The organism is Arthrobacter woluwensis (assembly GCF_900105345.1).
In the GTDB taxonomy this organism is placed as follows: Bacteria; Actinomycetota; Actinomycetes; order Actinomycetales; family Micrococcaceae; genus Arthrobacter_E; species Arthrobacter_E woluwensis.
The window spans coordinates 2,159,884-2,215,082 of the sequence record NZ_FNSN01000003.1 but is presented as its reverse complement, the minus strand read 5'-3'; the positions used below and the strand labels follow the sequence as shown (position 1 = coordinate 2,215,082).

Sequence of the window (55,199 nt, the reverse complement as noted above, 5' to 3'; positions counted from 1 at the left end):
TCAGCGCGGACGAGCTGTGGAAGGCGTTCCAGGACGAATACCTGCCCGCCAAGGATGCCGCGCAGCAGTGGGGCCGTTACGCTCTCGGCGCGACTCGCACCGAATCGGACGAGGACGGGGCCGTGACCCTCCACGCGTCGATGCGGGTGGACGGCCAGATCGTGGACCGCACGGGACACGGCAACGGCCCCATCGCCGCCCTGCTGGACATCCTGAGCAAGGACGGCGTCGACGTCCGCGTGCTGGACTACAGCGAGCACGCGCTGAGCGAGGGCGGCAACGCCCTGGCGGCCGCCTACGTCGAGTGTGCCGTGGGGGAGCGGGTCCTGTGGGGCACCGGCATCGACTCGAACACCAGCACGTCCTCGCTGAAGGCCGTGATCTCCGCGGTCAACCGGGCCATCCGGGACCGCTCCATCTGAGAGGGGCCCGTCGCCCGACGTCCCGGACGGCGCAGGCTGAATCTCCGCCGGCCCCGGCGGTGCTCCGACTCCCGGAGCGCCGCCGGGGCCTTTCGGCGTCCGGAAGTGGGAGAATGGAACCGTGGCAGAGGCGAGTTTCACATCACGCGCATACCGCGACGACGCCGTCGTGCTGCGCACCCATAAGCTGGGCGAGGCGGACCGGATCCTGACGCTGCTGACGAAGCACCACGGTCAGATCCGTGCGGTGGCCCGCGGGGTCCGGCGGACCAGCAGCCGTTTCGGCTCCCGGCTCGAACCCTTCATGGTGGCGGATCTGCAGCTGGTGCCGGGACGGAGCCTCGAAGTCGTCACCCAGGCCCAGAGCAAAGGCTCCTACGGGCATGCGATCGCCTCCGATTACTCGCGCTACACGGTGGCGGCGGCCATGGTGGAGACGGCGGAGAAGCTGACCGACGTCGACGGCGACTCGGGCACCGCCCAGTACCTTCTGCTCGTGGGGGCGCTGGCGGCGCTCAGTCGCGGCGCCTACGCGCCCGGCCTCATTCTCGACTCGTATCTCCTGCGGGCCCTGTCCACCGGCGGCTGGGCCCCGAGCTTCACCTCCTGCGCCCGCTGCGACGCCCCTGGCCCGCACACCGCGTTCAACGCGGCTCTGGGCGGCATGGTGTGCGCGGACTGCCGGCCACCCGGGTCGCCTGCTCCTGCTCCGGAGACCATCACCTTGCTCGCGGCACTGCTGAGTGGTGACTGGGAGACGGCGGGGGAGTCGCCGGAACGTGCCAGGACCGAAGCCGCGGGGCTCGTGTCCGCCTATCTACAATGGCACCTGGAACGCAGGGTGAAGTCCTTGCAGCATGTCGACCGTTCGTCCTGAACTGAGGAATTAACACACGTGTCCTTCTCTGATTCCGCCCAGCAGGGCTACGAATTCCCCTATCCGCACCCGAGCGGCGCCACACCGCCGAGCATCCCGGCGGAACTCGTCCCCGAACATGTCGCGATCGTCATGGATGGCAACGGGCGCTGGGCCAACCTCCGTGGGCTGCCTCGGATCGAAGGGCACAAGGCGGGGGAGCCGGCGCTGCTCGACGTGGTTGCGGGCGCGATCGAGCTCGGCGTGAAGTACGTGACGGTCTACGCGTTCTCCACGGAGAACTGGAAGCGTTCCCCCGAGGAGGTCCGCTTCCTCATGGGATTTAACAAGGATGTACTACGCCGCCAGCGTGACCAGCTCAATCGCTGGGGCGTCCAGGTGCGCTGGTCGGGCCGCCGTCCGCGACTCTGGGGATCCGTGATCCGGGAGCTCGAGGAAGCCGAGAAGCTCACCCGTGCCAACACACGCTGCGTGCTGACCATGTGCATCAACTACGGTGGCCGCGCGGAGCTGGTGGACGGCTTCAACCGCATGGCGGAGGAGGTCGCGTCCGGACGCCTCAAGGCCGGCAAGATCACGGAGAAGACGGTGCAGCGGTACCTCTACCAGCCCGATCTGCCCGACGTCGATCTCTTCATGCGGTCATCCGGTGAGCAGCGCCTGTCCAACTTCCTGCCCTGGCAGTCCGCCTACGCCGAATTCGTCTTCCTCGAGGAACTGTGGCCGGACGTGGACCGCACCACCTTGTATCAGGCGGTCGAGACCTACGCCCGCCGGGACCGCCGCTACGGTGCGGCCGTGGATTCCGCGGCGGTCTGAACGAGCCAGTCCATCGACTCCTTGTAGGCCTGCTCGCGGACGTGCCGTGCGGACATGAAGATGTCGTGGATGGCGCCGCGGTACCGGAACACGGCGACCCGGCGGCTGATCCCCAGCGCCCGCTTGGCGGTCTCCTGGACGTCGATCACGGCGTCGAGCGTCTTGAGCTCGTCCGTGTAGCCGGTCTGGATCTTGCTCCGCTCACTCAGCATGATGAGGACCGGCGCATCGATGTCGAGGCCGTGCTGCACGCGGGCATGGCCGTTCATGACCGCGCGGATCCATCCGGCACGGATGGGGAAGGATTCCCGGGGCCGCCAGGCGGAGACGATGTGCCATTCGCCGTACGCCTTGTCACTGACGCTCTTCCAGTACGCGGGCATCTCCGGAAGCGGGAACGCGTGCTTGGGATCGGCCCGAGCGAACGGTTCCACCAGTTGGGAGGCGATACTGCGCACCAGCGTGCTGCCCTGGAGCTCCAGCCAGGGTGAGTTCAGGATGACGCTGGCCAGGCGGCCCGGGTGGCGGTCCGCCCACAGCGCAGCGACCAGCCCGCCGAGGGAATGCCCCATCAGGTGCACCCGGAGGCGTTCCTCCGGCACGCCCCGGACCGCGGCCTCCTCCCTGATGACGGTGAGGGCGGCCTCGATCTCCTCGTCATAGACGTCCAGGTCGTCCGTGTAGCCGGCGGTCTGGTACTCGTGCAGACTGCGGCCGAACTTGCGAAGGTCCAGCGCATAGAAACTCGCGCCGTGGTCCTCGAAGTAGTCGGCCAGCTCGGTCTGGAGGAAGTAGTCCGCCCAGCCGTGGAGGTACAGCACCACATTGTGGTCCTCGTGATCATGGCGGTGCTCGCGTCGCTGCCGGACTGCGGCGAGCCATGACGGCCAGTCATGAGCCCGTGCCTCCGACGACAGTTCGCGCTTCGGCTTCCGGCGGACCAGTGTCGCCGAGACCGCGCCCTCCTCGTCGGGTTCCAGGGGCAGGAGGCACTGTTCGAAGTCGTTGAACAGCACGTCCTGCTGCCAGGTGCGGACCCGCAGCGGGGAACGTGTCATCAGGCTTTCCTTTCGGGTTGTCGCAGTCAGAAAGTCTTCAGCCAGCGTCGGAGCCGGCCATAGGCTTCCTCGCGCACGGCGGCGGGGGAGAGGAAGACGTCGTGCAGCGCGCCGTCGACCCTTTCCAGAGTCACGGAGGTGCCGAGTTCGAGGGCGCGGACGGCCATGGTGTTGACGTCCAGGACCGCGTCGCTGCGGCGCATGTCCTCCCGCCAGAGGGGACCGTTGGAGCTCGACATGGACATGAGCACCACGATGGGCTGGGAGAGCCGGAGGCCGCGGGCCACCTTGCTCTGGCCGCTCAGGATCGCGCTGAGCCAGCCGGCACGCACCGGGAAGGCCAGAGGCGGTCGGTACCGGTCGTCGAGCTCCCACTCGCCCTCCGCCTCGGAACTGATACTGCGCCAGTAGAATCCCCGCTCCGGAAGACGCAGCACGGTCTGGGGCCTCATGCGGGAGAGCGGAGCCAGCAGTGACCGCGCCGCATGGCGGACGGCCGGACTGCCGTGCATCTCCAGCCAGGGGCTGTTGAGGATCAAGCCGTCCACGCGATCCGGGTGGCGGGCCGCCCACAGGCTGGCCACCAGGCCACCGGTCGAATGGCCCATGAGCAGCAGCGGGCGTCCCGACGCCGGATGACAGGAGTCCAGCGCGGCCAGGATGTCCTGGTCATAGTGGTCGAGATCGGCCACGTAGCCACCGGGCAGCTCCGGGCGCAGGCTCCGCCCGTGGTTGTGGAGGTCCAGCGCGAAGAAGCTGAAGCCCTGGCCTGCGAAGAACTCCGCCAGTTCCCTGTTGAAGAAGTAGTCGCTCCAGCCATGCAGGAACAGGACGGTGCCCCGTGCCGGTGGTGTGCCGTCCGGCGTCGCCCCGAGGTGCCGGATCAGGGTGGCGGTCTGCTGGGAACCGTCCCGGGTGGTGTGCAGTTCCAAGGACTCGAACGACGGCCCGAGGATGTCCGGCTGCCACTCCATGTCCCCTCCTCAGCGCGTCGTGTGTCCGCGTTTTCATCCTAAGCCCGCCCCCATGACGTGGGCTCATTTGTGCGGACCGGCCCGAGCGGAAAAAATGGAGCCATGCGCATCTATCCCACCGTCTTCCGTGTTGCCTTCTCCTGGATGGATCCCGAGAAGGCTCATCGGATCGGTTACCAGGCCATCCGGTTCTTCAACAAGGCCGGAGCGGCCGGGCTCCTTCACCGGCTCAACGGTCCCGACCCGTCGCTGCGGACCACGGTGTTCGGCATCGACTTCCCCTCCCCGTTCGGTCTTGCCGCGGGATTCGACAAGGAAGGCCTGGCCATCGAGGCACTGGCCGCCATGGGCTTCGGCCACATCGAGGCGGGAACCATCACCGGCGCAGCTCAGCCGGGCAATGATAAGCCGCGCCTCTTCCGCCTGGTGGAGGACCGCGCAGTGATCAACCGGATGGGCTTCAACAACGACGGCGCCGAGCACGTCGCGCCGCGCATCGCCGCAGCCCGCGCCGCACTGAGCCGTCGTCACCCGGGCGTGCGCCCCGTCATCGGCGTGAACATCGGCAAGACGAAGCTCGTCGAGCTGGAGCACGCCGTCGAGGATTACCTCGTCAGCACCCGTGCGCTGGCCCCGCACGCCGATTACCTGGTGGTGAACGTCAGTTCCCCGAACACGCCCGGACTCCGCCTCCTCCAGAACGTGGACTCGCTCCGCCCTCTCCTGGAGGCGGTGGGAGCGGAAGCGGACCGCAGCGCGGGACGCCACGTTCCGCTGCTGGTCAAGATCGCCCCCGACCTGAGCGATGAGGACCTGGATGACGTGGCCCGCCTGGCGATCGACCTCGGTCTCGACGGGATCATCGCGACCAACACCACGATCGGGCGGGAGGGCCTCACGGCGCCGGCCGCCAAGGTCGAGTCGTGCGGCGCCGGCGGTCTGTCCGGGGCGCCCCTGAAGGCCCGGTCTCTGGATGTCCTGCGCCGTCTGCGCGCCCAGGTGCCTGCGGAGATGGTCATCATCTCGGTGGGCGGAGTCGAAACGGCGGCCGACGTCCAGGAACGCCTCGATGCCGGCGCGAACCTCGTCCAGGGCTACACGGCATTCCTGTATGAGGGTCCCTTCTGGGCGGGCCACATCAACAAGGGTCTCGCGAAGCTCCGCCGCTGAGTCCGGACACCACAAAGGCCCCGGTCGTGAGATTCACGGCCGGGGCCTTTGTCTGTGGAAGGAGGGGCGGCTCGCTGGCCGCCCGGATCAGCTGGGACGCTGGCCGCGGGTGACCTGGGGCTTGGGAAGGCGCAGCTTGCGGAACTGCAGGGCGCGCATGCAGCCGTACCAGACGGTGCCGCGCTCGACGGACCCGAACTTGGCCGTCAGCGCCTTCTTGAGGCGGCGGCTGAGCAGGAACGTGTCCACGAAGACCACCAGGAACATCACCCAGAACGCGCCCAGCACGATGAACTGGGAGTCGCTCCGCTGCGGGATGACCAGGGACGCGACCACGAAGATCAGGGCGCCGAACATCAGGAACTCACCCGCGCTGAAGCGGGAGTCCACGAAATCGCGGGCGAAGCGCTTCTGCGGGCCCTTGTCACGCACGGGCAGGAAGCGCTCGTCACCGGTGTCCATCGCGCTGCGCACCTTGGCACGCTGCTCCGCGACGGCAAGGCGCTCGGCCTGCTTCGAGGCCTTGCGGTCCTCGGGCACCAGGGGGCGCTTGCGGGCTGCGACCTGGTCCTTCCGCTTCGGGGTCGGGGCACCCTTTCCGATCACGGGAGCATCGGAAGCGGTCTCCGGCTCGGCGGGCAGGGGCTCATCCTTCTTACGTCCAAACACCCCACAAGGATACTCGGTGCAGGTCGCTGGACCTGCACCGTGCTTCGGTAGGCTTTCAGCATGACTTCTCACGAGGAAAACAGCCTGCCAGCAGCCGGCCGCCACAGCGCGGCCCTGCGCGCCGCCATCGATGAATCCTTCGCCTCCACCGTGGCGACCCTCAAGGACCTCGTCGCCATCCCGGGCATCGCCTGGGCGAGCTTCGACGCCGCTCAGCTGGACCGCAGCGCCGAGGCCGTCGCGGCCCTCGCCACCGCCGCCGGATTCCCGGAGGTCGCCGTGCACCGTGCCCTCAAGGAGGACGGCACGCCGGGTGGGCCCGCCGTCGTCGCACGCCGCGCCGCCGCGGACGGCAAGCCGACCGTGCTGCTGTACGCCCACCACGATGTCCAGCCGCCGGGGGATCCGGCGCTGTGGGAGTCCGAGCCGTTCGTCGCGGTCGAACGTGACGGCCGGCTGTACGGGCGCGGGGCGGCCGATGACAAGGCGGGCATCATGGTGCACCTCTCCGCCAGCGCCGCCGTCGCGAAGGTCCTCGGGGACGAACTCGGCCTTGGCGTCACGCTCTTCATCGAGGGCGAGGAGGAGGCCGGTTCGCCGACGTTCCGCACCTTCCTGGAGGAGCACCAGGCCGAGCTCGAGGCCGACGTCATCATCGTCGCCGACTCCAGCAACTGGAAAGTGGGCATCCCCGCCCTGACGACGAGCCTCCGTGGCCTGGTCGACGGCGTCGTCGAGGTCCGTGTGCTGGACCACGCGGTCCACTCCGGCATGTTCGGCGGACCCGTGCTCGACGCGCCCACCCTGCTGGCGCGCCTCATCAGCACCTTCCACGACGAGCGCGGCAATGTGGCGATCGAGGGACTGGTCTCGCACGACGACTCCGACGTCGACATGCCGGAAGAGGACTTCCGCGCCGACGCATCGGTCCTGCCGGGCGTGCAGCTCGCGGGGGAGGGGAGCCTCACCTCCCGCATCTGGACCAAGCCGGCCCTGTCCATCATCGGCATCGACGCACCGAGCATCGAGGTGGCCAGCAACACCCTGCTCCCGACGGCGCGTGCGAAGTTCAGCCTGCGGATCGCCCCCGGGCAGGACCCGCAGGCCGCCATGAAGGCGGTCGAGGAGCATGTGAAGGCCCACGCCCCGTTCGGCGCTCAGGTCACCTTCACCCCGGGCGAGATGGGCAACCCGTTCGCCGTGGACATGGAGTCGCCCGCCGCGACCGCCATGATGGCCGCCCTCGCGGAGGCGTGGGGGACCGGCTCGGTGGGCACCGGCATCGGCGGGTCGATCCCTTTCATCGCGGAACTCGTCGAGGTCTATCCGAAGGCGCAGATCCTGGTGACCGGCGTCGAGGACCCCGATTCCCGCGCGCACAGCGCCAACGAGTCCCTCCATATCGAGGAATTCCGCAAGGCCATCCTGGCCGAGGCGCTCCTTCTCGCCGATCTCAACGGCTGAATCGGCGACGTCCGGGAAGATCGCGGGCCGTTCCCGCGTTGACCCCTATTAAGGCTGCTCCGTGTTCGGCCGTAGCATAGTAGGAGAGCCAGCAGTGTCCTGGGGTCATGACAGGCCTTGGGAAAAGTGAAAGAGGAGAGATCCATGAGCACCAGCACCAGCGAGAATGTCGCTGTCACCACGGATGACGAGCTTCCCACCCACGAGGTCCAGCTCAGCGACGTAGCCGCTGGCAAGGTCCGCAGCCTCCTGGAGCAGGAAGGCCGCACGGACCTCCGTCTGCGCGTCGCCGTTCAGCCGGGCGGCTGCTCGGGCCTCATCTACCAGCTCTACTTCGACGAGCGTCTGCTCGATGGCGACGCCGTCCGCGACTTCGACGGTGTGGAGGTCGTGGTGGACAAGATGAGCGTTCCGTACCTGAACGGCGCTTCGATCGACTTCGAGGACACCATCTCCAAGCAGGGCTTCACCATCGACAACCCGAATGCCGGCGGATCGTGCGCCTGTGGTGACTCGTTCCACTAGGAAGTCTCCCTTCTCGACAGCCGTGTGCCCCGCACTTCTCAAGAATGTGCGGGGCACACGGCTGTTGTGTGAGCAAAACGCGGCCCATCGCGGTAAGCTCTACATCGGGTAGTAAAACTCCACGCAGTGGTGCCAAAAAACGGCGCCACATGCTGAAACAAAGAGGAAGGGCCGTCTGTGAGTTCGCAGAACCGAACCGGCAGCCGACGCGGTAAGATCACGGCGATCACCGGCGTCGCCGTGGCCGGTGCGTTGGCATTGACCGGATGTTCATCGGAGGTAGCCAGGGGGTGGTTGCCGTCTGAGAAGGACGTCACCAACCACACTGGCCGGATCATCGACCTCTGGGTGAACTCGTGGATTGCCGCCATTGCCGTCGGGTTCGTGACCTGGGGCTTGATCATCTGGTGCATCATCGCCTACCGGCGCCGCAAGGGCACCACCGGTTTCCCCAAGCAGCTGAGCTACAACCTGCCGCTCGAGGTCTTCTACTTGACCATCCCGCTGTTCATGGTCCTGGTGTTCTTCTACTTCACCGACCGTGACCAGCAGGCGATCGACGACCGGTCCAAGCCGGCGGACGTCGTGGTCGATGTCCGTGGCAAGCAGTGGGCCTGGGACTTCAACTACAAGCAGGGCAATGTCATCCAGCAGCCCGTGTACGAAGGCGGCGTCCAGGCGCACCTCACCGGTCAGGAAGTGGACAAGGACAAGCTCCCCACGCTGTACCTCCCGGTCAACAAGAGCGTCGAGCTGGAGCTGAACTCCCGTGACGTCATCCACTCCTTCTGGGTTCCCGCCTTCCTGCAGAAGCGCGACATGATCCCCGGTAAGACGAACTACCTGAACTTCACCCCCACCAAGGAAGGCACTTACGACGGTAAGTGCGCCGAACTCTGCGGTGAGTACCACTCCGAGATGCTCTTCCGCGTGAAGGTCGTCTCCGAGTCCGAGTTCCAGGCTCATATGGATGACCTCCGCAAGCAGGGCAATACGGGCGAGCTTGGTTCCAAGTACGACCGCAACCCCAATCTGAACGAAAAGAAGTAAGGGACGTCTCGTGGCTACCTACACTCAACCCGCTGGGGTCCTGGAGGCACCGGTCGTGCCGAAATCCAAGGGCCGGATCGTGGTCAACTGGATCACGTCCACCGACCACAAGACGATCGGTTACATGTACCTGATCGCCTCGTTCATCTTCTTCTGCCTGGGCGGCGTCATGGCACTGCTCATCCGCGCGGAGCTGTTTGAACCCGGTATGCAGATCCTGCAGACCAAGGAGCAGTACAACCAGCTGTTCACCATGCATGGCACGGTCATGCTCCTGATGTTCGCCACCCCGCTGTTCGCGGGCTTCGCCAACGTCATCATGCCGCTCCAGATCGGCGCTCCCGACGTGGCCTTCCCCCGTCTGAACGCCCTGGCCTTCTGGTTCTTCCTGTTCGGCTCCACCATCGCCGTCTCGGGCTTCATCACCCCTCAGGGTGCCGCCTCCTTCGGCTGGTTCGCCTACGCGCCCCTCTCCAACACCACGTTCTCTCCGGGCGTGGGCGGTGACCTCTGGGTCTTCGGTCTGGGTCTCTCCGGCTTCGGCACCATCCTCGGCGCCGTGAACTTCATCACGACGATCATCTGCATGCGTGCCCCGGGCATGACCATGTGGCGCATGCCGATCTTCACCTGGAACACGCTGATCACCGCGATCCTCGTGCTGATGGCCTTCCCGCCGCTGGCCGCCGCTCTGTTCGGCCTGGGTGCCGACCGTCGCTTCGGTGCTCACATCTTCGATCCCGAGAACGGTGGAGCGGTGCTCTGGCAGCACCTGTTCTGGTTCTTCGGTCACCCCGAGGTGTACATCATCGCCCTGCCGTTCTTCGGCATCGTCTCCGAGATCTTCCCGGTGTTCAGCCGCAAGCCGATCTTCGGTTACAAGGGCCTGGTCTACGCGACCATCTCCATCGCCGCCCTGTCCGTCACCGTGTGGGCTCACCACATGTACGTGACCGGCTCCGTGCTGCTGCCGTTCTTCTCCTTCATGACGATGCTGATCGCGGTTCCGACCGGTGTGAAGTTCTTCAACTGGATCGGAACGCTCTGGGGTGGGTCCATCACCTTCGAGACCCCCATGCTCTGGAGCCTCGGCTTCATGGTCACCTTCCTCTTCGGCGGTCTGACCGGCATCATCCTGGCGTCGCCGCCGCTGGACTTCCACCTCTCGGACAGCTACTTCGTGGTCGCCCACTTCCACTACGTGGTGTTCGGCACCGTGGTGTTCGCGATGTTCGCGGGCTTCTACTTCTGGTGGCCGAAGTGGACCGGCAAGATGCTCAACGAGCGCCTCGGCAAGATCCACTTCTGGCTCCTGTTCCTGGGCTTCCACGGCACCTTCCTGATCCAGCACTGGCTGGGTGTGCTCGGCATGCCGCGTCGTTACGCGGACTACATGCCGCAGGACGGCTTCACCGCGATGAACCAGTTCTCCACGATCTCCTCCTTCGTGCTCGGCGCCTCGCTGATCCCGTTCTTCTGGAACGTGTACATCACCTGGCGCAGTGACAAGAAGGTCACCGTGGATGACCCGTGGGGCTTCGGCGCTTCGCTCGAGTGGGCCACGTCCTGCCCGCCGCCGCGTCACAACTTCACGTCCATCCCGCGCATCCGGTCTGAGCGTCCTGCGCTCGACCTGCACCACCCGGAGCTGGCCCCCGCGCACACCTCCGCAGTCCCGAACGGAGTCGCCAAGTGAAAATCGAGTCCTGGCTCTTCGGAACCGGCGTCTTCTTCTTCGTCCCGGTCTCGATCGTCTACGGTTTCCTGACCAACTGGACCGAGTGGGTCGGCGTCCTGGGCATCCTCCTCGTGGGTGGCCTGGCCGGCATGATCGGGTTCTACCTCGGGTTCACCGGCAAGCGCGTCGGCATGCGTCCCGAGGACCGTGAAGACGCCGAGATCCACGAAGGCGCCGGCGAGCAGGGGCACTTCAGCCCTTGGAGCTGGTGGCCGCTGGTTCTCGGCCTGGCCTGCGCCGGTGGTTTCCTCGGCCTGGCCGTCGGCTGGTGGATCCTCTTCATCGCAGCCGGCCTTGCGGTCGTGGCCCTCGTCGGCTGGGTGTTCGAGTACAGCCGCGGTGATCACGCTCACTGACCGGCCGGCTCACGCCGACTGACTGCATCAACGACGACGGCGGCGGCCTCCTTCGGGAGGCCGCCGCCGTCGTCGTTTTTCGTTGCTGGAGAGTTGCTCACAGCGGGGGAGCCCTGACGGCCCCCTCAGGCGCCGTGCGGCGCCGTCGCCTACTCCTGGGACTCGAGCAGGTCCCGGAGGCTCTCCAGGATGCTCTGGGCCTCCGGGGTGCCGTACCGTTCGTCATCGAGGCCGAGTGTCACTTCAGTGCCCTGCGTGAAGTCCGCCGTCATGACCTCGAGGAGGGACCGGGCGTCCACCGGATCCTGTCCCTGCTGGGTGATGGTGACCGGCAGCAGCGTCTCGGCGACGGCGCGGACGAACTGGGCGGCCGGGCGCGCGTGCAGGCCGATGGCGGCAGCGATTCGGGCGCGGACAACGGGCACAGGGACTCCTCGAATGTTCATTAGACCGGTACAGGTATCTGAACAAGAATAGTAGCTGTCCAGTGATCCACTTTTCGTGCGGAGAACAGCATGCCCCCCAGTGCGTCGGCCATCAGCGGAGAGATCATCAGGGAAAGCCCTGTGCCGCTCTATGAGCAGCTCAAATCCCTTCTGTTGGTCTTCATCGACACCAAGTGCCAGCCGGGCACGGAGCTGCCCTCTGAGCGCGCCCTGTGCGAACGTTTCGGGCTCGCGCGGATGACTGTGCGGCAGGCTCTCGATTCCCTGGCCCGTGACAATGTGGTGGATCGCATGGTGGGGGTGGGGACGTTCGTGCACCGCCCGAAGATGGACCTGCAGCTCAAACTCACCTCGTACAGTGAGGAGATGCAGCGCCGCGGCATGGTGCCGACGTCGCGTGTCCTCAGCTTCGAGGAGATCCATTCGAATGCCCATCTCGCGCGCGAGCTCGAGGTCCCCGAGGGAACCGCGGTGGTGCGCTTCCGGCGCCTTCTGCTCGCGGACAATGAGCCCATGAGCGTCGACGAGAACTTCATCGTCTCGTCACGGGCGCCCGGGATCACGGCGGGGAAGGCCCCGGTCTCGCTCTACGGCGAGCTGGAGCAGAACTACGGGCTGGTGATGGACTGGGGCGAGGACATCGTCGAGGCCACCGCGGCCAGCCCGTCCGTGGCCACTCTCCTCAAGGTGGACATCGGCTCACCATTGCTCAAGATCCAGCGTCACGCTTATGTGGCCGACACGGTGGTGGACTATTCCGTGTCCTACTACCGTGCCGACCGTTACTCGCTCAGAGTGCCCCTCCAGAGGCAGGGGAAGAAGTCACCCCGCAACTACCGGGCCGCCCCTCCACCACGCCCCTGAGCGCCGGCCCAGGGCGCTCACGCAGGGCTCCGGCACAGCGCCTCCGAGCACCTGCCGGCAAAAGCGCCGATATGACGAAAGGGCCCCCTCCAGTTTCCTGGAGGGGGCCCTTTCGGCTGTGTGCCGCTGAATCAGTGGCTCAGGCTCTTGCTGTCCTCACCGGACTCGACCTCGGCGTGGTGGCCGTGGCCATGAGCCGACTCGAGCTCCGCCGGAGTGACGGGTGCGACGCGGTCCTCGAAGAACCACTTGGAGAACTTCGCACGACGGCGTTCCTTGCTGTCCACCACACCCTGCGCGTTGGGCTGTGCGGGGAGCGGCTTCGGCGACTCGAAGGCCACCAGGCGGTAGCGCTTGTAGTCGTTCAGCGGCTCGTGGACCTCGATGAACTCACCGTGCGGCAGTCGCACGATGCGTCCGGTCTCGCGGCCGTGGAGGGCGATCTCGCGGTCCTTGCGCTGCAGGGCGAGAGCCACACGCTTGGCCACGAAGAAGCCGATGACCGGGCCGATGAAGAACAGGGCGCGGAGCCAGTAGGTCACGTCGTTCAGCGACACCTTGAAGTGGGTGGCGATGAGGTCGGAGCTGGCGGCAGCCCACATGACGCAGTAGAACACGATGCCTGCGACGCCGATCGCGGTGCGGGTCGGAGCGTTGCGCGGGCGGTCCAGCACGTGGTGCTCGCGGTCGTCCTTCGTGATCCAGCGCTCGATCCACGGGTAGGTGAACAGCACCGTGAACACGATGCCTGCGGGCACGAGGGCCGGCAGCAGCACGTTCAGGGTCAGCGTGTGATCGAAGATGATGAACTCGAAGTGCTGACGGTAACTGCCGATCGCGCCGATGACGCCCGGCATCAGGCGCAGCGCGCCGTCCACCCAACCGATGTACCAGTCAGGCTGGGTGCCTGCGGACACGGGGGAGGGGTCGTACGGACCGTAGTTCCAGATCGGGTTGATCGTGAAGAAGCCGGCCATCAGTGCGATGACACCGAAGACGATGAAGAAGAAGCCACCGGCCTTCGCGGCGTAGACCGGGCCGAGCGGGTAGCCGACGACGTTGCGGTCGTTGCGGCCCGGGCCGGGGTACTGGGTGTGCTTGTGAACCACGACCATGAACAGGTGGATGGCGACCATCAGAAGGATGAGAGCCGGGACCAGCAGGATGTGGAGCACGTACAGGCGACCGATGATGGCCGTGCCGGGGAACTCTCCGCCGAAGAGGAAGAAGGAGATCCAGGTGCCGATCACGGGGATCGACTTGATGACACCGTCGATGATGCGCAGGCCGTTACCGGACAGCAGGTCATCGGGGAGCGAGTAACCGGTGAAGCCGGCGGCCATGGCCAGGATCAGCAGGACACCGCCCACCACCCAGTTGAGCTCACGCGGCTTGCGGAAGGCGCCGGTGAAGAACACGCGGAGCATGTGCACCGACACGGAGGCCACGAAGAGCAGTGCTGCCCAGTGGTGGACCTGGCGCATGAACAGACCGCCACGCACCTCGAAGGAGATGTTCAGCGAGGAGTTGTAGGCGACCGACATCTCCACGTTGTAGAGCGGCGAGTAGCTGCCTTGGTAGTGGGTCTCCGCCATGGACGGGTCGAAGAAGAACGTCAGGAACGTTCCCGACATCAGCAGGATGACGAAGGAGTACAGCGCCACCTCGCCAAACATGAAGGACCAGTGGTCCGGGAAGACCTTGCGGCCGAACTCCTTCAGGATGCCGGATCCACCGACACGCTGATCGACGAAGTCAGTGAAGCGGCCGAACTTGGTCTCCGCCTGATAGGTGGATTGCTCAGCTGTTGAGGCGGCGCTCATGCTCGTCACGCTCCCAGTAACTCGGTCCGACAGGTTCATGGAAATCGCTCGTGGCGACGAGGTAACCCTCTTCGTCGACGGCGATCGGCAGCTGCGGCAGCGGACGGCTGGCCGGGCCGAAGATGACCTCACACTCGTGCGTCAGGTCGAAGGTCGACTGGTGACACGGGCACAGCAGGTGGTGCGTCTGCTGCTCGTACAGAGCGACAGGGCAACCGACGTGCGTGCAGATCTTGGAGTAGGCGACGATGCCGTTGTAAGCCCAGTTCTCACGTCCGGGGGAGGGGTGAAGCTCATCCGGGTTCAGACGCATCAGCAGAACGACGGCCTTGGCCTTCTCGTTCAGCTTGCCGTGCTCCAGCTCGTTCAGGCCTTCCGGGATCACGTGGAACGCGGAGCCGATGGTGACATCCGAAGCCTTGATGGGGGTGCCATCAGGGTCACGGGTGAGGCGCTTGAGCTTGCCGTCCTTCGGGGCCCACATGGTGTGTGCGAGCTTGTCGTCCGGACGCGGTCCCAGATCTCCGAAGACGGCCAGGGCGGGCAGGGGAGCCAGCGCGACCGCACCCAGCAGGGTGTTCCGGATGAGGGGGCGGCGCTTGATGCCGGATTCCTCGATGATCGTGTCCGCGATGGCCACGGCTGCCACTCGGTCGTCCTCGGACCGCAGCTCGTGCCGCTCCTCGGAGACTTCGTGATCGGGCATCAGGGTCTTCGCCCAGTGCACGATGCCAGTGCCGATGCCAAGCATTGCGAACGCGGTGCCAAGCCCGAGCAGCATGTTCTGCAGGCTGATGTCACGAGTCGTGGACTTGTTGGTCAGATCGATGGCGAAGTACGCCACCAGGAAGACCAAGGTGCCGATCACGGACACGATGAACAGGATGGCGACCTGCCGCTCCGCCCGCTTGGCGGCCTTGGGGTCTTTGTCGGCGAGTCGAGGACGGTGAGGAGGAATTCCAGGATCCTGGAATGCTCCCTCATCGTGCTGACCAGCCGTAGCTACGGTGCCCGAGCCTGTCGAGCTGCCGTCACTATGGTTGCCCATGGTTCCCCTTTTTCCCTCTCTGAGTTCGGCTGTTGCCGAAGATCTTCAATTTCAACGCCGCCGTCGTCGCAGCGGCAAAGTGTTCGCCCGCGCTGTCAGCTAGCTGCTACGCGAGGTCAGCCAGATGGTGAAGCCGATGATGACGGCCAGACCTGCAGTCCACACGAAGAGGCCCTCGGAGACCGGACCCAGGGCGCCGAGGTCGGCGCCACCCGGGGACGGGTTGTTCTCGATGGTCTTCAGGAAGGTGATGATGTCGCGCTTGCCCTCGGGGGAGATGTTCGCGTCACTGAAGACAGGCATGTTCTGCGGGCCGGTGACCATGGCCTCGTAGATGTGCTTGCTCTCGACACCGTGCAGGGTCGGGGCGAACTTGCCCCGGGTCAGCGCACCACCGGCAGCGGCGGCGTTGTGGCACATGGCGCAGTTCACTCGGAAGAGCTCGCCACCCTTGGCGGCGTCACCCTTCTCGTCGAGGATGTGCGCGTCGGGAACGCTCGGGCCCGGTGCCAGGGACGCCACGTAGGCGGCGAGCTGGCGGGTCTGCTCCTCGTTGAACTGCTTCGGCTTGATCTGGGCCTGCGGGCCGTTCATCTGCATGGGCATACGGCCCGTGCCGACCTGGAAGTCGACGGCGGCAGCGCCGACGCCGACCAGGGACGGACCGTCCTTGGTGCCGGCGGCGCCCATGCCGTGACAGGTGGAGCAGTTAGCCACGAACAGCTTCTTGCCCTCAGCGGCATCGCTGGCGCTGTAGCTCTGGGTCTCGGCCTTGGCCTGGTTGGCCGTGGAGGCCGCCGCGTAGAGGCCACCAGTGAAGAGCAGACCCAACAACAGCAAGGCGATTGCCGCGAGCGGATGACGTCGCTTCAGGGAGAGTGCCTTCACTTGGTGGTTCCTTTGATCGATCGTGCACTTGCCAGCCAGGCAGGTGCGTAGTTTTCTTTGCCGTGTTCCGTGCTCAAGGCACCGGTCACTTCAGGACGTAGATGACCAGGAAGAGGCCGATCCACACGACGTCGACGAAGTGCCAGTAGTAGGAGGTCACGATCGCCGAAGTCGCTTCGAAGTGGCCGAACTTCTTGGCCGCGTACGAACGTCCGAGGATGAAGAGGAACGCGATGAGGCCGCCGATGACGTGCAGGCCGTGGAAGCCCGTGGTCATGTAGAAGGCCGAACCGTAGGCGTTCGCGTTCAGGGTCACGTGCTCGCTGGTCAGCATCGCGTACTCGGTGGCCTGACCGGCCACGAAGAAGGCACCCATGAGGAACGTCAGGATGAACCATTCGTTCATCCCCCAGCGGGTGAACTGGAAGATGCTGCCGGTGCGGCGGGGCTGCAGACGCTCTGCGGCGAAGACGCCCATCTGGCAGGTGAAGGAGGAGAGCACCAGAACAATGGTGTTCACCAGGGCGAAGGGGAAGTTCAGCTTCGCAGTCTCTTCGGCCCAGAGCTCACCGGAAGTGGAGCGCAGGGTGAAGTACATGGCAAAAAGGCCGGCGAAGAACATCAGCTCGCTGGACAGCCACACCACGGTCCCAACGGAAACCATGTTTGGCCTGTTCAGCGTGGGATGCGCCGGGGTACTGGGGGCATGAGTCGCTGTGGTCACATAGACATTATGTCTGCAAAACCTCGCGGTGCCCAACGCAAAGCGCCGTTTCGGCAGACTTTTTCTACAGAGCTGCGAAAACTACCGTGGTTTTCCGCACCAGGGGAGGTGCCGCAGTTCACATTGCGGGTCCGGCGGCGTCGCCTCGATAGGATCTACACGTGAGTAACGACGTTCAGACCCCGCGAGTTCCCTGGACCTGGCCGCTCCTGATCAGCGCACTCGTCCGCGGCGAAGATCTGCCGGCCGAGGCCACGGCCTGGGCCATGGCCGAGGTGATGGACGGGGCCGCGAATCCGGCGCAGCTCGCCGGGTTCCTGGTGGGCCTGCGGGCCAAGGGCGAGACCGTGGAGGAGATCGACGGGCTGGCCGGCACGATGCTGGCGCGGGCCGAGCGCATCTCCGTCCCCGGCGAGACCCTGGACATCGTCGGCACGGGTGGCGACGGTCTGGACACGGTCAACATCTCGACCATGTCCTCGCTCGTGGTGGTCGGCGCCGGCCGAACCGTGGTCAAGCACGGCAACCGGGGGGCGTCGACGAAGGCGGGGTCGGCCGATGTGATCGAGGCCCTCGGGGTGCGCCTCGATCTGCCGGCCCAGCGAGTCGCGGAGATCGCGGCAGAAGTCGGGATCACCCTGTGTTTCGCCCAGGTCTTCCACCCCTCCTTCCGGCATGCCGGTGGAGTGCGCCGGGATCTCGGCATCCCGACGGCGTTCAACGTCCTGGGGCCGCTGACCAACCCGGCCGGCGTCACGGCGCAGGCGCTCGGCGTCGCCAATGAGCGGATGGCGCCGCTGATGGCCGGAGTGCTCGCGCGTCGCGGGACCCGCGCTCTGGTGTTCCGCGGGGACGACGGCCGCGACAAGATCACGACCTCCGGCTTGTCGACCGTCTGGGAGGTCCGCGACGGCGAGGTCCAGGTCCATCGCCTGGACCCCAGGGACTTCGGCGTGGAGCTCGTGCCGGTCGAGGCGCTCAAGGGGTCCGACGCGGACAGCAACGCCGACCTGGTGCGCCGTTTCCTGGCGGGGGAGAAGGGGCCGGTGCGTGACGCCGTCGTGCTCAATGCCGCCGCCGGACTCGTCGCCGCCGACGCCGCATACGAGACTCCACTGCAGGAGCGGCTGAAGGAGGCCCAGCGGGTCGCCGAAGAATCGATCGACTCCGGTGCGGCCGCCGACGTGCTCGAACGGTGGGTTCAGGCCAGCCGCCGCTGAGCGGTTTCGTCCGCAGACCACGTAGACGAGTTCCCCAGAGACCAGCAGAGGGCTCCCGGATGATCCGGGAGCCCTCTGTTTTAAGAAGAGTGCGCGAAGGTCAGCCGTCGAAGCCCATGGAGAAGGCCTCGTCAAGGTCCTCCTTGGAATAGGAACGGAAGGCGATGTGGGTCGTCGTGTGGACGACGGCCGGGACCTTGGACAGGCGGTCGGCGATGACGTCTGCCAGATCCTCATGCTTGCTCACCTTGGCGATGGCGATGAGATCCCAATCGCCGGTGACCGAGTAGACCTCGGAGATGCCCTCGATGGCCGCGATCTGCTGCGCGGATTCCGGGATGGAGGAGGTGTCCGTCTTGATGTGGACGAATGCGGTGATCACGGTGGGCCTTCCTGGTGTCACTGACTGGTTCTTGCTCTACAGGAACTCTATTACAGGGCCCGGCGCTTTGATCCGCGTCGCGCGACCAGGAGCCACACGGCGCGCCAGCCGAGCAGGACCAGTGCCAGGAAGAGGGTGGCCACGATGAAGAACGGGAGCACCACCACCTGAGCGGTGAGAGCGCGCAGCACCATTCCGCCGACGAGTGCGCCCAGCCAGACGGAGACGCCGGCAGGCCACAGGCGGAGCGGGGCCCGCCAGGCGCGTCCGGCGAGCCAGCCGATCGCGGCGCCGACCAGGAACGGCCAGGCGGTGACGAAGATTCCGAGGACGCCTTGATCCCGGTGGTGGGCGTCGCGTCCGATCCCCGCGAACACGAGGATCAGCACGACGTCCAGGACGATCGCAGCGGTCAGGAGGGGCTTGCTGGGGGAGTTCATCGCGGTCTTCCGGGTCGGGGGTGGTCAGGCGGCGCGGCGCTCAAGCAGCACCATGGTCTCGTAGTGGTGGCTCTGCGGGAACATGTCCATGAGCCGGGCCTTCACCGGAGCGAGGCCGGGCATCCGGGTCAGATCCTTGCCCAGGCTCACCGCGTTGCAGCTGGAATACAGGACGTGGCGCACTTCGGAGTCCTCGAGGAGGGAGGCGAGTTCCGCTCCCAGCCCGCGACGCGGCGGGTTGACGATCACGAGCTCGGGAAGCTCGACGGCGTCCCGGACGAAGGCCGTGGCGTCCGCTGCGACGAATCCTGTGTGGGGAAGACCGGCGTCCGAGGCGCTGAGGCGGGCGCTGGCCACGGCCTCCGCGCTCACCTCGATGCCCGTGACCTCACGGTCGGCGCGCGCCGCGTGGAGGGCGAAGCCGCCCACGCCGCAATAGAGGTCCCACAGCGTGGAAGGTCCGACCTCGTCCACCCATGCCGTGCCTTGACGGTAGAGCTCCCGGGCCACCGCGGTGTTGGTCTGGAAAAAGCTCCGGGTGCGCAGGTGCAGTGTCAGGGCGTCCAGCCGCATCGGCAGCGACTCCTGAGCGGTCAGGATGATCTCCTCGTCGCCTTCGAGGGTCGCCTTGTGCTCGGGGTGGATGTTCGCGGACACGACGACGGCGGCCGGAAGCGCCGCCTGAAGCCGCGGCAGGGCGTCCCGCAGCTGAGCGAGCTGCCGGGTGCTGCGCAGGACGAACCGCACCATGAGCTCGCCGTCGGGCGATTCGGTCACGATGAGGTACTTGACCTCACCCCGGCGGCGCGGCACGTCATACGGGATCAGGCCTGTGGTGCTGATGAAGTCCGCCAGGACCGGGAAGGCGGCCGTCAGGCCGGGGGAGCACAGCCCGCAGGCGCGCAGGTCCACGCCCAGGCCGTCGGTGTCGAGGATGCCCAGGGTGGGGGAGCCGGGGTCTCCGGAGATGACCATTTTGGCCTTGTTGCGGAAGCCGGATTCGGCCGCAGTGAATGAGGGGAGCCATTCGATGCCGGGGAAAGCGCCGAGCTGTCGGCGCAGATGCTCTTCCTTCCGGGCCACCTGGGTGGGGTACGGCACGCCCATCTCCGTACAGGAGCGGCACGTCCCGGCGTCAAAGTAGTCACACTGCATAGCTCGTCCAGTCTAGGTGGACCGGGCCGCCCAGGCGGACAAGCCGGAGGCCGGGGCTCGGCGCCCCGGCCTCCGTGGTGTGGTCGATTCAGTGACTGGTGCGATGGCCGGCGCCGCGGCCGCTGTGACTGAACAGCCCGAAGACGAAGAGGACGATCGCCGATCCGACGATGGCGAGGATCCATGTCTGGAGGCTCCAGAAGCCGGCGAGTCCGACGTTGAAGACGACGGCGCCGATCCAGCCGCCGAGAAGTGCTCCGACGACCCCGAGGATCAGGGTGGAGATCCACCCTCCACCATGTTCGCCGGGCATGATCATCTTGGCGATCGCACCGCAAATGAGACCCAGAATAAGGAATGCCACAAAGCCCATGACGTTTCCCCTTTTCCCTTGTTCTTGCTGGTACGTGGCGGGTGCCATGACCTGAATCCATTATCCGCCGATCGCGCTGCTTATACCAGGGTGTGTCAAGGTCTGCGTGCGGCGGGCCGCCTGGGCGCTTGACCAGGAATGTCAGTGACGCTTGGCATAATGACGCTCGTGGGGAAATCAACGAAAACACTCAGTGTCCTGGCCGCTTCCGTCATCCTGCTCGGTTCGCTGTCGGCGTGTGACGACGGGCGCAAGGGCGCCGAGTCCTACGTCCAGCAGCTCGCCGGCGGTCTCGCCGGGCTCAACGTCGGTTCGGTGCGCTTCGACGGCGTCGACGGCGCGGAAGCGGACAAGAAGCTGAAAGCCATCGTGAAGGGCCTGCCGGACAGCAAGCCCACCGTCAAGGTCGATTCCGTGACGGTGGAGGGGGAGAAGGGGACGGCGAAGCTCTCCTTCGACTGGACGCTGTCCGGAGCCCATTGGAGCTATTCCACCCAGGCCGGGCTGAAGAAGAGCAACGGCGAATGGACTGCTCAGTGGAGTCCCGCGCTCGTGGCGCCCGATCTGAAGGACGGCGAGGTCCTGGAGACGGGCGGTCAGTCCGCGCCCCGCGCGGACATTCTGGGAGCCGGAGGCAAGGTCCTGGTCACCAATCGGCCCGTCCTCGATTTCGGCATCGACAAGTCCCGTCTGAATGGCAAGGATGCCGATGCGGCCGCGCAGCAGGTGGCCCGCCTGGCCGATGTGGATCCCGCCGGATTCGCGGCACAGGTCAAGGCCTCCGGGCCTCAGGCATTCGTCAAGGCGATCACTCTCCGGGCGGACTCGGCGGAGGCCAAAGCACTGACCGCAGAGAAGCTCGCTCAGATCCCCGGCGCGAGGACCGTCCCGGGCACGTTGCCGCTGGCGCCGAGCCGGGGCTTCGCCCGCGCAGTCCTGGGGACGGTGGGCGAAGCGACCGCCGAACAGGTGGAGAAGTCCAAGGGTGAGCTCAAAGCCGGTGACATGACCGGCATCGGCGGCCTCCAGGCCCGGTATGACTCGCAGCTGCGCGGTCAGGAGGGCGTGGTGGTCCGGGCCAAGTCCACCGTCCCGGCGGATGCGCCGACGACGGACGGCGCCACCCAGGACGCGGGCCGCGTGCTCTTCCAGGTGGAGGCCAAAGCTGGAACCCCCCTCAAGACGACCCTCGACCCACGCCTTCAGGCGCTTGCGGAGGACACTCTCAAGGACATCGGGCCGGCCTCCGCGATCGTCGCCCTGCGGCCGTCTGACGGAGCCGTGCTCGCTGCGGCCTCGGGACCCGGCAGCAATGGCTACAACACGGCCATGATCGGTCAGTATGCGCCGGGTTCGACGTTCAAGATCGTGGACTCCCTGGCGATGATCCGCAACGGCATGACCCCGGACAGCACCGTTTCCTGCACCGCCACTGCTTCCGTGGATGGCCGGACCTTCAAGAACGCTCCGCTGTATCCCGCCTCGGAAGTGGGGACGATCCCGCTGAGGGAGGCGTTCGCCCACTCGTGCAACACGGCGTTCATCAACGCGCGGGACAAGGTGTCCCAGGCTCAGGTGAGCGCTGCGGCGCAGTCTCTCGGTGTCGGGCTTCCCTCTGACACGCTGAATTTCGACGGCTTCCTCGGGTCCGTTCCGGCCGCGGCGGAGGGCACGGAGCACGCGGCCTCCATGATCGGCCAGGGCAAGGTCCTGATGTCGCCGCTGGCGGCAGCGGTCATGGCCGGCTCAGTCGGCAAGGGCGCGCCGGTCACACCGAAGCTGGTCCTCGGGGAGGGGACCGCAGCCACTCCCGGGGCCACTGCGAGCGGTTCGCCGTCACCATCGACGACGACGGCGCCGATCGAGAAGCCGATCACGCCGGCGGAATCGGTGAAGCTCAAGGACCTCATGCGGGCCGTCGTGACATCGGGCCACGCAGGATTCCTGTCTGACGTCCCGGGTGCTCCTGTCGGGGCGAAGACCGGTACGGCCGAGTTCGGCACGGACAACCCGCCCAAGACCCACGCCTGGATCGTGGCGACGCACGGCGATCTCGCTGTCGCGGTCTTCGTCGAGGACGGTGGCTTGGGCGCCGACACGAGCGGTCCTCTGCTGAAGAAGTTCCTGGTCGGAGCCGCCGGCTAGAACGCGGGTTCAATCCAGGTCGAGCTTCATGCCAACGTGGCTCGCCACGAACCCCAGCCGGGTGTAGAAACGCTGGGCGTCGGTCCTGCGGGCGTCCGTCGTGAGCTGGACGAGGCCGGCTCCGTTCCGGCGGCCGTACTCGACGGCCCAGGAGATCATGGCGGACCCCACTCCTTGTCCGCGCAGCGTCGACGCGATGCGGACGCCTTCGATGTTGAGCCGGAGGCGTCCGCCACGGGAAATCCCCGGGATCAGGCTGAGCTGCATCAACCCGACGAGGGCGCCGTCGGAGTCTTCGACGACCGCGAGGAACTGGGCCGGATCGGAGTCGACCGCTTCGAAGCCTCGGAGGTAGGCGCCGTCGTCGTGCCGTTCGCGGGTCTGACCGAGCATGTCATCGTGCAGCAGCTCGATGAGGGACCCCAGGTCATTGCGGAGGGCCTTGCGGACGACGAAGCCCGGTGCGATGTCGACGGGTGGCAGGAACGGGGGAGTGGGGCTCATGCCCCCAGGCTACTGGGCCGCGGCTGAGTGAAGCGGTGCCGCCAGGGCATCACAGGCCGGGCGAAGGGCTCGTGGCCATCAGTACTGCGTAGACGGCGACGGCGATGAATGTCACGCTGCACAGCCCGATGAGCGGCAGCCAGGTCGCTGCGCGCCGTGGGCTTTTTCGGTTGATGATGGCCAGCACGAGCGTCGCGACGAAGAACGGCACGAAAACCAGTGCGAGGAGGACGCCGCTGAGCTCGAGTTCACCCTCGTAGCACCCCGAGCCAAGCGTCTCGAGGGTGCATTCCATCCGGAAGGGATAGGCGCCCAGCGCCAAGCCGAACAGTAGGGCCGCAGGGAAGCAGACCACCGTGCCCGCGATCGCGAGCACCACGGACGTTCTCTGACCTGCCGTCAGGCGGTCTCCTGGGAGGGTCTGTGATGCCATCCCGTCATGGTCCATCTGACCTGCCCTTTCGCTGTTCCGAAGCTCTGACGGTATCAGGGACGTTCGGAACGGCTCTTCGGACCGGTGGGGTTCGGTGGCCGGCTGCCACCGAAACTCAGGGGGAGGCCAGGACTGCTGCTGCCACCAGCGGAGCAGCAGTGACCACCACGATGAAGAGGCGTTCGCTGAGACCGAAGAACCGGCGTCGTAGAGGCTGGATGAGCAAGGCGAGGACAAGCGCCGTCAACGAGATCGCCGCGATCAGATCCAGTGCGTTCACCACGGCGACGGCGCCCGCTGGGCCCGCGATCAATCTGCTCAAGGGGGTGATGGTCGCGTAGGCGAGGGTGAACCAGGCGATCGCGAACAGCAGATGGATCCTGCCACGCGTGGTCGTGGTGGTGCCGCTGCGATCGGTCGGCACGAAAGGCATGACCGCCAGGAGCACGCCGAGGCCGAGCAGCCAGCCACCCAGCGTGGTGTCCGATCGGGAGGTGCTAGACAGGACGGCGAAGCCGAGCGAAAGCCAGGCCAAGGACGCCGTCCACGATGCGGCGGAAGCGACTGCCCTGGTCCGTTTCGCCGGAGATGCGGCGTAATCGCTGACGGTGTCGTGGACAGGGTGGATGCCGCCGGGCAGCACGTGCAGCAGGACGAACAGCAGGAGCCGCAGGGAGAACAGAACAACCGCTGTGCCGGCGAGGAAGTGCGTCATGGGGGAATTCCTTGAGTCGTGGACCGGGTTGTCGGAATCGACGCTAAACTTTCAAGTCACTTGAAGGTCAAGGGGGATGATGAGGATCAGTGAACTGGCTCGCCGCACGGGTGTGGCGCCGTCGGCGATCAGGTTCTACGAGGATCGGGACATGTTCAGCCCGGGTCAGGTGAAGCGATTGCCCAATGGCTATCGTGACTACACGCCGGAGGCTCAGCGCCGAGTGGAACTGATTCTTGCGGGACGGGCGGCCGGCTTCTCGTTGACGGAGATGCGGGAGCGCATGACGCATTGGGACGGCATGAGCGAGGGGGAGAAGGCGTCGCTCCTGGCGGAGCAGCTCGAGGTCATCGACGGGCGGATTGCCGAACTCGCACATGCCCGGGACACCGTCAGGGCCGCGCTGGTAGCGTTGCGAGGGAGCCGCGCTGTTGGAGAGGTGGACCGGCAATGACCTGGGAACGGCCTGAGGGCTCGTGAGAGGATCGATGGTGTGACGGACAGTACATCGCTGGAACTACCGCCCCTCCATGACTCTCTGACGTGGCTGACTCCGCTCTCGGAGGAACGCGCCGCGCACCTGGTGACCTTCTTATCCGACCCTGCGCCGACGGACGTTCTGGACATGGGGTGCGGGTGGGGTGAGTTGCTGCTCCGGGTCGTGGAGTCGGTGCCGCACGCGCGAGGCAGGGGAGTGGACCGGTCGCCGGCGTTCATCGAGCGGGCACGCCAGCAAGCGCGGATTCGCGGGCTGGATGACCGGGTGATTTTCGATCTCATGCCTGGCTTGGAGGCTCAGAATGCAGCGGCCGATGCGGTCATCTGCATTGGTGCGAGCCAGATCTGGGGGCCGCCGGTGGAGGATGCCCAGCCCCTGGACTACGGCGCGGCTCTGCGGTCTTTGCTGCTGACGGAACCAAGCTCGCCGAAGCCGACGGGCGGCCCGGCGGCATCGTGCGCGCCGAACTGACGCGTCGAACTCCCTGAACAGTGAGAGCGTCGCGTGGAGGTCATGTCTCAGCGCACTGTGAACGAGGGGAACGTCTCGTGCGCCAAGGAGGGGCGAGATGATCGGCCCAGGGCAGCGTCCGGATTATTAGTTGACATAATGTAGATTATCGGCGCTTTACTGTCGTGGACGGAGAGGGTTTGGTCGACGTCGTATACCTGTGACGGCGACCTCGGCATTCCGACTGCAGGACTCGACCAGGCTCTGGTCGCGCGCGGCATTCTCGCTTAGCCTGACTCCACGACTGCTCATGGAACGCCGCGGCAGAGATGTGGAGAGTTCTTCGATGACCGCCGACCGAGACATCACGCCTGACACGTCCGTCGGTGTCAGCTGGATCTCTCTCGTCTGCGTGCTCGTGATCATCGGCGGGTCACTTGTCGCGGTGCATGCGCTCTGGCCTGACACATTCTTCGACGTCGCCGTATGGGTGGTCGTCGCTGAGGTGATCGGACTCCTGGCTGCGGTGTTCATCCGCCAGGCGAGGCGCCGCCGTCGGGTTCAGCGTTCTGGACATGAGGCGATCGGCGTCGTCGAGAGTTCGAATCCATGGCGGAGGCAGGGCCAGGAAGGCTCTGCGGACACGATCGGTGCCGTGGTGACCGCGACGGCGTCGTCCTCATCAGCACCCGATCGGCGTCCTGAACGCGCCGAGCGACCCGCCCCTGCGCCCACCGCGCCACTCCCCTGCACTTTTTTGACCATTCGGCGCTCACCTGGATCGTTACATGACAGCCGCCCGAAATATTCTCGACAGACACTTTCGCGGACACCTGCGTCATATAGCGTCGTGCCATGTCTGACACTCCTGTTTCTCACCCGCTCGCACTCGGGCCGGTGGCCCCACCCGCCAGCACCGTAGACGGGTTCGTCCAAGAATTCCTCAACAACCTGAACTTCCGTCAGGGCGTGGCGCTGTCGACATCGAGCGACAACGACCGCTACCTGGCGCTGGCTGAGACCGTGCGGGACTATCTCATGGCCCGCTGGCTGGAAGACCAGCGCCGCCAGCACGAGCGCCAGGCCAAGGGCGTCTGCTATCTTTCCGCCGAGTACCTCCTGGGGCGGCAGCTCGACAACAACCTCCTGGCGAGCGGGCTCAATGAGATCGCGACCGAAGCCCTCGCCTCCTGCGGCATCGACATCGATGAGCTCCGCCGCCTTGAGGTCGAGCCGGGTCTCGGCAACGGCGGTCTGGGTCGCCTGGCGGCCTGTTTCGTCGATTCCCTCGCCACCATGAGCGTCCCGTCCATCGGGTACGGCATCCGCTACGAATTCGGCATCTTCCGTCAGACGTTCGTCGAAGGCCAGCAGGCCGAACAGCCCGATCAGTGGCTGGCCATGGGCTCCCCCTGGGAATTCCCGCACCCTGAAGCGGCGCAGACCATCTCGTTCGGCGGTCACACTGAAAGCTACGACGACGACGGCACGCAGCGGACCCGCTGGGTCCCGGCCTGGGACGTCCAGGCCGTCCCCTACAACTACATGGTGCCCGGCTACCGCAATGGCCGCGTCAACACGCTGCGCCTCTGGAGCGCCGAGGCCACCAACGCCTTCGATCTGCGCACCTTCAACTCCGGCGAGTACTCGGAGGCCGTGCGCGCCCAGACGTTCGCGTCCAACATCTCCAAAGTGCTGTACCCGGAGGACTCGACGCCGCAGGGCAAGGAGCTGCGCCTTCAGCAGCAGTACTTCTTCGTGGCCGCCTCGATCCGGGACTTCCTGGACCGTCAGCTCGCCGAGGGTTTCGATCTCAAGAACCTGCCTGAGCGCGTGATCTTCCAGCTCAACGACACTCACCCGGTGATCGCGGTGCCGGAACTCATGCGCGTCCTGGTGGATGAGCGAGGTCTCGACTGGGCCGAAGCGTGGGAGATCACCCGTCAGTGTTTCGCCTACACCTGTCACACTCTCCTGCCGGAGGCCCTGGAAGTCTGGTCGGTGGACCTGCTCGGGCGCCTGCTCCCCCGCCACCTGGAGATCATCTACCGCATCAATGAGGAGTTCCTCCTGTCGGTGCGGGAACAGTTCGGCGACGATGAGATGCGGATCCGCAACATGTCGATCATCGGCGAGCACCCGGAACGCTCCGTCCGGATGGCTTATCTGGCGACAGTGGCCGGCGCCAAGGTCAACGGCGTCGCCGAGCTGCACTCACAGCTCCTCCGGGACAAGGTGCTCCCCGACTTCGCCGAGTTCTTCCCCGGCAAGTTCACCAACGTCACCAACGGGGTCACGCCACGGCGTTTCCTCCGCTTGGCGAATCCCGCACTGTCCTCTCTCATCTCGGACACCATCGGCTCGGGCTGGGAGACGGACCTGGACCGCCTCAAAGAACTGGAGCCCCACGCGGAGAATCCTGCGTTCCGCGCGGCATTCGCCGAGGTCAAAGCCCATAACAAGGACCGCCTCCGCGACGAGCTGATGCTCCGTGACGGCCTGGTGGTCGGTGAGGGACATCTGCTCGACGTCATGGTGAAGCGCCTGCACGAGTACAAGCGCCAGATGCTCCAGGTGCTGCACATCGTCACGCTCTACGAGGGTGTCCAGTCCGGCCGGGTGAAGGCATCCGACATCACTCCGCGTACTTTCATCTTCGGGGCGAAGGCCGCTCCTGGATATGCCATGGCGAAGCGGATCATCCACCTCATCAACGCGGTCGGATCCGTGGTCAATAACGATCCGCGCGTCGAAGGCCGGCTCAAGGTGCTCTTCCCGCCCAACTACAACGTCACGCTCGCCGAGCGGGTGATTCCGGCCGCCGACCTCTCGGAGCAGATCTCCCTGGCCGGCAAGGAGGCCTCCGGCACGGGCAACATGAAGTTCGCGCTGAACGGCGCGCTCACCATCGGCACGGACGACGGCGCGAACGTCGAGATCCGCGAGCTTGTGGGCGATGACAACTTCTTCCTCTTCGGCATGACCGAACCGGAGGTCGCGGCACTGTGGGCCAAGGGATATCGGCCGAGCGAGTTCTACCAGGGCAATGAGGACCTCCGCCGCGCGATGGACCTCATCGCCTCCGGCGCGTTCTCCGGCGGAGACCGCTCGACCTTCGAACCGATCGTCTCCAACCTGCTCTACGACGACCGCTTCATGGTGCTGGCGGACTACGGCTCTTATTTGCAGGCTCAGCGCACCGTGGACGCCGCATACGCAGACCAGGACGCCTGGACCCGGTCCGCGATCCTGAACGTCGCGCGCTGCGGCTTCTTCTCGTCGGATCGCTCGATGCGCGACTACATCGAGCGGATCTGGCACACGCCGCCGTCGCTGTAGACCGACTGGCAGCACGCTTGACGGAGCCCCGGACGCCACCTGGCGCCCGGGGCTCTGCTGTGCCCGCTCCCCCGCGTCTTCTCCCCCGGGACCCACCCCTTGCGGCAAAGTAGTTCAGATGCAAAACTATCTTCATCACCCGTGGTGCAGATCACAGACGAAGGAGTCTTCATGCGCATCGCCATCGCAGGGGCCGGCATCGGCGGCCTGGCCCTCGCTCTCAGTCTCGAAGCGGCAGGCCTCCGGGAGGTCGTCGTGTACGAACGCAGCCGTGAGATCCGGCCCTTGGGCGTCGGGATCAACCTGCTGCCCCACGCCGTGCGGGAACTGGACGAGCTCCGTCTGGGCTCCCGGATCCGGGAGCTCGGCGTAGAGCCGGAGGCCTTGAGCTATTTCAACCGTCATGGCCAGGAGATCTGGTCCGAACCGCGTGGGCTGGCCGCGGGATACCGCTGGCCTCAGCTGTCCGTGCACCGGGGCCGGCTGCAGCTCGTTCTTTACGAAGTGGTCCGGGAGCGGCTGGGCGACGTGGTGCGCACGGGACATCGACTGTCCGCGGTCCGGGACCGGCCCGACGGCGTCACCGCCACCTTCGACACCGTGGACGGCCCCGTGGACGTGGACGCCGACGTGCTGATCGGCGCCGACGGCATCCACTCCGCCCTGCGCGCCCTCCGGTATCCCGAGGACGGCGCTCCCGTCTGGAGTGGACTCACTCTCTGGCGCGGAACGGCACGCGTCGCGCCGTTCCTGGATGGTCGCACCATGATCATGGCGGGCGACGGCGAGCAGAAGTTCGTCGCCTACCCTCTCGAACCGCTCGACCCGGCGACGGGCACGCAGCGCGTCAATTTCATCGCCGAGCGCCGCGTCGCCGGCTCACCGGACGCCGACTGGAACCGCGCCGTCGCGCCCGCTCCGATCGCGGAGCTGTTCCGCGGCTGGTCCTTCGACTGGCTCGATGTGCCGGGGGTCATCGCCGGCGCCGAAGAGATCCTCGAATACCCGATGGTGGACCGCGACGCACTCCCCCGCTGGAGCATCGGCAGGACGACGCTGATCGCGGACGCCGCCCACGCGATGTACCCGAACGGATCCAACGGCGGTTCGCAGGCCATCCTCGACGCCCGCACGCTGGCCCACCACCTCGCGACTGCGGCGACGATCGAGGATGCCTTGCAGCGCTACGAGAAGGACCGCCGTCCCGTCACGGCGAAACTTCTGGAGATGACGCGGCAGACCGGGCCGGAACGCGTCATGCAACTCGCCCACGAACGGGCGCCCGGCGGCTTCGCGGACATCCACGACGTGATCCCGGCAGCGGAGCTCGAGGAGATCGCGGCGTCCTACAAGCGTGCCGCGGGTTTCCACCCGGAACAGCTCAACGCGCGGTCTTCGCTGGGAGTGGGAGCCGGGGCATGATCGTCGACGCCGCACGACTGGCCGCAGTCGTCTCACCGCTCCGCCGGACCCTGCTGACCGTGACCCGCGCCCGTGCCGATCTGCCCGACATCCCGGATGCGCAGGTTGAGATCCTCCGTGCCCTCCCGCGCGGAACCGCGACATCGCCCGGTGAACTCGCCACGACGCTGGGCCTCAGCAAGTCCAGCGTCAGCAACCTTCTCGCGTCTATGGAGCGGGCGGGTCTGATCAGCCGGCGCCCGAGTCCCGAGGACGGGCGCGGGGTCCAGGTCCGCGCCTCCGAGGACGCGCTCCGCCACTTCGAGTCCTTCGACGCCACGTCCACGACCGTCATTCTGGAGGCGGTGGCGCGCTTGAGCCCGGAGGAACAGAGCGTCCTCGCCGCGGCGGTTCCGGTGCTGGAGAGCCTGCGGGACCTGGTCGCACGGAGCGGCAGTGCGGAGGTCTCGACGGGGGACTCGCCCCCGCAGGGCCCTGGGGTGACGTCATGACGGCGCCGCTTCCTGTGCCGGGCCTGGAAGCCGCCTTCGACGTCGAGGTGCAGGTCGGCGCTCCGGCCGACCATGGCGTCACCCGCGTCGGTCATCGCCGCGTGGTGCCGATCCTCGGTGGCAGGATCTCCGGTGCGGTGACCGCGGAGATCCTGGAGGGCGGCGCTGACTGGCAGCGCATCCGCCCGGACGGAGGCTGCGAGATCGATGCCCGCTACAGTGCCAGGACCGAGGACGGCGAGCTCCTGTATCTCCACGCCGAGGGTCTCCGCATCCCCGGTCCTCAGGCCGCCGAGGCGCTGGCCCGCGGCGAACAGCCCGGGCCGGAAGAGTTCTACTTCCGGACCACTGTCTCGATCGAGACCTCGGCGCCGCGGCTGGCCCACCTGGAACGGTCATTGTTCATCACGTCAGGTCTGCGTGATGCGGACACCGTGCGCTACACGGCCTACCGGGTGAGCTGAGCGTCCACGACGGCGGCCCGCCGGCCGAAAGCCGGTGCGGCGCCGCCGTCGTCGTGCGTCAGGTCGTGGTCCGCGTACGTGCAGCGGGCCTCCGCAGGAAGGCGGCGAGCAGGACGGCCATCGCCAGGCAGACCCCGGCGTTGACGAGGATGGCCGTGGTGAGGCCACCCAGGATCACGTCCGGCCCGGCGGCCCCGGCCCCCATGCTGGTCAGGTGCGCCGTGACGATGGCGCTCATGATCGGGATCCCGAGGGTGATGCCGATCTGCTGGCTCATGGTCGCGAGCCCGGTGGCGAGGCCTTGCTCGGTGTCGGGCAGACCGGAGGTCGCGGTCACGGTGAACCCGACGATGACCACCAGATTGGCCACTCCTCCGACGAAAGTCGCGATCAGGAGAAGGATGAGCGACCCGGGCTCCGAGCTCAGCAGCGCCAGGATGCCGGTGGCGGCGGCCTGCGCGGCGAACCCGCCGGCCAGCGCCCCCTTGGTGCCGAACAGGGCGATCACCCGGGGCCCGAGCAGTCCACCCAGAACGGTGCCGAGCCCCAGGACCGCGAAGGAGAGGCCCGCGCCGAGCGGGCTGTACCCGAGCACGCGCTGCACGTAGAGGGTCAGAAGGAACACGAGGGAGGTCTCGGTGGCGAAGGCCGCCAGACCGGCCAGATTCCCCCACGCGATGGCCGGACGGCGCACCATCCAGAGGGGCACGAGCGGTGCAGCGGCACGCCGTTCCACCAGGATGAAGGAGACGAGCAGGACGGCGGCCGCCCCCAGCGCGACCAGGGTGAATGGTGAGGTCCAGCCGGTTTCGGCGGCCTGAGTGAGCCCGAGGACCAGGGCGAACAGGCCCAGCGTCACGGTGATCGCGCCCGGCACATCCAGGGTCTGCCGCGTGGCGGGACGGCTCTCGTGGAGCACCAAAGGGCCGGCGATCAGCACGCCGAGGGCCACCGGGATGTTGAGGAAGAAGGCCCATCGCCAGCTCAGAATGTCGGTCAGGAGGCCGCCCAGAACGGCTCCCGTGGTGAAACCCGCAGCCATCAGCGCGCCGTTCAAGCCGAGGGCCTTCTCCCGCAGAGGACCCTCCTCGAAGGCGGCGAGGAGCAGCGCCAGGGCCGACGGGATCACCAGAGCCGTAGCGATGCCCTGGCCCACCCGGGCGGCGAGGAGCAATGCCGGTTCGGTCGCGATCCCGCCGACCAGCGACGCGATGCCGAGAAGCGCCATGCCGGTGAAGAACACCCGACGTCGGCCGAGCAGATCGGCGACCCGTCCGGACAGCAGCGTGAGTCCCGCCGCGCACAGGGAGAAGGCCGTGGCGATCCATTGCAGGTTCTCCAGGGCGAAGCCGACCTCCCTGCCGATGACCGGAAGGGCGACGTTGAGGATTGAGAAGTCGACGGCGAGGGTGAAGCCCGCCGTCAGCAGCACCACGAGCGCGATCCGCTGATGCCGGGACATCGTGGCACCCGTGCCGGCGGCACCGCCTGAGCCTGCACCGCTTGGTCTCCCACCGCCGTCCGGTGCGGCGGCGGGCGTGCCGCTCTCCGTGTGCGGTCCCGAGGGAATGGTCATGCCGTGGCTCCTTGCTCGTGGGGTCGATGCCGCCTCAGGTGGCGGTGCCTCCACTGTGCGGCCGTCGCCGGATCGCAACCAGACCCGGCCCTGCCTAGCACTCCCAGGGACAGGACAGCCGGCTTTCCTCGGGGCAGAATGGCTTCCATGAACCCTCAGAGCGAACTCGGCGAGTTCCTTCGGCTCCGCCGCGCGGGCATCCAGCCGGATGACGTGGGACTGCTGCACCACGGAGTGCGACGCGTGCCCGGGCTGAGGCGCGAGGAGCTGGCGATGCTCGCCGGAGTGAGCCTCACGTACTACACGCGGCTAGAACAAGGCCTCAGCACCAATGCGTCCGATGCCGTGCTCGACTCCCTGGCCCGGGCCCTCCGTCTGAGCGCCGACGAACGGAGCCACCTGTTCGATCTGGCCCGTCCGGCGAGGAAGCCGGGCCGTCGCGGACCGTCCCGACCGGACGAGGCTCGGCCGGGCACGATCCGATTGGTGCAGGCCATGACCGGCGTGCCCGCCGTCGTGCTGGGCCGTCTCGGCGACGTGCTCGCATGGAATCCGCTGGGGCATCGCCTGGTGGCGGGCCATCTGGACTTCGCCGCGCCCGCGGCGCCCGAGACGAGGCCCAATCTGCACCGGCTGCTCTTCCTCGACCCGCAGACGCGCGAGCTCTACTCGCGCTGGCCGGAGGAGGCCTCCCGTGCCGTCGCCTCGCTGCGTCTGCTGGCGGGACGGGCCGACGACGGCGCGCTGGCCGCGCTGATCGGTGAACTGACGCTCCGCAGCGAGGAGTTCGCTCGGCTTTGGTCCCGGCATCCCGTGCAGAACTGCGTCTCGGGAGTCAAACTGTTCCGGCATCCCGAACTGGGTGAGCTGGAGCTGTCGTTCGAAGTGCTGGACTCCCCCGACGATTCGGGACACCGCATCCTCCTGTACACGGCCGAGCCGTGCAGCCCGGCCGAGGAGTCGCTCAAGCTGCTGGGGATCCTGGCGGAGTCGACCGGAAACGCTGTCCCGAAGGCTGAGATCAGGCCCGGGCCATCCTCTCGGCCAGCCTCCTGAGAGGAACCGGGACCTCGCTCGGCTCCAGTTCCGCCGCCAGAGCGCCGGCCAGCAGCTCCTTGCGTCCTGAGGCGACCCCGCAGAAACGGTGAAGCTGCTCGGCCAGGGGCCGGCCCTGCCACGCGGGTTGCTGCTGCAGGGTGGCCAGCTTGGTTCCGAGCCCGAGTCCTTCGATGACCTCCACCGTCCGTGCCGTCCCCAGAGCGCGGATCAGCTCCTCTTCGAGGTCGGCGCGGCAGACGAAGAAGCCCCGGGAGGGCAGTTCCCGTTCGTGAGCCACTCCGAGACCTGCCACGTCCAGCGCCCGCAGCACGAATCGCACCTCTCCGGCGTCGCAGAGCCCGAGGAGGCCGGCGTCGGGCCTGGCGCGGACGGTGTCCAGCAGCACCCGCCGCACGTTGGTCACTCCCCCGAGATCCACCAGCTGCACGGAGGAGAGGTCGACATCGAGGCGCTTGGCGACCGCCCGTACGGCCGCGACATCACTGACTCCCTCGAGGAGCACGGTGGTGGCGCAGAACGTCCCTTCGGTCTCCGCCCAGGTCAAGCCCTCCATAGCGGCCCAGTCTGGCAGTCCCGTGCCCAGCCGACAAGACCTCGGCCGATCGGAAACTCACACCCCGGCCTTGGATCACCGCCTCCCGACGTCTAGATTCGGTTCATGCTGGTCATCGGTTCGGTGGTGTTCCGTGTTCGCGATCTGACCGCGCAGACCGCCTTCTGGTGCGCGGCGCTTCACTATGTGGTGAGGGAGCCCCCAGGGGACGACTTCGTCCTGCTCCATTCCCCGGAAGGCCGCGGCCCCAATGTGTCGCTGGACGCTTCGCCCTCGGAGCGCATGCTGCCACCGCGGCTCCATCTCGACCTGTACGCGCAGGACCAGGCGGCGGAAGCCGTAAGGCTCGAGGCGCTGGGGGCGCGCCTCGTCCACTGGGAAGGCCGGCCTGACGACGCCGATTACCTGATCATGGAGGACCCCGAAGGAAATCGCTTCTGCGTGATCGACGCCGCCGAGTGGAGTGGGTGGGGTCCTGACCCAGCAGGCAGAATGGACTCATGAGTGTCATCAAGATCAACGCCATCACCGTTCCCGCAGATTCCGGCGACGAGCTCGCCAAGCGCTTCGCCGCCCGCGCCACCTCGGTGGACGGCCAGCCCGGCTTCGAGGGCTTCGAGCTTCTGCAGCCGTCCGACGGCCGCAATGTCTGGCTCGTCCTGACCCGCTGGGCCGATGAGGAGAGCTTCAACGCCTGGCGCGAGTCGGCGTCGTTCGGTCATGGTCACCGCCCTTCCGGAGGCGACGACGGCGCGCGCCAGCGCCCGGTGGGAGTGTCCGCCGAGCTGTGGAGCTACAGCGTCGCGGACCTCAGCAGCGGAGAGTGATGTGACGGGGCGGTCACGGGGGAAGATCCCGTGGCCGCCCTTTCGTGTTGCCCGACGGATCCGTCGACCAGGACGAGGCGGAAACGCGGGCGTTAGACTCCCGGTGTGCCGATCTTCCATCACCTTGAGCTCTGGACTCGCGACCTTCCCGGCGCCGAGCCGTCCTTCGACTGGCTCCTGGCCCACCTCGGTTTCGTCAAGGACGACCCCGCGGACTGGCCGCAGGGCCGGATCTGGCGGCATCCGGAGGGAAGCTATCTGGTGCTGGAGCAGTCCCCCGCGGTGCTGGACGAACCGCACGACCGGCTCCGTCCCGGGCTGAACCATGTGGCCTTCACCGTTCCGGGCCGTGCCCTGCTCGACGAGCTGCGCAGGGACGCCGTCGCGAACGACTGGCAAGAGCTCTTCCCGGAGGTCTACCCGCATGCCGGCGGTCCTCAGCACACCGCGCTATACCTGGTGAACGGGCAGGGCTTCGAGGTCGAACTGGTCGCCTGAACGGCTCAGTGGCCGAACACCAGTTGCGCGGCGATGATCACCATGGTCACGGCGATGGCCGCGTCGAGGAGGCGCCAGGCGGCCGGTCGGGCGAAGACCGGAGCCAGGAATCGGGCGCCGAACCCCAGCAGGCTGAACCAGATGACACTCGCCGCCGCGGCGCCCGCGCCGAAGGACCACCGCGCCTCTCCGTGCGCCGCGCCGAGAGAGCCGAGCAGCAGCACCGTGTCCAGGTAGACGTGCGGGTTCAGCCAGGTCAGGGCGGCCACCGTACCGAGAGTCGCCCAGAGACCGGCGCTTCCTCCGCGTTCGGTGGACAGGGCGGAACTCTTGCTCATCACCCGCCGTGCCGCCGTGAAGGCGTAGGCCAGAAGGAATGCGGCGCCGGCCCAGCGTGCCACCACCAGAATCCAGGGCGCCGCCTCGATCGCTGCGCCTACCCCTGAGATCCCGGCCAGGATGAGCACGGCGTCACTGCCCATGCAGAGCAGCACGACGGGCACCACATGCTCTCGCAGAAGACCTTGGCGGAGCACGAAGGCGTTCTGCGCTCCGATGGCGATGATGAGGGACAGTCCGGCGCCGAAGCCGGCGAAAAGCACGGGGATGTCAGGGGAGATCACCCGCTCACGCTATCCACGACGCGGCCCGAAGTGAAGCTAATTATTCTTCAGGATCATTAGAATCATTCATGTGATAGCTCATCCCGATCAGCTCCGCGCCCTGAGCGCGGTCGTGGAACATGGCACCTTCGACGCCGCGGCCGCCGCTTTGCACCTCACGCCATCCGCGATCAGCCAGCGCATCCGAGCGCTGGAGCAGCAGGTCGGGAAAGTGCTGCTCCTGCGCTCGAAACCTGCCGTGGCCACGGCTCCCGGTCGGGCGGTGCTGCGTCTCGCGCGTCAGATCGCCCTCCTGGAACAGGAGACGGCGGTGGAGCTCGGGCTGGAGGACCCGCACGGGGCGCGCATCCCCCTGGTGGTCAATGCGGACTCACTCGCCACCTGGGTGCTCCCGGCTCTGGCCACCGTGCCCGGGGTGCGCTTCGAGATCCTCGTGGACGATCAGGATCACACGACCGCGTGGCTCCGCGAGGGTGTCGCGATGGCTGCGATCACCTCGGACACGAGCCCGGTGCCCGGGTGCCGTGTGACGTCACTGGGGGTGATGCGGTATCACGCCATGGCGAGTCCATCGTTCCGCGACCGCTGGTTCCCCGAGGGGCTGACGGTCGACGGCCTCTCGCGCGCCCCCATGCTCAATTTCAACCGCAAGGACAGCCTGCAGGACCGCTTCCTGGCTCTCCACAGCCCGGAGAAGATCCTGGATCCACCGTGCACTCATGTCCCCTCCAGTTCGGAGTTCGTGAAAGCGACCGAGCTGGGGCTCGGCTGGGCGATGCTGCCGGACATTCAGACGGACGAGGGACGTGAAGCGGGCCGTTTGGTCGTGCTGGATGAGGCGAACACGGTGGACGTCAGTCTGCATTGGCAGCAGTGGGCGGCGGGCTCGGCCGCTCTCGATTCCGTCGCGGCCGCCCTGCGCGAGACCGCCGATGTCGTGCTGCGCTGAGTGCCTGCTGTCCTGACCACCCGGTGCGGCGCAGCGTTCACTCGCCGCGGAAGTATTCCGCCATCCCCGGAATGGCGAACCGCAGCTTTCCATGACCGGCCGCCTCGATCAGGCCGGCATCGATGAGCCGGGTCCGGTAGTTCCCCACGGCGCTGGCCCTCATGCCGATCCGCTGACCGATGTCGCCGCTGGTGGAGATCCCGTCGGGGTCCTCGGCCATCGCTTCGAGGAACTCCCGGTCCCTCGGCGAGACGGAGGCCAGCGCCGCTTCGATGACGGTCCGGTCATGACGACGCCGGGCAGCCGCCACGGCGCGCTGCACGGCATCATCGCCGAGCGGCCCGACCTCGGCCTCCTTCCAGAGGTAGTACCCCACCAGCTGGATGAGGAAGGGGTACCCGCCCGTCGCCTCGGCGGCCCGCGCGGCCTGGTCCGGGCCCAGCGTCCAGCCGCCCTCGGCGAGCGTGTCGCGGAGGGACCGTTCGACGTCGTCGAGCGCGGCGGCATGCAGATCGATGCGGTCGGCACGGCGCAGGAAGGTCGCGACGCCTTCGTTGAGGAGGTCCGAGACGGCGGACGGCAGCCCGGCGAAGACGAGCCCGATCGGCAGGGACTCGCGGATCAGGTGCTGGACGTCGGCGGCCAAGAGGGCCAGCTCGGAGCGATTGGCGGCGTGGATCTCGTCCACGGTCAGGATGAGTCCGGTTCCCTTCTCGGCGAGGAGGGCCAGCAGGGCGATCGCCTGATCGCGCCACTGGACCTGCTCCTCAGGTGCCAGCTGCGTGGTGATCCCGAATCCGGCGACGGAGAGGGCGGTGACCCGCCGGGCCGCGCGCCCCTCCCCCAGCTCCTGAGTGAGCCGGCGCATGTGCTCGCCGATCCTGGCCACGAAGCCCGGCGTCGCGGTCTCGGAGATGACGGCCCAGCCGGCCTCCAGCGCCGCATCCTCGGCGGCCCCCAGCATGACGGTCTTCCCCACGCCACGCACGCCTGTGAAGATGGTCAGCAGACCCGGCGCCCCCGAGCCCAGGTGCAGTCCGTAGGTGAACTCGTCCAGGAGGCCTTCCCGGCCGATCAGTTCGGGAGGAGTGGCCCCGGCGGTCGGGCGGAACGGGTTTTTCATGGGACGAGTCTAACGGTGAGTTTGTGTGAATTCTATGAATTTTATGAATTCATGTGAAGGGACGCTCGGCGAGATGCCGCAGCCTGCTGACGAACCGCGCCGCGTCCCGCACCCGCGGGGCCAGCTCCGCCTCCGAGGGCAGCGGCGACTCCGACGCGAAGAGGACGTCCACCCGCTCGTCGTACAGCACGTCGACCAGGTGCGCCCAGCGCTGCGTCGGCTCCCGCTCCAGACGTTCGACGCCGGGCACTCCGGTGATCTCCCACCTCCTCCACCGCCGCGCGAGGACCAGATAGTCCTGCGCGGAGAGGGGGTCATCGCAGAGCCTGGCGAACTCCACGACGAAAACGCCGTCGGACGCCAGCCCCGCCCGCAGGCTCCGGCTCCCGCCTCCGAGGGGCACCTGCAGCTCCTGCGCTCCCCCGGCCTGGTCGCGCCCGCCGGACTCCGTGGACGGCTCCCTGAGCCAGCCGGGCTGCGCCGACCCGCCCGGGATCCCGGTCTGCCGATGATCCCACGTCCCCGTCAGCTCGATGACGTGAAAGCCGGATTCGATCGTCCGGATGACCGGCAGGACCGCCTCGTGGAAGAGCGGATCGGGCAGGAGGCGGTGCGGTGGGTAGTTCGATGTGGCGAGGACCCGCACCCCGGCCGCGAGCGCGCGCGGGAGCCAGCGATTCAGGAGATGGGCGTCGGCGACGTCGTGGAGGAGGAATTCGTCGAAGAGCAGCACCGGGGTTTCCGTCCGGTAGCGCGCCAACACGTGCTCGGCGCGTCCGGGATCGGCCGCGAGCGCCGAGTGCAATCCGCTGAGGAAGCCGTGGAAGTGGACGCGCTGCCGGGTCTCCTCCGGGAGGAGGGTGAAGTACTCCTCCAGTAGCCAGGATTTGCCACGCCCGACGGCGCCCCAGAGGTAGATGGGGGCGGCTCCGGCCGACTCCAGTCGGTCGAGGGCTTCCTGTTGAGCTTCGTCGAGCCGACGGCCTTCGGCCTCCACGTTCCGGCGGACCGCAGCCGCGGTGGGCAAGGCAGCGGTCTTCGCGGTGGAGGGGAACAGGCGGGGCAGCATGCCTGTACTCTACATCTATAGAGGATTGGGTCGGCTAGAGAGCACCCATGGAGGACCGGGGGGCGGCGTGATGGGACAGGACCGGCGAGAGGCGATCTGCGAGGCCGCGGTCGGGTTGCTGGCGCGGGATGGCGCCCGTGGGCTGACGCACCATGCGGTGGACCGGAGTCTGGGCCTGCCGCTCGGGTCTGCCTCGTACTACTTCAGGACGCGGCTTGCACTCCTGGAGGCGACGGCCCGGTGGATCGCGGTCCGGTCCCGCGCCGAACTGGACCGCGGTCTCTCGGGCGCGGCGGACGCGGGCCCTGGAGCGCCGGGGCGCGATGGCCTTCCCGGGGCTGCCGCCGTCGTCGCCCGTCAGATGGAGCTGCTCTTGACGGTCCGCCGCGATCAGGCGCTCGCACGCACTGCTCTGCTGGGTGAGACGTCGCTGCCCGGCGACGTGCGCAGCGCCCTGGCGCGCTGCCTGTTCTCCCACCACCTGGCCGAGAATCTGATGGCCGGTCTCGGGGCTCACGAGCCCAGGGAGGCGGCGAAGGACCTCGTGACTTTCCTGGAGGGACTCGTCGCCGAGGAGCTGTGGAACGCCTCCTCGAGTTCCGCCACGTCCGCAGTGGCCACTCGTGTGGAGCGGCATCTGAAGCGGCTGCTCGCCGTCGCCTGAGTCCCGGTGGGCGTTACGCGATGACCAGGGCGCCACCCAGCCCCAGAGCAGCGACCAGCACGGTGGACCCGGCGGCCAGGGCGAGCAGCCTTCCGCTGCCGGACAGGAGTGACTTCACGTGGACGCCGGCGCCGAGTGCGAACATGGCGGCCGACAGCAGGAATTCCTGGGCTGAGGAGGCCAGGGCGAGCACTTCGTGCGGCACCGGCAGAAGGCTCCGGACCACCGCCGCGATGATGAACCCCACGAGGAAGAGGGGAATCACGGGTGGTTTACTCGACGCGGAGTCCTGACTCATGTCGCCCTCCGGGGCGAGCGCGCGGGACCGGGCTCCCAGGACGGCGGCCACGGGGGCCAGCAGCAGCACGCGGGCGAGCTTCATGCTGACCGCCAGGCCGAGCGCTCCCCCACCGAACAGACCTCCGATCGCGACGACTTGCCCGACTTCATGCACCGAAGCGCCCGCCCAGAGCGCCGTCTGTTCCGTGCTGAGCCCCAGGAGGGCTCCGAGACCGGGAATCAGCGGGATCATGAGGGTTCCGAACAGGACCACGAGCGCGACGGCGGTCACCGTCTCCTTCTCGCGGGCATCCACGCTCGACTCGACGCCGGCGACAGCTGCGGCGCCGCAGATCGAGAATCCACAGGCCACGAGGAGCGCTTGTCTACGCTCCACCCCGAGCAGGCGGCCGAGGCCGAGGGTTCCCACGATGCCGACGCCGACCACGAGGACCGCCAGCACCGGGACTCCCCAGCCGCGGGCGAACAGCTCGGGCAGAGACAGCTGCAGGCCCAGCAGCACGATGCCCAGGCGCAACGGCACCCGGGCGGCATAGCCCAGTCCGGGATCGCTCGTGCGGGGCAGGATGCCGGCATTGCGCGCGACGACCCCCACGATGATCGCGATCAGCAGCGCACTCACCCCCGGAACCAGATGGGAGATCACGCAGGCCACGAGGGCCACGGCTCCGGCGAGGAGCAGTCCGGGACGTTGCAGAGCGGTAGGCATGTTTCCATGCTTTCAACGTCGGCCGGCGGCCAGTAGACGGCAAACGGGCATGGAGCCATATGCTGGTGATATGACCGTACGAGACTGGGATCTGCGCCATTTCCGCCTGCTGGATGCGCTGGCCGAAGCCGGCAGCATCGGCGCGGCGGCCCGTCTTCTGGGACTCGCACAGCCCAATGCCTCCCGGTTGCTGGATTCCATGGAGCGCAGTGCGGGCTTCCCTTTGGCCGAACGGTCCGCGCGGGGAAGCCGCCTCACCGACCGTGGCCTGGTGCTGGCGGGCCTCGCCTCAGAAGTGCTCGCCGCCGCCACGCGGGTGACGCACGCCGCGGACGCCCTCGCCGGTCAGGGCGGCAGCCTCCACATCTGCTCGAGCCTCACCGTGGCCGAACACCTCATGCCCGGCTGGCTGGCGACAGCCCGGCAGCGGCTCCCCTCCTTGTCCATCACCCTCGACGTCGGCAACTCGGCGTCCGTGTTCGAACGGCTGCGCGATGGCAGCGTCGATCTCGGCTTCGTCGAGGGCCCCACCATCGAGACGGGCTTCCACTATCTGGATCTGCTGCGGGACGACCTGGTGGTGGTCGTGCCGGCGTCGCACCCCTGGGCCGGGAGCGGGACCGTCGGCGCCGAGGAGCTCGCGGGCGCCACCCTGGTGGTCCGTGAAGCAGGCTCCGGGACCCGGCAGGTGGCCGAGCGCGCCCTTGCGGCCCATACGCGAGGCGGGACCGGACCGTCGCGTCTCGAGGTGGGGAGCAATGCCGCACTCGTGGCGAGCGTGGCCGCGGGGCTCGGTCCCGGCGTCGTCAGCCGCCTGGCGGTCAGCTCCGAACTTCAGACAGGCCGGCTCGTGGCAGTCACCGTGCCCGGGCTCGTGCTGGCGCGGACGCTCCGGGCGGTGTGGCCTTCCCGCGCGCCACTCAGCAGGGAGACGGGCGAGTTCCTGACGCTCGTGCGGTCGTTGATCGACGGCTGAGCTCTTCCACCGGGCTTCCCGGCACCGAGCAGGCTCTCAGGTCTCGTAGCTGTCGAAGCTGTCCTGTGCCGCGATGAGACCGTCACGCACCGTGAAGACCGAGAGGATCCGGGCCTTCATGGTGTCCCCCACATTCCAGTACGGCAGATCCATCCGTGCCACCGCCTGCCAGGACAGCTCCACCGCCACCTCCTCGCCGTCGGCCAGCACCCGCTGCACGGTGTACTGCTGGTCCCCCACTACGAGGTGCGCCTGGGCGAATCCGTTCAAGGTCTGTTCCCGATCCCGAGTGGCCTCCTGGGGCGACAACGCGTTCGGCCATTCGCGGAACACGAAGTCCGGCGCCAGCAAGGCGGCGAGCTCCTCCACAGGGGCCTGACGGCCCACGGCATGCACATAGTCGAGAACGATCCGGCGGGCAGTCTCAGCTGTCATAGACTGCATCCTAGCCGTGCCGTCGGCCCACCCGTCCGACGAGCCGTCGCCCCCTGACCTGAGGAGAGCCGTGTCCGCCCCTGCCCCCACCCTGAGCGATGCGGAGATCCGCGAGCTGGTCCTGGCGCTCCTGGAGTCCCCGGAGGAGATCGCGATCGTACAGGCCGGCCACCCCGTCCTCCGGCAGCAGGCCAAGGACTTCACCGGCCAGCTCAGTGATGCGGAGCTCCAAGCCTTCCTGGACCTCATGCGGGCCGTCATGCATGCGGCGCCGGGGGTCGGACTTGCAGCGCCACAGCTGGGCATCCCTCTCCGAATCGCGGTCCTGGAAGACCAGTGGCCCATCCCCGAGGAGGTCGCCGCGGAGCGTCACCGCGAGCCGCTCCCCTACTTCGCAGTGGTCAACCCGGTCTATCACGGCCTGGGCGAAGAGCTGGCGCCCTTCTATGAGGGGTGCCTGTCCGTCCACGGTCTGCAGGCGGTGGTCGCACGTCACCAGCGCGTGCAGCTCGACTGGACCTCTCCGGAGGGCGAGACCCGCAGCGAGGAATTCAGCGGCTGGCAGGCCCGCATCGTCCAGCATGAGACCGACCATCTGGGCGGCACACTGTACGTGGACAAGGCCGTCACCCGGTCCCTGACCTTCAATCCGGAGTACGCGGAGTACTGGGCCGCGCCGGGGATCGACGGCGCCAGGAAGGGCCTGGGTTTCTGACCGTGAAGGATGACGCCAGGGCGCTCCTCCGCTGTCCGCATTGCGGCGAGCCGTTCGTGCCCGGTCAGGGACCGCGCCTCCAGTGCCCCGCGGGCCACAGCTTCGACGCCGCCAAACAGGGCTACTACAACTTCCTCACCGGCAAAGGCACGGCGTTCACCGCGGACAGCGCCGCCATGGCAGCGTCGCGGGCCGCCTTCCTCGACAGCGGGCACTATGCTCCCCTGGCGGAAGCACTCGCCGGGATGGTCCGTGAAGGGATGGCCTCAACGGATCCGTCGCGCGACACCGGCACGCCGGTGGTCGTCGACGCCGGAGCGGGCACCGGCTACTACCTCCACGAGGTGACCACGCGACTGAGCCCCCAGGGCTCCGGGTCCACCGCCCCGGCCGCCGTCGCCTTCGACATCTCGAAGTTCGCCCTCCGTCGCGCCGCACGCCTGAACCCCGATGCCGCGGTGTTCGTCTGGGACGTCTGGCGTCCGCTTCCGCTCGCCGCCGGCAGCGCCGACGCTCTCCTCGTGGTGTTCGCGCCCCGTAACCCGGCCGAGTTCCGCCGCGTCCTCCGGCCGGGCGGGGTCGCCGTCGTCGTGACTCCGCAGCCGGCCCATCTGCGGGAGATCGCTGAAGTCGCCGGGCTCCTGGACATCGAGGAAGGCAAGACCGAACGGCTCGACGCCGGCATGGGAGAGGACTTCGAGCTGCTCGAGCGGCGGACGCTCGAGTTCGGCCTGTCTCTCACGCCTGCGGACGTCGCCGCCGTCGCGCTCATGGGCCCGGCCGGGCACCACCTCGATCCGGAGGCGCTCGCCCGCCGCACCGAAGCCCTGGGAGCCCTCACCCCGGTCACGGCGGCGTTCACCCTCTCCGCCTACCGCCCTCGCGCGGCCTGAACCGGCAGCCCTCCCGACACGGAAGCCCAGATCGTGACCCTCACGCGAGGTGCCCGGGAGCGCGGTGTGACTAGGATGGTTCAAACGATCGTGGGGAGTCGTCGCCGAAGGAGGCGTTGGTCTCACCCACAGCAAAGGGGTGGCACGATGGACTGGCTCATCGACAATCTCTGGGCCCTCTGGCTCGTCACGTTGCTGGTCTTCGGGGTGATCGAGCTCCTCAGCCTCGACCTGATCTTCCTCATGATGGCCGGCTCTTCGCTGGTGACCCTCTTCGTCGCCCTTGCAGGAGCGCCCTTCTGGCTCCAGGTGGTCGTGTTCTGCCTGGTCTCGCTCCTGATGATCTTCTTCGTCCGGCCCATCGCCCTGAAACATCTGCGCAAGGGTCCCAAGGACTCCCTCAGCAATGTCGACCGGCTGATCGGCGACTCCGCCCTCGTCGTGGAGACCGTGAGCGCGCAGGGCGGGCTCGTCAAGATCGGGGGCGACGTGTGGAGCGCCCGGACGGACGGCCTCAGCTTCCTCACCGGCACCACCGTCCAGGTGCTGCGCATCGACGGCGCCCACGCTGTCGTCGGACTTCCCGAGCAGCCCACCGCTGCTTCCTGACTTTTTCAGCGGGCAAGGCGCTTGCCCGTCCCGCCAACCCAGGAAAGGCACCTGCTGATGTTCAATCCCTTACCTGTCGTACTCTCCTTCCTCCTGATCGCCCTGGTGATCTTCGTCCTGATCGTGCTGATCCGTTCCGTGCGGATCGTGCCGCAGGCCCGCGCCGGGGTGGTGGAACGGCTCGGAAAGTACCAGCGCACGCTGAACCCGGGCCTGACCATCCTCATCCCTTTCGTGGACCGCCTGCTGCCGCTGCTGGACCTTCGTGAACAGGTGGTGTCCTTCCCTCCGCAGCCCGTCATCACCGAGGACAACCTGGTGGTCTCCATCGACACCGTGGTGTACTTCCAGGTCACGGATGCCCGCGCGGCCACCTATGAGATCGCCAACTACATCCAGGCCGTCGAGCAGCTCACCACCACCACGCTCCGTAACGTGGTGGGCGGCCTCAACCTGGAGCAGGCTCTGACCAGCCGCGACCAGATCAACGGCCAGCTACGCGGCGTCCTCGACGAGGCCACCGGCCGTTGGGGCATCCGCGTCTCCCGCGTCGAGCTCAAGGCCATCGATCCGCCCCTCTCCATCCAGGACTCGATGGAGAAGCAGATGCGCGCCGAGCGTGACCGCCGTGCCGCGATCCTCACGGCGGAAGGCACCAAGCAGTCCCAGATCCTGACAGCCGAGGGTGAGCGGCAGGCCGCCATCCTCAAGGCCGAGGGCGACGCGAAGGCGGCGATCCTGAGGGCCGACGGTGAAGCCCAGGCCATCCAGAAGGTCTTCGACGCGATCCACGCCGGACGTCCGGATCAGAAGCTGCTGGCCTACCAGTACCTGCAGACGCTTCCCAAGCTCGCCGAAGGCACGTCCAACAAGCTGTGGATCATCCCGAGCGAGGTGGGCGAGGCCCTCAAGGGCATCGGCGGCGTGCTCGGCAATGTGGCGCCCGACGCCGGCGACTCCACCGGTGGCGTGCCGCGCCACTGACGCGTCCTCTCCGGACCTTCGCGGCCGGACCAGCTCTGCCGGCCCCGTTTCGACGGGGCCGGCGGCATATGGCCCGCGATCGGGCTCCGGTGCCGTAAAATAGGTGGTTGCGCCCTGGAGCGGGAACAAGTCCGGCTCTGAAGGCGTTGCATTCGACAGGGTATCCTCCCTGGCCCATCAAGCCAGGGTGAGTGCCGTGGAACCCGGTCAGCGAGGGAGAACAAATGAGCGATCGCAGCCTGCGAGGCATGCGCCTTGGCGCACAGAGCATGGAGAGCGAATCCGGTGTGGAGCCGGCGCCGCGCCAGCGCGTGGAGTACCGCTGCGCCGATGGTGAACAGGTTTTCGTGACCTTTGCCGCCGAAGCGGAGATCCCCCCGGTCTGGACGTCCAAGACCGGCAAGGAAGCCATCCTGGTCGACGGCGAGAAGCCGGTCGACGCCAATGAAAAGGCCGCCCGTACCCACTGGGACATGCTGCTGGAACGCCGTTCCATCCCCGAGCTGGAGCAGATCCTTGAGGACCGCCTCAAGATCCTCCGCGAACGCCGGGGAGCACGCGCCAGCTGACGCTGCTGGACGACGACATGAAGGAAGGGCCGGAACCCGCGGGTTCCGGCCCTTCCTCTGTCTCGGGTCTCTCCCGGGCAGGGGCGCCTTCCGGCGCCGGTGAATCAGCGCTTGCGACCGCCGGTCAGAGCGTTCCAGCGAGCGTTCAGCCCCCACTTGGTCACGTTGATCATGGCTTCCACCACGATGTTGCCGCTCATCTTCGAGGTGCCGAACTCACGCTCGACGAAGGTGATCGGAACCTCCTTGATCGCGAGGCCGGCCTTGGCGGTGCGCCACTTGAGATCCACCTGGAAGCCGTAACCCTTCGACTCCACCAGATCCAGATCGATCGTCTGCAGGGTGGAGGCGCGGAAGGCGTTGTAGCCGCCGGTGAGGTCACGGATCGGGAGCCCGAGCATGGTCCGTGCGTAGAAGGACCCGCACCGCGAGATCAGCTGCCGGTGGGCCGGCCAGTTGACGACCTCTCCCCCGGGCACCCAGCGCGAGCCGATCGCCAGATCGGCGCCGTTCTCAATGGCCTTCAGAAGCTCCGGGAGCTGCTCCGGCTGGTGCGATCCGTCGGCGTCGAGCTCCACCAGGACGTCATAACCTTCGCCGAGGCCCCACTTGAAGCCGGCGATGTACGCTGCGCCGAGCCCTTCCTTGCCCTTGCGGTGCAGCACCTTGACCTGGGAGTCCTCGGCTGCGATCTGATCCGCCAGGCGTCCCGTCCCATCGGGGCTGTTGTCATCGACCACCAGGACATCGGAGGCCGGAACCGCGGCGCGCACCCGAGCGAGCGTCTTCGGGAGGGACTCGAGTTCATTGAACGTGGGAATGATGGTCAGGACGCGCAAAGAGGCTTTCCATTCTGCTCGGGACAGCTGGCCGCGCCGCTCGGATCACAGAGAGTGCCGGCAGGGCGCAAAGTCCCATTATAAGTCACGCGCCCGAGGCTCTCCGGTCAACCCCGCGGCTCCGGGGTCGCTCGCTTGTCCTCGTCCCGCCGGACTCGAGGCCGGACACAAGAACGGGCCCGGTGGAGAAGGACCAGTCGCAGGCGGCACACACATGTCCGCTGCAACTGTTTTCTGCTACCACCAGGCCCGTTCAGACGTGCCGCCACCGTGACGCGGGGATCTCCGGCCTGGCCGGGTTCCCTGAGCTGTCCTGCCGATGAGGCTGGATGGCCTAAGAGACCTCATGACCACCCGTGATGTACAACTCTACGGTCCATGAACTCACTGTCAACCCCGGCCTTGAACTGCAAGGACATGCTTCGTCGCAGTTCAGGAGGGGGTTCAGGGAAGGCCGGTCAACCGGCTTTTCTGAGGGTGTCCCTTCAGATCGCCTCGGAGCGGTACAGCTCCACGCCCTCGGACACGGTCTGGAGGCACCGCGGCTCGGCGCCGTCGAGTGCCGGGAGCAGAGGGGTGCGGGCGCGCGGGTCGGTGCTCCAGGACGCCACCCGGTCGTCGGCGACCTGGACCATGAGGCTTTCGACCTCCCACACCGCGAAATTGGCCGGGGCCCCGGGGACCAGTTGGCCGTTGAGCGGGTTGGAGTCCCGAGCAGCGCGCCACCCGGCCCGCGTGTGTCCGATGAATGCCGCGCGGGCGGAGATGCCCTGACCCTCGGACCGGTGGTCCAGGCAAGCGCGGATGCTGTCCCAGGGGCGCAGCGGCGTGACCGGTGCATCGCTGCCGAAGGCCAGGGGCACACCGGCCCGGTACAGATCGGCGAACGGATTCATCGCAGCCCAGCGCGAGCCGAGGCGCTGGGCATACATGCCGTCGGGTCCACCCCAGGCGGCATCGAAGGCCGGCTGGGCGCTGACGCTCACGGAGTGCGCGACGAGCGCAGCGATGTGGTCGGCGTCGAGCATCTCGGCGTGTTCCACGCGGTGACCCGCGCGTCGGACGGCGGACTCCCCCAGCCGGGCCGAGGTGCGGTCCAGTGCGTCGACGACGACGTCCAGCGCGCCGTCGCCGATGGCGTGGAAGCCGCCCTGGAGCCCCAGCTCCGTGCACGCGATGAGGTGTTCCGCGGCGGCTTCCGCGGAGAGGTACTGGGAACCGGCGTTGCCCGGGGCGTCCGCGTAATCGGCGCGGAGCAGGGCCGTGCGGGACCCCAGGGAGCCGTCGATGTTCAGGTCGCCGGCCAGACCCAGCACGGGGACGTCGAGCTCCTCGAGCAGCGCCCTGGCCTGCTCCACGTTCTCCACGGCCTCGCCCCAGTACGGAAGGATCCTCGGGCCGGCGCCCGGCACGGCATTCCAGGCCACGGCCCGCCGGAGGTCGTCCATTCCGGCGATGGTGGGTCCGGACATCTCGGCGAGAGCCACATAGCCCTGACGCGCCGCTGCGTCCAGGGCCACCTTCTGGTACTCCTCGCGCTGTGCGGCGCTGAAGCGGCGCACGGCCTGCCGGACAGCCGCATGAGCCTCCAGGCTCAGCACGGCGCCGCCGGAGGTCCCGCGGAGTCCGGTGAGGTCTCCCGCCACGGCCAGCGAAGCACGGTTGACCAGCGCCGAATGGACGTCGATGCGTGTCAGGTACAGCGGACGCCCGCCTGCGGCCCTGTCGAGCTCATCGAGTGTGGGAAGCGTGGAATCCTCCCAGCGGGACTCGTCCCAGGAGTGCCCGAACACGGTCGCGCCCGCTTCGAGTGCGGAAGCGGCCTTGGACACCGCGTCCAGGAGCTCACGGGCCGAGCGGACCGCGCTCAGGTCCAGGGAGGCGAGAGCCAGGCCCGTCTCCGTCAGGTGGACGTGCGAGTCCACGAAGCCGGGGACCACGAGCGCCCCGCGAAGGTCGATCAGCTCCATGCGGTCGTCACGGAGGGACTGCGCCGCCTGCTCCGAGCCGATCCAGGCGACCGTGTCGCCGTCCACCAGCATGGCCGTGGCGAACGGATCCGCCGCCGAATACACGCTGCCGTTGACATACAGCCTGAGCCCTGATGCGGTGCCGGACCGTCCGTCGTTCATTGCTGACCTCACACTTCCTGTTTCCTCTGCCCCTGGCTCACTCGCTCAGGGATGAATAGGACACCACGCCGCGGCGGACCCGGGTGATCGCTTCGCGGCAGATGCGCTGGACCCGCGGGTCCAGACCGGGGACGCCTGCGATCTGATCGAGCAGATCGATGACCTGCCGGACCCAGCGGACGAAGTCACCGGCGGCCAGATCGCTGCCGGCCAGGACCTCCTGGAGTCGGCGTCCCTTGGCCCACTTGTACATGGGCCAGATGAGTTGCAGCTCGGGTTCGGCCGTGAGCGGGAGCTTGTGCCGCTTCTCCGCCTCGGAGAGCCGCTCCCATTCCCGGACCACGATCTCCACCGCGCTCTCCAGGGAGATGCTCGGCATGCGTGGAGGCACGGTGCCGTCGTCGCGCTTGGACTGATACAGGAGCACGGTGACGAACGCCGCCATCTCCGAAGCGTCCAGATCGTCGAACGCGCCTTCCCGCAGCGCCTGGGCGATGAGAAGGTCGCGGTCCCCGTAGATCCTGCGCAGCCGCTTTCCCGTCTCGGTGATCTGTTCCTTGCCGTCACGCGATTCCAGGTAGCCGAATTCCTCCAGGAGACCGCAGAGGCGGTCGAAGGTGCGGGCGATCGTGTTCGTCCGCCCCTGGATCTGCGCGAGCAGCGTGTCGGTCTCCGCCCTCAGACGCCACCAGCGTTCGCCCCAGCGGGCGTGGTTCTCCCGGTCGTGGCAGCCATGACACGGGTGTGCCGCCATCTCCTTGCGAAGCTGCACGATCCGCGCCTCGGTGTCCCTGCTGCCTTCGGCCTTGCGGCGGTTCTTCGGACCGTTGAGACCGGCCTTGCCGTCGAGGATGCCCCGCTTGTACAGCTCGTGGCGCATGGTCGAGGCCAGGGCGCGACGGTCCTTGGGCGTCTTGGCGTTGAAGCTCTTCCCGATGCGCACCCGGAACAGCGCGTCCACCGGACCCTGCAGGTCTCCCAGGCCGATGCGGCGCAACTGGTGGTCGTTGGTCAGCACCGCGGGACGCGGCTCATGCGCGTTGGTGTCCGCATTCAGCACGACGGCGTACCCCTGCACCCGCTCCCCGTCCAGGTGGATGACGTCGCCGGGCATGAGCCGGGTGAGGGAGGACACCATCCAGTTCCGGGCGGCCCGCTTGTTCTCCTTGGCGGCCTTGCCCTCGAGGCTGGAGAGCTCCTGGCGCAGCCGGGCGTACTCCTCGAAGTCGCCCAGGTGGCAGCGCATGGCCTCCGCGTACCCTTCGAGGGACTCCTCACGGCTGCGGACCTGCCGGGCGAGATCCACCACGGACCGGTCGGCCTGGAACTGGGCGAAGGACGATTCGAGGATCTCCCGCGACCGGCCACGCCCGAACTGGGCCAGCAGGTTGATGGACATGTTGTAGCCGGGACGGAAGCTCGAGTTGAGCGGGTAGGTGCGCTTGGAGGCCAGGCCGGCCACCGCCTGCGGGTCGATGCCTTCGTGCCACAGGACCACGGCGTGGCCTTCGACGTCGATCCCCCGCCGTCCGGCGCGACCCGTCAGCTGGGTGTACTCCCCCGCGGTGATGCCCACTCGGGATTCGCCGTTGAACTTGTCCAGCTTCTCCAGCACGACGGCGCGGGCCGGCATGTTCACGCCGAGGGCCAGCGTCTCGGTGGCGAAGACGACCCGGACCAGGCCTTCGGCGAAGAGATCCTCGACCGTCTCCTTGAAGGCCGGCAGGAGGCCGGCGTGGTGCGAGGCGATGCCCCGCAGCAGGCCGTCCCGCCATGCCCAGAAGCCCAGGACGTCCAGGTCCTCACCGGGGATGTCCCGGCTGGCCTGGTCGACACGGGCGGCGATGATCTGCCGTTCCCGCTCGGTGGTCAGCCAGAGATCGGCGGCCGCGCACTGCTGCACGGCGGCGTCGCAGGCGGCGCGGGAGAAGATGAAGTAGATGGCCGGCAGCAGTCCGCGAGATTCGAGCGCCTGGATGGCGGCGGGACGCGAGACCCGGGGCACGGTGGTCCGGATCTCGCTCCGGCCCTGAGCACGGTCGTGGCGCTTCCTGCCGCGCACGGATTGCGGGCCGCGGCGGCCGGACGACGGGCGGACCATCTTGAGCAGCTCAGGATTGACCTCGAGATGAGCCGGGGCTTCGGCGTCGTCCTCGGCGCCGGTCGGCTTCGGCTCGGCGAACAGGTCCAGCACCTGGCGTCCGGCCATCACGTGCTGCCACAGGGGCACGGGGCGGTGCTCGGAGACGACGATGGCGGTGTCGCCCCGGACCGCCGCGAGCCAGGCGCCGAACTCCTCGGCGTTGGACACGGTGGCGCTCAGGGAGACCAGCTGCACCTCGCGCGGGAGGTGGATGATGACCTCCTCCCAGACGGCGCCCCGGAAGCGGTCGGCGAGGTAATGCACCTCGTCCATCACCACATAGGCCAGACCTGCCAGGGCGTCCGAATCGGCGTACAGCATGTTCCGCAGCACCTCGGTGGTCATGACCACGATGGGCGCGTGCGCATTGATGTTGGTGTCGCCCGTGAGCAGACCCACCTGGTCGGCGCCGTACTTCTCGGCCAGCTCGCTGTACTTCTGATTGCTCAGCGCCTTGATGGGCGTGGTGTAGAAGGCCTTCCGGCCCTGGCGCAGCGCGCAGAAGACGGCGAACTCACCGAGGATGGTCTTACCGGCGCCCGTCGGCGCCGCGAGGAGGACTCCGCGGCCCTCTTCCAGCGCGCGGCAGGCGTCGACCTGGAAGTCGTCGAGCTCGAAGGCGAGGGTCTGCCGGAATGCCCGGAGTGCGCTGTTGCTCTCGCTGTTCCTGGCTTTGGCCGCGGCATACTTCTCGGCGGGAGTCAGGGGCTCACTCATTTGAGGCATTACTCAAGGGTATCGGCATTCGGCGCCGCTCCGTGCCGGGCCACGGGGGCTTAAACAGCAAGACCGGCCCCTCGGGACCGGTCTTGTGAAGAGTTCCTCAGAGTTTTCCGAGATCCTCGGTGGGCGTCGCGACGTCCGCCGAAGCATCCGTCTCCTCCGCCTGCTTGCCTTCGCGGCGCTTGTCGTTGAACAGGCAGATCCCGATCGCCAGGAAGAATAGGGCCAGCAGAGGCAGCGCGAGCATGAACATGGAGATCGCGTCCGCACCCGGAGCCGCGATGGCCGCCAGGACGAAGACGGCGAAGACCGTGATACGCCACGCCTTCAGGATCGTCTTGCCGCTCACGACACCCATGAGGTTGACGCCCACCAGGATCACGGGGACCAGGAAGGCCAGTCCGAGGAACAGCATGGTGTGCGTCGCGAACGTCAGGTAGTCATCCGCGCTGATGAGGTTGGACGCGTTGTCCGGTGTGAAGTGCAGCAGAGCCCGGACGATGTTGGGGATCACCGACCACGCCACGTACACGCCGACCAGGAACAGCGGAATGGCCGCCGCCATGAAGCCCAGGGTGAACTTGCGCTCCTTGCGGGTCAGGCCCGGCGTGACGAACGCCCAGATCTGATAGATCCACACCGGACTGGAGATGACCAGGCCGATCTGGATCGCGATCCGCAGCTGGAACTCGAACGGCGATGCGATCGACGAGAAGTTCATCGATGCGTTCCGGTGCATCTCCTGCGCGATCTGCTCCAGAGGAGCCGACAAAGAGGCGATCACCGGTGGGTAGAGGAACCACCCGACCACGGTGGTGACAGCCAGGGCGACCAGGCTCTTGAGGAGCCGGTTCTTCAGTTCCTTGAAGTGATCGAGGAGGGCCATGCGGCCCTCGGGATTCCTCCGAGGGCCTTTGCTGAGTGCCACTTCGCCTTAAGCGTTGCCGGACGGCGGGGTCTGCTCGCCGTTGTCCTTCGTGGCAGCCTCGGGGTGCTGCACGACCTTGCCCTCGACGGGCTCCTCGGCCTTGTTCTTGGAAGGGCTCTCATCCTTCATCTGCTTGACCTCGGACTTCATGATGCGCATCGACTGACCGAGGCTGCGCGCCATCTGAGGAAGCTTGGGGGCCGCGAACAGCAGCAGCGCCACGATGATGATGATCACGATGGGCCAGGGGCCATCAAAAAGTCGTCCCATGTCGGGGTCCTTTCTCTTTCTTAAATCATAGGGCGCTCAAGGCCCACATCGCGCAGCTTCTGTGCCCGGTGGGCCGCTGCACGACGGACCACACGACGTTGCCGCCGAAGTTCCCGGCGCTCGGCCTTCCCCGCCTCATAGCGGGCGCGCATCTCCTCGGGATCAGCGTAGATGCCGAGGACTTCCAGACGATGTTCGGGAAGCGGTGTGCGCGGACTGTCCGAGTCCAACCCGGACAGCATATCCGCCGCAGACCCGAGCTGACGCATCATGGCCGTGAACTGTCGGAAAAGCTTGATTCCGAGCACCACGAACAGCAGAGCGCTGAGGGCGAGGATCGCCACCCAGATCAGAATCCAGGACCACCACGGCATCACTCCAGCCTACCTTTCCCTGCCTGGGAATTCTCTCCGAGTGTCGGGACTCCGTAGGAATCCAGCCCCCTGGCGAGCCACGCCTTCACCTGGTCCACGACGGACGGCGGCGAGACCACCCGCACGGTGCCCACGGTCTGCGCCACGAGCCCGGCCAGCCAGGAAGGGGACGCGACGGCGAGTTCCGCCAGGACGTCGCCGTCGTCGAGGGTCGCGGTGCGCAGCGCGTTGTAGCGGGCCGCGAGCCAGCGGGACTCCTGAGAGAAGACCACCAGGACGCGCGGGGCCTGTTCGCGGACGGTGAACGGCACCTCATCCACCGCGCCGTCCCACAGGGAGGCGTCGACGGGTTCGGCGGTCACCTCGAGGGAGGCGATCCGGTCGAGGCGGAAGTTCCGCGGGGCGCCGGCCCGGTGGCACCAGGCGTCCACGTACCACTGCTGGTCCACCGAGCGCAGCCTGCGGGGATCGATGAGCCGTTCGGTCAGCTCGTCACGGCTCGGGACCACATACCCGATGCGGACGCGGACTCCGCGGTCGATCGCGTCCCGCAGCTGCTCGAGGTGCCGTCCGAGGCTGCCCGACGGGGCCATGCGGACCTTGATAGCCTCCGCCAGGGCGAGCGAGTCCCCTGCCGCGCCCGCCAGCCGGAGCCGCAGCGATTCGATCGAGCTGGCGTCCCCGCCGATGCCCAGCTCGGAGAGCGCGTCGAGGCCCACCAGAAGCGTCCAGGCCTCCTCCGGGGAGAACCGGATCGGCTGAGCCAGATCCAGGGCGTTGTTGATCCACACCCGCTCGCCGTCGTCCACGATGTCCATGAGGTCGTTGTGATACCCCTCGGGACGGCCGACCATCATGATGCGCTCAAGATCGTCGTCCAGCTGACGGCCGGTGATGCCGAACTCGGCCGCGAGTTCCGATTTGAGGATCCCGCCGTGACGCACGAGGAACGGGATCATGCCCAGGAGCCGGCGAACCGTGGTCTCGGAGGAGGATTTCGGTCCCCGTTTCACCGGCGGCGTGCGGAATTCGGTGACGCCGGCGGGAAGGGACAGGGCCTCCGCAGCGCTCCGGAGGCGGCCGATCACCGCGTCCCGCAGCCGGGCCGGTTCGACCACCTGCACCGTCGGCGCGAGAGCGGCCAGTTCGTCCAGGAAGGCCGATTCGTCCTGATAGCTGATGGTGGCGTGGTCCCCGTCGACCCGATCGGCCCTCACACGCCACTGCGCTCCCCCGCCGTGCGGCAGACGGACCACGGCTTGCTGCTCCGGGTAGGCTTCCATCGAATCGAGGGCGGCGGCGATGGAGAAGTCCCGCGGCGGGGCGAACCGCTTCCGCTCCTCCACCTCGACAGTCGTGGTGATCCTGCTCAGCCGGAAGGTCCGTTCCGCGTCGCGGTCCAGATCATGGCCGACGACGTACCATTGTCCCGCGCGGTTACCGAGCCCGTGGGGTTCGAGCCGGCGCGTGGCGGGCTCCTCCGCCGCGGAGGCGCGGTAGCCGAACCGGACCGGATGGCGGCCTGCCAGGGCACGGTGCAGCGTTTCGAGGGCGGCGCCGCCCGTGGTGACGCGGGGCAGCACGGGTGCCGGGGACCCGTCGTCGGGATCCTGGCCGTCGGTGAGCTTGCGGAGCGCGGCGCTGCCCGCCGAACGGAGGCTCGCCTGCTCCCAGAGCTGGGCGGCGAGCTGCAGCAGCAGTCGTTCCTCGGC

Annotated in this window: 59 protein-coding genes (2 of these 59 only partly in view); 30 read left to right on the top strand and 29 right to left on the bottom strand. The window is 67.5% G+C overall.

All coding sequences use genetic code 11. The annotated features are described in order from the left end of the window. The 3 genes from leuA to BLV63_RS10830 all read left to right on the top strand — a co-directional run. A protein-coding gene (leuA, locus tag BLV63_RS10840; RefSeq protein ID WP_066212585.1) for a 2-isopropylmalate synthase crosses the window boundary here: on the top strand, nt 1–422 show its 3' portion. It extends 1,318 nt beyond the left edge of the window; 422 of the gene's 1,740 nt are visible here — the last part of the coding sequence; its start codon lies beyond the left edge, outside the window; its stop codon occupies nt 420–422. Between the two features lie 121 nt (nt 423–543). Next, nucleotides 544–1,299 carry a DNA repair protein RecO gene (recO, locus tag BLV63_RS10835; RefSeq protein ID WP_066212582.1) on the top strand — a complete coding sequence of 252 codons (756 nt, stop codon included), beginning with the start codon at nt 544–546 and terminating at the stop codon, nt 1,297–1,299. An 18-nt stretch (nt 1,300–1,317) separates the two neighbouring features. Further along, nucleotides 1,318–2,118, top strand: coding sequence for an isoprenyl transferase (locus tag BLV63_RS10830; RefSeq protein WP_066212579.1), 801 nt, complete (start codon nt 1,318–1,320; stop codon nt 2,116–2,118). On the opposite strand, the gene BLV63_RS10825 is transcribed toward BLV63_RS10830, so the two are convergent. Together BLV63_RS10825 and BLV63_RS10820 are read right to left on the bottom strand one after the other, a co-directional pair. Further along, nucleotides 2,085–3,176: an alpha/beta hydrolase gene (locus BLV63_RS10825; RefSeq protein ID WP_066212576.1), complete on the bottom strand. Its 1,092-nt coding sequence runs from the start codon at nt 3,174–3,176 to the stop codon at nt 2,085–2,087. The two genes, BLV63_RS10830 and BLV63_RS10825, sit on opposite strands and share 34 nt — an antisense overlap. Before the next feature lie 26 nt (nt 3,177–3,202). Further along, a complete protein-coding gene (locus tag BLV63_RS10820; RefSeq protein ID WP_066212574.1) occupies nt 3,203–4,150 on the bottom strand; it encodes an alpha/beta hydrolase in 948 nt (315 codons plus the stop codon). 102 nt (nt 4,151–4,252) lie between these two features. Between BLV63_RS10820 and BLV63_RS10815 the strand changes: the two genes are divergently transcribed. Beyond that, nucleotides 4,253–5,320, top strand: a complete 1,068-nt coding sequence (locus BLV63_RS10815) for a quinone-dependent dihydroorotate dehydrogenase (RefSeq protein WP_066212571.1) — start codon at nt 4,253–4,255, stop codon at nt 5,318–5,320. Nucleotides 5,321–5,407: 87 nt separating this feature from the next. Here BLV63_RS10815 and BLV63_RS10810 read toward each other — a convergent pair whose 3' ends face one another. Further along, nucleotides 5,408–5,989 carry a DUF3043 domain-containing protein gene (locus BLV63_RS10810; RefSeq protein WP_066212567.1) on the bottom strand — a complete coding sequence of 194 codons (582 nt, stop codon included), beginning with the start codon at nt 5,987–5,989 and terminating at the stop codon, nt 5,408–5,410. Between the two features lie 60 nt (nt 5,990–6,049). On the opposite strand from BLV63_RS10810, the gene BLV63_RS10805 reads away from it, so the two are divergent. The 5 genes from BLV63_RS10805 (at nt 6,050) to BLV63_RS10785 (ending at nt 11,122) form a co-directional block, all read left to right on the top strand. Next, on the top strand, nt 6,050–7,453 hold the full coding sequence (locus BLV63_RS10805; RefSeq protein WP_066212563.1) for a M20/M25/M40 family metallo-hydrolase: 1,404 nt from the start codon (nt 6,050–6,052) through the stop codon (nt 7,451–7,453). A 144-nt stretch (nt 7,454–7,597) separates the two neighbouring features. Continuing rightward, nucleotides 7,598–7,978: a HesB/IscA family protein gene (locus BLV63_RS10800; RefSeq protein ID WP_066212558.1), complete on the top strand. Its 381-nt coding sequence runs from the start codon at nt 7,598–7,600 to the stop codon at nt 7,976–7,978. 177 nt (nt 7,979–8,155) lie between these two features. Next, the gene (gene ctaC, locus BLV63_RS10795; protein WP_066212556.1) at nt 8,156–9,028 is read left to right on the top strand and encodes an aa3-type cytochrome oxidase subunit II; all 873 of its coding nucleotides are present in this window, start codon (nt 8,156–8,158) and stop codon (nt 9,026–9,028) included. A gap of 10 nt (nt 9,029–9,038) precedes the next feature. After that, on the top strand, nt 9,039–10,724 hold the full coding sequence (gene ctaD / locus BLV63_RS10790) for an aa3-type cytochrome oxidase subunit I (RefSeq protein WP_066212554.1): 1,686 nt from the start codon (nt 9,039–9,041) through the stop codon (nt 10,722–10,724). Further along, nucleotides 10,721–11,122 (top strand): cytochrome c oxidase subunit 4, encoded by a 402-nt coding sequence (locus tag BLV63_RS10785; protein WP_066212551.1) that lies wholly within the window; start codon nt 10,721–10,723, stop codon nt 11,120–11,122. The genes ctaD and BLV63_RS10785 overlap by 4 nt, the downstream gene beginning before the upstream one ends. Before the next feature lie 149 nt (nt 11,123–11,271). Here BLV63_RS10785 and BLV63_RS10780 read toward each other — a convergent pair whose 3' ends face one another. Next, nucleotides 11,272–11,547 carry an HPr family phosphocarrier protein gene (locus BLV63_RS10780; RefSeq protein WP_066212549.1) on the bottom strand — a complete coding sequence of 92 codons (276 nt, stop codon included), beginning with the start codon at nt 11,545–11,547 and terminating at the stop codon, nt 11,272–11,274. 90 nt (nt 11,548–11,637) lie between these two features. On the opposite strand from BLV63_RS10780, the gene BLV63_RS10775 reads away from it, so the two are divergent. Continuing rightward, nucleotides 11,638–12,432 carry a GntR family transcriptional regulator gene (locus BLV63_RS10775; RefSeq protein WP_066212546.1) on the top strand — a complete coding sequence of 265 codons (795 nt, stop codon included), beginning with the start codon at nt 11,638–11,640 and terminating at the stop codon, nt 12,430–12,432. 131 nt (nt 12,433–12,563) lie between these two features. On the opposite strand, the gene qcrB is transcribed toward BLV63_RS10775, so the two are convergent. From qcrB to ctaE, 4 genes are all read right to left on the bottom strand, one after another. Beyond that, a complete protein-coding gene (qcrB, locus tag BLV63_RS10770) occupies nt 12,564–14,255 on the bottom strand; it encodes a cytochrome bc1 complex cytochrome b subunit (RefSeq protein WP_066212544.1) in 1,692 nt (563 codons plus the stop codon). Next, a complete protein-coding gene (gene qcrA, locus BLV63_RS10765) occupies nt 14,233–15,303 on the bottom strand; it encodes a cytochrome bc1 complex Rieske iron-sulfur subunit (RefSeq protein WP_066212542.1) in 1,071 nt (356 codons plus the stop codon). The genes qcrB and qcrA overlap by 23 nt, the downstream gene beginning before the upstream one ends. Before the next feature lie 99 nt (nt 15,304–15,402). Then, nucleotides 15,403–16,191, bottom strand: a complete 789-nt coding sequence (gene qcrC, locus BLV63_RS10760) for a cytochrome bc1 complex diheme cytochrome c subunit (RefSeq protein WP_066212540.1) — start codon at nt 16,189–16,191, stop codon at nt 15,403–15,405. A gap of 85 nt (nt 16,192–16,276) precedes the next feature. Continuing rightward, nucleotides 16,277–16,915, bottom strand: a complete 639-nt coding sequence (gene ctaE, locus BLV63_RS10755; protein WP_174521257.1) for an aa3-type cytochrome oxidase subunit III — start codon at nt 16,913–16,915, stop codon at nt 16,277–16,279. A 161-nt stretch (nt 16,916–17,076) separates the two neighbouring features. Here ctaE and trpD point away from each other — a divergent pair, with 161 nt between their 5' ends. Further along, nucleotides 17,077–18,135, top strand: coding sequence for an anthranilate phosphoribosyltransferase (trpD, locus tag BLV63_RS10750; RefSeq protein WP_066212537.1), 1,059 nt, complete (start codon nt 17,077–17,079; stop codon nt 18,133–18,135). A gap of 100 nt (nt 18,136–18,235) precedes the next feature. On the opposite strand, the gene BLV63_RS10745 is transcribed toward trpD, so the two are convergent. The 4 genes from BLV63_RS10745 to BLV63_RS10730 form a co-directional block, all read right to left on the bottom strand. Then, a complete protein-coding gene (locus tag BLV63_RS10745) occupies nt 18,236–18,517 on the bottom strand; it encodes an Lrp/AsnC family transcriptional regulator (protein WP_066212536.1) in 282 nt (93 codons plus the stop codon). Nucleotides 18,518–18,567: 50 nt separating this feature from the next. Further along, nucleotides 18,568–18,957: a DUF3054 domain-containing protein gene (locus BLV63_RS10740; RefSeq protein WP_066212534.1), complete on the bottom strand. Its 390-nt coding sequence runs from the start codon at nt 18,955–18,957 to the stop codon at nt 18,568–18,570. 24 nt (nt 18,958–18,981) lie between these two features. Continuing rightward, nucleotides 18,982–20,112: a 23S rRNA (uracil(747)-C(5))-methyltransferase RlmC gene (rlmC, locus tag BLV63_RS10735; RefSeq protein ID WP_066212532.1), complete on the bottom strand. Its 1,131-nt coding sequence runs from the start codon at nt 20,110–20,112 to the stop codon at nt 18,982–18,984. 88 nt (nt 20,113–20,200) lie between these two features. Further along, on the bottom strand, nt 20,201–20,485 hold the full coding sequence (locus BLV63_RS10730) for a GlsB/YeaQ/YmgE family stress response membrane protein (protein ID WP_066212530.1): 285 nt from the start codon (nt 20,483–20,485) through the stop codon (nt 20,201–20,203). A gap of 159 nt (nt 20,486–20,644) precedes the next feature. Here BLV63_RS10730 and BLV63_RS10725 point away from each other — a divergent pair, with 159 nt between their 5' ends. Beyond that, complete coding sequence (locus BLV63_RS10725; RefSeq protein WP_254780597.1) at nt 20,645–22,630, top strand: penicillin-binding transpeptidase domain-containing protein; 1,986 nt, start codon at nt 20,645–20,647, stop codon at nt 22,628–22,630. Between the two features lie 9 nt (nt 22,631–22,639). Here BLV63_RS10725 and BLV63_RS10720 read toward each other — a convergent pair whose 3' ends face one another. From BLV63_RS10720 to BLV63_RS10710, 3 genes are read right to left on the bottom strand one after another with little or no spacing between them, the layout of a single operon-like run. Continuing rightward, nucleotides 22,640–23,134, bottom strand: coding sequence for a GNAT family N-acetyltransferase (locus BLV63_RS10720; protein ID WP_066212528.1), 495 nt, complete (start codon nt 23,132–23,134; stop codon nt 22,640–22,642). Nucleotides 23,135–23,183: 49 nt separating this feature from the next. Beyond that, nucleotides 23,184–23,723, bottom strand: a complete 540-nt coding sequence (locus BLV63_RS10715) for a DUF6264 family protein (protein WP_367888716.1) — start codon at nt 23,721–23,723, stop codon at nt 23,184–23,186. Next, the gene (locus BLV63_RS10710) at nt 23,683–24,282 is read right to left on the bottom strand and encodes a DUF998 domain-containing protein (RefSeq protein ID WP_066212524.1); all 600 of its coding nucleotides are present in this window, start codon (nt 24,280–24,282) and stop codon (nt 23,683–23,685) included. The genes BLV63_RS10715 and BLV63_RS10710 overlap by 41 nt, the downstream gene beginning before the upstream one ends. Before the next feature lie 79 nt (nt 24,283–24,361). On the opposite strand from BLV63_RS10710, the gene BLV63_RS10705 reads away from it, so the two are divergent. The 6 genes from BLV63_RS10705 (at nt 24,362) to BLV63_RS10680 (ending at nt 30,947) form a co-directional block, all read left to right on the top strand. After that, entirely contained in the window at nt 24,362–24,736 is a 375-nt protein-coding gene (locus BLV63_RS10705) for a MerR family transcriptional regulator (protein WP_074784556.1), read from the top strand. Between the two features lie 39 nt (nt 24,737–24,775). Beyond that, nucleotides 24,776–25,252, top strand: a complete 477-nt coding sequence (locus BLV63_RS10700) for an SAM-dependent methyltransferase (RefSeq protein WP_066212518.1) — start codon at nt 24,776–24,778, stop codon at nt 25,250–25,252. 834 nt (nt 25,253–26,086) lie between these two features. Continuing rightward, on the top strand, nt 26,087–28,570 hold the full coding sequence (locus BLV63_RS10695) for a glycogen/starch/alpha-glucan phosphorylase (protein ID WP_066212516.1): 2,484 nt from the start codon (nt 26,087–26,089) through the stop codon (nt 28,568–28,570). 171 nt (nt 28,571–28,741) lie between these two features. After that, complete coding sequence (locus BLV63_RS10690; protein ID WP_066212511.1) at nt 28,742–29,992, top strand: flavin-dependent oxidoreductase; 1,251 nt, start codon at nt 28,742–28,744, stop codon at nt 29,990–29,992. After that, complete coding sequence (locus tag BLV63_RS10685) at nt 29,989–30,483, top strand: MarR family winged helix-turn-helix transcriptional regulator (RefSeq protein WP_066212507.1); 495 nt, start codon at nt 29,989–29,991, stop codon at nt 30,481–30,483. The genes BLV63_RS10690 and BLV63_RS10685 overlap by 4 nt, the downstream gene beginning before the upstream one ends. Further along, a complete protein-coding gene (locus BLV63_RS10680) occupies nt 30,480–30,947 on the top strand; it encodes a DUF3237 domain-containing protein (protein WP_066212503.1) in 468 nt (155 codons plus the stop codon). The genes BLV63_RS10685 and BLV63_RS10680 overlap by 4 nt, the downstream gene beginning before the upstream one ends. A 58-nt stretch (nt 30,948–31,005) precedes the next feature. Here BLV63_RS10680 and BLV63_RS10675 read toward each other — a convergent pair whose 3' ends face one another. Continuing rightward, on the bottom strand, nt 31,006–32,409 hold the full coding sequence (locus tag BLV63_RS10675; RefSeq protein WP_066213079.1) for an MFS transporter: 1,404 nt from the start codon (nt 32,407–32,409) through the stop codon (nt 31,006–31,008). Nucleotides 32,410–32,670: 261 nt separating this feature from the next. Here BLV63_RS10675 and BLV63_RS10670 point away from each other — a divergent pair, with 261 nt between their 5' ends. Further along, entirely contained in the window at nt 32,671–33,579 is a 909-nt protein-coding gene (locus BLV63_RS10670; RefSeq protein ID WP_066213076.1) for a helix-turn-helix domain-containing protein, read from the top strand. On the opposite strand, the gene BLV63_RS10665 is transcribed toward BLV63_RS10670, so the two are convergent. After that, nucleotides 33,545–34,135, bottom strand: a complete 591-nt coding sequence (locus BLV63_RS10665; protein WP_066212501.1) for a hypothetical protein — start codon at nt 34,133–34,135, stop codon at nt 33,545–33,547. The two genes, BLV63_RS10670 and BLV63_RS10665, sit on opposite strands and share 35 nt — an antisense overlap. A 105-nt stretch (nt 34,136–34,240) precedes the next feature. Between BLV63_RS10665 and BLV63_RS10660 the strand changes: the two genes are divergently transcribed. From BLV63_RS10660 to BLV63_RS10650, 3 genes are all read left to right on the top strand, one after another. Next, a complete protein-coding gene (locus BLV63_RS10660) occupies nt 34,241–34,639 on the top strand; it encodes a VOC family protein (protein WP_066212499.1) in 399 nt (132 codons plus the stop codon). Then, nucleotides 34,636–34,962, top strand: coding sequence for an antibiotic biosynthesis monooxygenase family protein (locus BLV63_RS10655; RefSeq protein ID WP_066212496.1), 327 nt, complete (start codon nt 34,636–34,638; stop codon nt 34,960–34,962). The genes BLV63_RS10660 and BLV63_RS10655 overlap by 4 nt, the downstream gene beginning before the upstream one ends. Nucleotides 34,963–35,067: 105 nt before the next feature. Continuing rightward, nucleotides 35,068–35,460, top strand: a complete 393-nt coding sequence (locus BLV63_RS10650) for a VOC family protein (protein ID WP_217640450.1) — start codon at nt 35,068–35,070, stop codon at nt 35,458–35,460. A 5-nt stretch (nt 35,461–35,465) separates the two neighbouring features. On the opposite strand, the gene BLV63_RS10645 is transcribed toward BLV63_RS10650, so the two are convergent. Next, entirely contained in the window at nt 35,466–36,083 is a 618-nt protein-coding gene (locus BLV63_RS10645; RefSeq protein WP_082724071.1) for a LysE/ArgO family amino acid transporter, read from the bottom strand. A 70-nt stretch (nt 36,084–36,153) separates the two neighbouring features. Between BLV63_RS10645 and BLV63_RS10640 the strand changes: the two genes are divergently transcribed. Then, the gene (locus tag BLV63_RS10640; RefSeq protein ID WP_174521256.1) at nt 36,154–37,032 is read left to right on the top strand and encodes a LysR family transcriptional regulator ArgP; all 879 of its coding nucleotides are present in this window, start codon (nt 36,154–36,156) and stop codon (nt 37,030–37,032) included. A 37-nt stretch (nt 37,033–37,069) separates the two neighbouring features. On the opposite strand, the gene BLV63_RS10635 is transcribed toward BLV63_RS10640, so the two are convergent. Together BLV63_RS10635 and zapE are read right to left on the bottom strand one after the other, a co-directional pair. Further along, nucleotides 37,070–38,155, bottom strand: coding sequence for an ATP-binding protein (locus BLV63_RS10635; protein WP_066212495.1), 1,086 nt, complete (start codon nt 38,153–38,155; stop codon nt 37,070–37,072). Between the two features lie 49 nt (nt 38,156–38,204). Then, entirely contained in the window at nt 38,205–39,224 is a 1,020-nt protein-coding gene (gene zapE / locus BLV63_RS10630; RefSeq protein ID WP_066212492.1) for a cell division protein ZapE, read from the bottom strand. A gap of 67 nt (nt 39,225–39,291) precedes the next feature. Here zapE and BLV63_RS10625 point away from each other — a divergent pair, with 67 nt between their 5' ends. Further along, nucleotides 39,292–39,888 carry a TetR/AcrR family transcriptional regulator gene (locus BLV63_RS10625; RefSeq protein ID WP_139244675.1) on the top strand — a complete coding sequence of 199 codons (597 nt, stop codon included), beginning with the start codon at nt 39,292–39,294 and terminating at the stop codon, nt 39,886–39,888. Between the two features lie 13 nt (nt 39,889–39,901). Here the strand turns inward: BLV63_RS10625 and BLV63_RS10620 are convergent, their stop codons facing one another. Further along, nucleotides 39,902–40,897, bottom strand: a complete 996-nt coding sequence (locus BLV63_RS10620) for a YeiH family protein (RefSeq protein WP_066212488.1) — start codon at nt 40,895–40,897, stop codon at nt 39,902–39,904. Nucleotides 40,898–40,967: 70 nt separating this feature from the next. Between BLV63_RS10620 and BLV63_RS10615 the strand changes: the two genes are divergently transcribed. Beyond that, nucleotides 40,968–41,873: a LysR family transcriptional regulator gene (locus tag BLV63_RS10615; protein WP_066212487.1), complete on the top strand. Its 906-nt coding sequence runs from the start codon at nt 40,968–40,970 to the stop codon at nt 41,871–41,873. 36 nt (nt 41,874–41,909) lie between these two features. On the opposite strand, the gene BLV63_RS10610 is transcribed toward BLV63_RS10615, so the two are convergent. Next, the gene (locus BLV63_RS10610; RefSeq protein WP_169795509.1) at nt 41,910–42,308 is read right to left on the bottom strand and encodes a nuclear transport factor 2 family protein; all 399 of its coding nucleotides are present in this window, start codon (nt 42,306–42,308) and stop codon (nt 41,910–41,912) included. A gap of 70 nt (nt 42,309–42,378) precedes the next feature. On the opposite strand from BLV63_RS10610, the gene BLV63_RS10605 reads away from it, so the two are divergent. The 5 genes from BLV63_RS10605 to BLV63_RS10585 all read left to right on the top strand — a co-directional run bounded on the left by BLV63_RS10605 (nt 42,379) and on the right by BLV63_RS10585 (nt 46,078). Then, nucleotides 42,379–43,023 (top strand): peptide deformylase, encoded by a 645-nt coding sequence (locus BLV63_RS10605; RefSeq protein WP_174521255.1) that lies wholly within the window; start codon nt 42,379–42,381, stop codon nt 43,021–43,023. 2 nt (nt 43,024–43,025) lie between these two features. Next, nucleotides 43,026–43,916, top strand: coding sequence for a putative RNA methyltransferase (locus BLV63_RS10600; RefSeq protein ID WP_066212483.1), 891 nt, complete (start codon nt 43,026–43,028; stop codon nt 43,914–43,916). Between the two features lie 147 nt (nt 43,917–44,063). Then, nucleotides 44,064–44,525, top strand: coding sequence for an NfeD family protein (locus BLV63_RS10595; protein ID WP_066212481.1), 462 nt, complete (start codon nt 44,064–44,066; stop codon nt 44,523–44,525). A 57-nt stretch (nt 44,526–44,582) separates the two neighbouring features. Beyond that, entirely contained in the window at nt 44,583–45,509 is a 927-nt protein-coding gene (locus BLV63_RS10590) for an SPFH domain-containing protein (protein WP_066212479.1), read from the top strand. Between the two features lie 224 nt (nt 45,510–45,733). Further along, nucleotides 45,734–46,078 (top strand): RNA polymerase-binding protein RbpA, encoded by a 345-nt coding sequence (locus BLV63_RS10585; RefSeq protein WP_066212477.1) that lies wholly within the window; start codon nt 45,734–45,736, stop codon nt 46,076–46,078. Nucleotides 46,079–46,182: 104 nt separating this feature from the next. Here the strand turns inward: BLV63_RS10585 and BLV63_RS10580 are convergent, their stop codons facing one another. The 7 genes from BLV63_RS10580 to BLV63_RS10550 form a co-directional block, all read right to left on the bottom strand. Further along, nucleotides 46,183–46,917 (bottom strand): polyprenol monophosphomannose synthase, encoded by a 735-nt coding sequence (locus tag BLV63_RS10580; RefSeq protein ID WP_066212476.1) that lies wholly within the window; start codon nt 46,915–46,917, stop codon nt 46,183–46,185. 485 nt (nt 46,918–47,402) lie between these two features. Continuing rightward, nucleotides 47,403–49,049, bottom strand: coding sequence for an amidohydrolase (locus BLV63_RS10575; protein ID WP_066212475.1), 1,647 nt, complete (start codon nt 49,047–49,049; stop codon nt 47,403–47,405). A gap of 37 nt (nt 49,050–49,086) precedes the next feature. Continuing rightward, entirely contained in the window at nt 49,087–51,918 is a 2,832-nt protein-coding gene (locus BLV63_RS10570; RefSeq protein ID WP_066212473.1) for a DEAD/DEAH box helicase, read from the bottom strand. Between the two features lie 97 nt (nt 51,919–52,015). Then, the gene (tatC, locus tag BLV63_RS10565; RefSeq protein WP_066212471.1) at nt 52,016–52,801 is read right to left on the bottom strand and encodes a twin-arginine translocase subunit TatC; all 786 of its coding nucleotides are present in this window, start codon (nt 52,799–52,801) and stop codon (nt 52,016–52,018) included. Between the two features lie 48 nt (nt 52,802–52,849). Then, nucleotides 52,850–53,113 (bottom strand): Sec-independent protein translocase subunit TatA, encoded by a 264-nt coding sequence (gene tatA, locus BLV63_RS10560; protein ID WP_066212469.1) that lies wholly within the window; start codon nt 53,111–53,113, stop codon nt 52,850–52,852. A 20-nt stretch (nt 53,114–53,133) separates the two neighbouring features. Then, entirely contained in the window at nt 53,134–53,487 is a 354-nt protein-coding gene (locus BLV63_RS10555; RefSeq protein ID WP_066212468.1) for a hypothetical protein, read from the bottom strand. After that, nucleotides 53,487–55,199, bottom strand: partial view of a helix-turn-helix transcriptional regulator gene (locus BLV63_RS10550; RefSeq protein ID WP_139244674.1) — the 3' portion only. The gene runs 291 nt beyond the window's last position; 1,713 of the gene's 2,004 nt are visible here — the last part of the coding sequence; its start codon lies off the right edge, out of view; the stop codon is at nt 53,487–53,489. Before BLV63_RS10550 ends, BLV63_RS10555 begins: the two co-directional genes overlap by 1 nt.

What these genes read in the sequence shown, in the direction of transcription:
- BLV63_RS10825 (WP_066212576.1), bottom strand. Translation starts at nt 3,176, where the DNA reads ATGACACGTTCCCCGCTGCGGGTCCGCACCTGGCAGCAGGACGTGCTG.
- BLV63_RS10820 (WP_066212574.1), bottom strand. Translation starts at nt 4,150, where the DNA reads ATGGAGTGGCAGCCGGACATCCTCGGGCCGTCGTTCGAGTCCTTGGAA.
- BLV63_RS10815 (WP_066212571.1), top strand. Translation starts at nt 4,253, where the DNA reads ATGCGCATCTATCCCACCGTCTTCCGTGTTGCCTTCTCCTGGATGGAT.
- BLV63_RS10805 (WP_066212563.1), top strand. Translation starts at nt 6,050, where the DNA reads ATGACTTCTCACGAGGAAAACAGCCTGCCAGCAGCCGGCCGCCACAGC.
- BLV63_RS10800 (WP_066212558.1), top strand. Translation starts at nt 7,598, where the DNA reads ATGAGCACCAGCACCAGCGAGAATGTCGCTGTCACCACGGATGACGAG.
- BLV63_RS10775 (WP_066212546.1), top strand. Translation starts at nt 11,638, where the DNA reads ATGCCCCCCAGTGCGTCGGCCATCAGCGGAGAGATCATCAGGGAAAGC.
- qcrB (WP_066212544.1), bottom strand. Translation starts at nt 14,255, where the DNA reads ATGAGCGCCGCCTCAACAGCTGAGCAATCCACCTATCAGGCGGAGACC.
- qcrA (WP_066212542.1), bottom strand. Translation starts at nt 15,303, where the DNA reads ATGGGCAACCATAGTGACGGCAGCTCGACAGGCTCGGGCACCGTAGCT.
- BLV63_RS10740 (WP_066212534.1), bottom strand. Translation starts at nt 18,957, where the DNA reads ATGAACTCCCCCAGCAAGCCCCTCCTGACCGCTGCGATCGTCCTGGAC.
- rlmC (WP_066212532.1), bottom strand. Translation starts at nt 20,112, where the DNA reads ATGCAGTGTGACTACTTTGACGCCGGGACGTGCCGCTCCTGTACGGAG.
- BLV63_RS10730 (WP_066212530.1), bottom strand. Translation starts at nt 20,485, where the DNA reads ATGGGCTTTGTGGCATTCCTTATTCTGGGTCTCATTTGCGGTGCGATC.
- BLV63_RS10725 (WP_254780597.1), top strand. Translation starts at nt 20,645, where the DNA reads ATGACGCTCGTGGGGAAATCAACGAAAACACTCAGTGTCCTGGCCGCT.
- BLV63_RS10720 (WP_066212528.1), bottom strand. Translation starts at nt 23,134, where the DNA reads ATGAGCCCCACTCCCCCGTTCCTGCCACCCGTCGACATCGCACCGGGC.
- BLV63_RS10710 (WP_066212524.1), bottom strand. Translation starts at nt 24,282, where the DNA reads ATGACGCACTTCCTCGCCGGCACAGCGGTTGTTCTGTTCTCCCTGCGG.
- BLV63_RS10705 (WP_074784556.1), top strand. Translation starts at nt 24,362, where the DNA reads ATGAGGATCAGTGAACTGGCTCGCCGCACGGGTGTGGCGCCGTCGGCG.
- BLV63_RS10695 (WP_066212516.1), top strand. Translation starts at nt 26,087, where the DNA reads ATGTCTGACACTCCTGTTTCTCACCCGCTCGCACTCGGGCCGGTGGCC.
- BLV63_RS10690 (WP_066212511.1), top strand. Translation starts at nt 28,742, where the DNA reads ATGCGCATCGCCATCGCAGGGGCCGGCATCGGCGGCCTGGCCCTCGCT.
- BLV63_RS10685 (WP_066212507.1), top strand. Translation starts at nt 29,989, where the DNA reads ATGATCGTCGACGCCGCACGACTGGCCGCAGTCGTCTCACCGCTCCGC.
- BLV63_RS10680 (WP_066212503.1), top strand. Translation starts at nt 30,480, where the DNA reads ATGACGGCGCCGCTTCCTGTGCCGGGCCTGGAAGCCGCCTTCGACGTC.
- BLV63_RS10675 (WP_066213079.1), bottom strand. Translation starts at nt 32,409, where the DNA reads ATGTCCCGGCATCAGCGGATCGCGCTCGTGGTGCTGCTGACGGCGGGC.
- BLV63_RS10670 (WP_066213076.1), top strand. Translation starts at nt 32,671, where the DNA reads ATGAACCCTCAGAGCGAACTCGGCGAGTTCCTTCGGCTCCGCCGCGCG.
- BLV63_RS10665 (WP_066212501.1), bottom strand. Translation starts at nt 34,135, where the DNA reads ATGGAGGGCTTGACCTGGGCGGAGACCGAAGGGACGTTCTGCGCCACC.
- BLV63_RS10660 (WP_066212499.1), top strand. Translation starts at nt 34,241, where the DNA reads ATGCTGGTCATCGGTTCGGTGGTGTTCCGTGTTCGCGATCTGACCGCG.
- BLV63_RS10655 (WP_066212496.1), top strand. Translation starts at nt 34,636, where the DNA reads ATGAGTGTCATCAAGATCAACGCCATCACCGTTCCCGCAGATTCCGGC.
- BLV63_RS10635 (WP_066212495.1), bottom strand. Translation starts at nt 38,155, where the DNA reads ATGAAAAACCCGTTCCGCCCGACCGCCGGGGCCACTCCTCCCGAACTG.
- zapE (WP_066212492.1), bottom strand. Translation starts at nt 39,224, where the DNA reads ATGCTGCCCCGCCTGTTCCCCTCCACCGCGAAGACCGCTGCCTTGCCC.
- BLV63_RS10620 (WP_066212488.1), bottom strand. Translation starts at nt 40,897, where the DNA reads ATGCCTACCGCTCTGCAACGTCCCGGACTGCTCCTCGCCGGAGCCGTG.
- BLV63_RS10615 (WP_066212487.1), top strand. Translation starts at nt 40,968, where the DNA reads ATGACCGTACGAGACTGGGATCTGCGCCATTTCCGCCTGCTGGATGCG.
- BLV63_RS10610 (WP_169795509.1), bottom strand. Translation starts at nt 42,308, where the DNA reads ATGACAGCTGAGACTGCCCGCCGGATCGTTCTCGACTATGTGCATGCC.
- BLV63_RS10595 (WP_066212481.1), top strand. Translation starts at nt 44,064, where the DNA reads ATGGACTGGCTCATCGACAATCTCTGGGCCCTCTGGCTCGTCACGTTG.
- BLV63_RS10590 (WP_066212479.1), top strand. Translation starts at nt 44,583, where the DNA reads ATGTTCAATCCCTTACCTGTCGTACTCTCCTTCCTCCTGATCGCCCTG.
- BLV63_RS10585 (WP_066212477.1), top strand. Translation starts at nt 45,734, where the DNA reads ATGAGCGATCGCAGCCTGCGAGGCATGCGCCTTGGCGCACAGAGCATG.
- BLV63_RS10575 (WP_066212475.1), bottom strand. Translation starts at nt 49,049, where the DNA reads ATGAACGACGGACGGTCCGGCACCGCATCAGGGCTCAGGCTGTATGTC.
- BLV63_RS10570 (WP_066212473.1), bottom strand. Translation starts at nt 51,918, where the DNA reads ATGCCTCAAATGAGTGAGCCCCTGACTCCCGCCGAGAAGTATGCCGCG.
- tatC (WP_066212471.1), bottom strand. Translation starts at nt 52,801, where the DNA reads ATGGCCCTCCTCGATCACTTCAAGGAACTGAAGAACCGGCTCCTCAAG.
- tatA (WP_066212469.1), bottom strand. Translation starts at nt 53,113, where the DNA reads ATGGGACGACTTTTTGATGGCCCCTGGCCCATCGTGATCATCATCATC.
- BLV63_RS10555 (WP_066212468.1), bottom strand. Translation starts at nt 53,487, where the DNA reads ATGCCGTGGTGGTCCTGGATTCTGATCTGGGTGGCGATCCTCGCCCTC.